This is a genomic window from Nocardia cerradoensis NBRC 101014, from assembly GCF_000308535.1.
GTDB lineage: Bacteria > Actinomycetota > Actinomycetes > Mycobacteriales > Mycobacteriaceae > Nocardia > Nocardia cerradoensis.
This window is the reverse complement of sequence record NZ_BAFW01000033.1, coordinates 1-57,671: the sequence shown is the minus strand read 5'-3', so window position 1 is coordinate 57,671 and position 57,671 is coordinate 1. Positions and strand designations below refer to the sequence as shown.

Annotated in this window: 53 protein-coding genes (1 of these 53 running past the window's edge); 24 read left to right on the top strand and 29 right to left on the bottom strand. The window is 68.5% G+C overall.

The genetic code is table 11. From position 1 onward, the window contains the following. The 4 genes from ON23_RS04875 to ON23_RS04860 form a co-directional block, all read left to right on the top strand. Positions 1-32: the 3' portion of an MspA family porin gene (locus ON23_RS04875; RefSeq protein ID WP_039776632.1), read on the top strand. Its footprint begins 595 nt before the window's first position; the window shows 32 of its 627 coding nt (coding positions 596-627); the start codon falls outside the window, past its left edge; it ends in the stop codon at positions 30-32. Positions 33-227: 195 nt separating this feature from the next. Further along, on the top strand, positions 228-863 hold the full coding sequence (locus tag ON23_RS04870; protein ID WP_157170165.1) for an MspA family porin: 636 nt from the start codon (positions 228-230) through the stop codon (positions 861-863). A gap of 64 nt (positions 864-927) precedes the next feature. Continuing rightward, positions 928-2,739, top strand: a complete 1,812-nt coding sequence (locus ON23_RS04865; protein WP_039776629.1) for a PspC domain-containing protein — start codon at positions 928-930, stop codon at positions 2,737-2,739. Continuing rightward, positions 2,732-2,953, top strand: a complete 222-nt coding sequence (locus tag ON23_RS04860) for a hypothetical protein (protein ID WP_039776628.1) — start codon at positions 2,732-2,734, stop codon at positions 2,951-2,953. Before ON23_RS04865 ends, ON23_RS04860 begins: the two co-directional genes overlap by 8 nt. Positions 2,954-3,034: 81 nt before the next feature. On the opposite strand, the gene guaA is transcribed toward ON23_RS04860, so the two are convergent. Continuing rightward, entirely contained in the window at positions 3,035-4,615 is a 1,581-nt protein-coding gene (gene guaA / locus ON23_RS04855; RefSeq protein ID WP_373282165.1) for a glutamine-hydrolyzing GMP synthase, read from the bottom strand. A 215-nt stretch (positions 4,616-4,830) separates the two neighbouring features. On the opposite strand from guaA, the gene ON23_RS04850 reads away from it, so the two are divergent. Beyond that, positions 4,831-5,628: an alpha/beta fold hydrolase gene (locus tag ON23_RS04850; RefSeq protein WP_039776690.1), complete on the top strand. Its 798-nt coding sequence runs from the start codon at positions 4,831-4,833 to the stop codon at positions 5,626-5,628. A 22-nt stretch (positions 5,629-5,650) separates the two neighbouring features. Here the strand turns inward: ON23_RS04850 and ON23_RS04845 are convergent, their stop codons facing one another. Beyond that, positions 5,651-6,820: a GuaB3 family IMP dehydrogenase-related protein gene (locus tag ON23_RS04845; RefSeq protein WP_039776626.1), complete on the bottom strand. Its 1,170-nt coding sequence runs from the start codon at positions 6,818-6,820 to the stop codon at positions 5,651-5,653. A gap of 399 nt (positions 6,821-7,219) precedes the next feature. Further along, positions 7,220-8,818, bottom strand: coding sequence for an IMP dehydrogenase (guaB, locus tag ON23_RS04840; protein ID WP_373282164.1), 1,599 nt, complete (start codon positions 8,816-8,818; stop codon positions 7,220-7,222). 213 nt (positions 8,819-9,031) lie between these two features. Between guaB and ON23_RS04835 the strand changes: the two genes are divergently transcribed. Next, positions 9,032-9,445, top strand: coding sequence for a DUF5319 domain-containing protein (locus ON23_RS04835; RefSeq protein WP_025347353.1), 414 nt, complete (start codon positions 9,032-9,034; stop codon positions 9,443-9,445). Positions 9,446-9,662: 217 nt separating this feature from the next. Here the strand turns inward: ON23_RS04835 and ON23_RS04830 are convergent, their stop codons facing one another. The 3 genes from ON23_RS04830 to ON23_RS04820 all read right to left on the bottom strand — a co-directional run bounded on the left by ON23_RS04830 (position 9,663) and on the right by ON23_RS04820 (position 12,457). Continuing rightward, positions 9,663-10,871, bottom strand: a complete 1,209-nt coding sequence (locus ON23_RS04830; protein WP_083903697.1) for an anti-sigma-D factor RsdA — start codon at positions 10,869-10,871, stop codon at positions 9,663-9,665. Continuing rightward, positions 10,864-11,442, bottom strand: coding sequence for a sigma-70 family RNA polymerase sigma factor (locus tag ON23_RS04825; RefSeq protein ID WP_030513512.1), 579 nt, complete (start codon positions 11,440-11,442; stop codon positions 10,864-10,866). The genes ON23_RS04830 and ON23_RS04825 overlap by 8 nt, the downstream gene beginning before the upstream one ends. Before the next feature lie 127 nt (positions 11,443-11,569). Further along, on the bottom strand, positions 11,570-12,457 hold the full coding sequence (locus tag ON23_RS04820; protein ID WP_223273389.1) for a hypothetical protein: 888 nt from the start codon (positions 12,455-12,457) through the stop codon (positions 11,570-11,572). Positions 12,458-13,104: 647 nt separating this feature from the next. Between ON23_RS04820 and ON23_RS04815 the strand changes: the two genes are divergently transcribed. From ON23_RS04815 to ON23_RS04805, 3 genes are all read left to right on the top strand, one after another. Beyond that, entirely contained in the window at positions 13,105-13,398 is a 294-nt protein-coding gene (locus tag ON23_RS04815) for a WhiB family transcriptional regulator (RefSeq protein ID WP_030513510.1), read from the top strand. Between the two features lie 421 nt (positions 13,399-13,819). Beyond that, entirely contained in the window at positions 13,820-14,395 is a 576-nt protein-coding gene (locus ON23_RS04810) for a sigma-70 family RNA polymerase sigma factor (RefSeq protein WP_039776622.1), read from the top strand. Between the two features lies 1 nt (position 14,396). Then, the gene (locus ON23_RS04805; RefSeq protein WP_244970180.1) at positions 14,397-14,705 is read left to right on the top strand and encodes an RskA family anti-sigma factor; all 309 of its coding nucleotides are present in this window, start codon (positions 14,397-14,399) and stop codon (positions 14,703-14,705) included. Positions 14,706-14,962: 257 nt separating this feature from the next. Here ON23_RS04805 and groL read toward each other — a convergent pair whose 3' ends face one another. Both groL and groES read right to left on the bottom strand, forming a co-directional pair. Continuing rightward, positions 14,963-16,570, bottom strand: a complete 1,608-nt coding sequence (gene groL / locus ON23_RS04800; RefSeq protein WP_039776621.1) for a chaperonin GroEL — start codon at positions 16,568-16,570, stop codon at positions 14,963-14,965. A 168-nt stretch (positions 16,571-16,738) separates the two neighbouring features. Next, positions 16,739-17,041, bottom strand: a complete 303-nt coding sequence (gene groES / locus ON23_RS04795) for a co-chaperone GroES (RefSeq protein ID WP_030513506.1) — start codon at positions 17,039-17,041, stop codon at positions 16,739-16,741. Between the two features lie 690 nt (positions 17,042-17,731). On the opposite strand from groES, the gene ON23_RS04790 reads away from it, so the two are divergent. Then, positions 17,732-19,312, top strand: coding sequence for a DUF7159 family protein (locus ON23_RS04790; RefSeq protein ID WP_157170164.1), 1,581 nt, complete (start codon positions 17,732-17,734; stop codon positions 19,310-19,312). 27 nt (positions 19,313-19,339) lie between these two features. On the opposite strand, the gene tsaD is transcribed toward ON23_RS04790, so the two are convergent. The 6 genes from tsaD to alr all read right to left on the bottom strand — a co-directional run bounded on the left by tsaD (position 19,340) and on the right by alr (position 24,600). Beyond that, a complete protein-coding gene (gene tsaD / locus ON23_RS04785; protein WP_039776619.1) occupies positions 19,340-20,374 on the bottom strand; it encodes a tRNA (adenosine(37)-N6)-threonylcarbamoyltransferase complex transferase subunit TsaD in 1,035 nt (344 codons plus the stop codon). Then, positions 20,371-20,904 (bottom strand): ribosomal protein S18-alanine N-acetyltransferase, encoded by a 534-nt coding sequence (gene rimI, locus ON23_RS04780; protein WP_039776618.1) that lies wholly within the window; start codon positions 20,902-20,904, stop codon positions 20,371-20,373. The genes tsaD and rimI overlap by 4 nt, the downstream gene beginning before the upstream one ends. Beyond that, complete coding sequence (gene tsaB, locus ON23_RS04775) at positions 20,901-21,590, bottom strand: tRNA (adenosine(37)-N6)-threonylcarbamoyltransferase complex dimerization subunit type 1 TsaB (protein ID WP_039776617.1); 690 nt, start codon at positions 21,588-21,590, stop codon at positions 20,901-20,903. Before tsaB ends, rimI begins: the two co-directional genes overlap by 4 nt. Before the next feature lie 259 nt (positions 21,591-21,849). Further along, a complete protein-coding gene (gene tsaE / locus ON23_RS04770) occupies positions 21,850-22,335 on the bottom strand; it encodes a tRNA (adenosine(37)-N6)-threonylcarbamoyltransferase complex ATPase subunit type 1 TsaE (protein WP_051042003.1) in 486 nt (161 codons plus the stop codon). Beyond that, positions 22,328-23,458, bottom strand: coding sequence for an alpha/beta fold hydrolase (locus tag ON23_RS04765; protein ID WP_051042001.1), 1,131 nt, complete (start codon positions 23,456-23,458; stop codon positions 22,328-22,330). Before ON23_RS04765 ends, tsaE begins: the two co-directional genes overlap by 8 nt. Continuing rightward, on the bottom strand, positions 23,458-24,600 hold the full coding sequence (gene alr / locus ON23_RS04760) for an alanine racemase (protein ID WP_223273391.1): 1,143 nt from the start codon (positions 24,598-24,600) through the stop codon (positions 23,458-23,460). Before alr ends, ON23_RS04765 begins: the two co-directional genes overlap by 1 nt. 161 nt (positions 24,601-24,761) lie before the next feature. On the opposite strand from alr, the gene ON23_RS04755 reads away from it, so the two are divergent. Further along, a complete protein-coding gene (locus tag ON23_RS04755; protein ID WP_039776614.1) occupies positions 24,762-25,580 on the top strand; it encodes an SDR family oxidoreductase in 819 nt (272 codons plus the stop codon). Positions 25,581-25,697: 117 nt separating this feature from the next. Here ON23_RS04755 and ON23_RS04750 read toward each other — a convergent pair whose 3' ends face one another. Then, on the bottom strand, positions 25,698-27,155 hold the full coding sequence (locus tag ON23_RS04750) for an NAD(P)H-hydrate dehydratase (RefSeq protein WP_039776681.1): 1,458 nt from the start codon (positions 27,153-27,155) through the stop codon (positions 25,698-25,700). A gap of 189 nt (positions 27,156-27,344) precedes the next feature. Between ON23_RS04750 and ON23_RS04745 the strand changes: the two genes are divergently transcribed. After that, positions 27,345-27,776, top strand: coding sequence for a plastocyanin/azurin family copper-binding protein (locus ON23_RS04745; RefSeq protein ID WP_039776613.1), 432 nt, complete (start codon positions 27,345-27,347; stop codon positions 27,774-27,776). A 96-nt stretch (positions 27,777-27,872) separates the two neighbouring features. Here ON23_RS04745 and glmS read toward each other — a convergent pair whose 3' ends face one another. After that, positions 27,873-29,741 carry a glutamine--fructose-6-phosphate transaminase (isomerizing) gene (glmS, locus tag ON23_RS04740; protein ID WP_039776612.1) on the bottom strand — a complete coding sequence of 623 codons (1,869 nt, stop codon included), beginning with the start codon at positions 29,739-29,741 and terminating at the stop codon, positions 27,873-27,875. 130 nt (positions 29,742-29,871) lie between these two features. On the opposite strand from glmS, the gene ON23_RS04735 reads away from it, so the two are divergent. From ON23_RS04735 to ON23_RS04690, 10 genes are all read left to right on the top strand, one after another. Then, the gene (locus ON23_RS04735) at positions 29,872-30,738 is read left to right on the top strand and encodes a dienelactone hydrolase family protein (protein WP_039776611.1); all 867 of its coding nucleotides are present in this window, start codon (positions 29,872-29,874) and stop codon (positions 30,736-30,738) included. Positions 30,739-30,836: 98 nt separating this feature from the next. After that, positions 30,837-31,364: a YbaB/EbfC family nucleoid-associated protein gene (locus tag ON23_RS04730; protein WP_039776610.1), complete on the top strand. Its 528-nt coding sequence runs from the start codon at positions 30,837-30,839 to the stop codon at positions 31,362-31,364. After that, positions 31,361-31,675 (top strand): WXG100 family type VII secretion target, encoded by a 315-nt coding sequence (locus ON23_RS39940; protein ID WP_039776608.1) that lies wholly within the window; start codon positions 31,361-31,363, stop codon positions 31,673-31,675. Before ON23_RS04730 ends, ON23_RS39940 begins: the two co-directional genes overlap by 4 nt. A gap of 12 nt (positions 31,676-31,687) precedes the next feature. After that, entirely contained in the window at positions 31,688-38,506 is a 6,819-nt protein-coding gene (locus ON23_RS39760) for a scabin-related ADP-ribosyltransferase (protein WP_039776607.1), read from the top strand. 50 nt (positions 38,507-38,556) lie between these two features. After that, positions 38,557-39,117, top strand: coding sequence for a type VII secretion system-associated protein (locus ON23_RS04715; protein WP_157170163.1), 561 nt, complete (start codon positions 38,557-38,559; stop codon positions 39,115-39,117). Positions 39,118-39,153: 36 nt separating this feature from the next. Next, positions 39,154-39,543 carry a hypothetical protein gene (locus ON23_RS04710; RefSeq protein ID WP_063821221.1) on the top strand — a complete coding sequence of 130 codons (390 nt, stop codon included), beginning with the start codon at positions 39,154-39,156 and terminating at the stop codon, positions 39,541-39,543. Between the two features lie 17 nt (positions 39,544-39,560). Then, entirely contained in the window at positions 39,561-39,863 is a 303-nt protein-coding gene (locus ON23_RS04705) for a hypothetical protein (protein WP_039776605.1), read from the top strand. Positions 39,864-39,877: 14 nt separating this feature from the next. Next, on the top strand, positions 39,878-40,726 hold the full coding sequence (locus ON23_RS35755) for a hypothetical protein (RefSeq protein WP_051041996.1): 849 nt from the start codon (positions 39,878-39,880) through the stop codon (positions 40,724-40,726). A 342-nt stretch (positions 40,727-41,068) separates the two neighbouring features. Next, the gene (locus ON23_RS04695) at positions 41,069-41,716 is read left to right on the top strand and encodes a hypothetical protein (protein WP_168435199.1); all 648 of its coding nucleotides are present in this window, start codon (positions 41,069-41,071) and stop codon (positions 41,714-41,716) included. Positions 41,717-41,823: 107 nt separating this feature from the next. Beyond that, on the top strand, positions 41,824-41,982 hold the full coding sequence (locus ON23_RS04690) for a toxin-antitoxin system YwqK family antitoxin (protein ID WP_157170162.1): 159 nt from the start codon (positions 41,824-41,826) through the stop codon (positions 41,980-41,982). A gap of 39 nt (positions 41,983-42,021) precedes the next feature. Here ON23_RS04690 and ON23_RS04685 read toward each other — a convergent pair whose 3' ends face one another. The 5 genes from ON23_RS04685 to ON23_RS04665 all read right to left on the bottom strand — a co-directional run bounded on the left by ON23_RS04685 (position 42,022) and on the right by ON23_RS04665 (position 45,245). Beyond that, positions 42,022-42,348 (bottom strand): hypothetical protein, encoded by a 327-nt coding sequence (locus tag ON23_RS04685; protein ID WP_039776602.1) that lies wholly within the window; start codon positions 42,346-42,348, stop codon positions 42,022-42,024. Positions 42,349-42,381: 33 nt separating this feature from the next. Continuing rightward, a complete protein-coding gene (locus ON23_RS04680; RefSeq protein ID WP_039776601.1) occupies positions 42,382-44,022 on the bottom strand; it encodes a hypothetical protein in 1,641 nt (546 codons plus the stop codon). Positions 44,023-44,068: 46 nt separating this feature from the next. Next, entirely contained in the window at positions 44,069-44,419 is a 351-nt protein-coding gene (locus ON23_RS04675; RefSeq protein WP_030513483.1) for a hypothetical protein, read from the bottom strand. A gap of 170 nt (positions 44,420-44,589) precedes the next feature. Beyond that, on the bottom strand, positions 44,590-44,898 hold the full coding sequence (locus ON23_RS04670) for a DUF6802 family protein (protein ID WP_030513482.1): 309 nt from the start codon (positions 44,896-44,898) through the stop codon (positions 44,590-44,592). Positions 44,899-45,053: 155 nt separating this feature from the next. Continuing rightward, positions 45,054-45,245 carry a PspC domain-containing protein gene (locus tag ON23_RS04665; protein WP_039776600.1) on the bottom strand — a complete coding sequence of 64 codons (192 nt, stop codon included), beginning with the start codon at positions 45,243-45,245 and terminating at the stop codon, positions 45,054-45,056. A 147-nt stretch (positions 45,246-45,392) separates the two neighbouring features. Here ON23_RS04665 and ON23_RS04660 point away from each other — a divergent pair, with 147 nt between their 5' ends. Both ON23_RS04660 and ON23_RS04655 read left to right on the top strand, forming a co-directional pair. Continuing rightward, positions 45,393-47,054, top strand: coding sequence for an ABC-F family ATP-binding cassette domain-containing protein (locus ON23_RS04660; protein ID WP_039776599.1), 1,662 nt, complete (start codon positions 45,393-45,395; stop codon positions 47,052-47,054). 68 nt (positions 47,055-47,122) lie between these two features. Further along, positions 47,123-47,548: a hypothetical protein gene (locus tag ON23_RS04655; RefSeq protein WP_039776676.1), complete on the top strand. Its 426-nt coding sequence runs from the start codon at positions 47,123-47,125 to the stop codon at positions 47,546-47,548. 13 nt (positions 47,549-47,561) lie between these two features. On the opposite strand, the gene ON23_RS35750 is transcribed toward ON23_RS04655, so the two are convergent. The 8 genes from ON23_RS35750 to ON23_RS04615 all read right to left on the bottom strand — a co-directional run. Further along, a complete protein-coding gene (locus ON23_RS35750) occupies positions 47,562-48,569 on the bottom strand; it encodes a DUF8176 domain-containing protein (protein ID WP_051041994.1) in 1,008 nt (335 codons plus the stop codon). Beyond that, positions 48,556-49,929: a hypothetical protein gene (locus ON23_RS04645; protein ID WP_039776598.1), complete on the bottom strand. Its 1,374-nt coding sequence runs from the start codon at positions 49,927-49,929 to the stop codon at positions 48,556-48,558. The genes ON23_RS35750 and ON23_RS04645 overlap by 14 nt, the downstream gene beginning before the upstream one ends. Further along, a complete protein-coding gene (locus ON23_RS04640) occupies positions 49,926-50,333 on the bottom strand; it encodes a hypothetical protein (RefSeq protein WP_223273392.1) in 408 nt (135 codons plus the stop codon). Before ON23_RS04640 ends, ON23_RS04645 begins: the two co-directional genes overlap by 4 nt. A 301-nt stretch (positions 50,334-50,634) precedes the next feature. Then, the gene (glmM, locus tag ON23_RS04635) at positions 50,635-52,002 is read right to left on the bottom strand and encodes a phosphoglucosamine mutase (protein ID WP_039776596.1); all 1,368 of its coding nucleotides are present in this window, start codon (positions 52,000-52,002) and stop codon (positions 50,635-50,637) included. Positions 52,003-52,207: 205 nt separating this feature from the next. Further along, a complete protein-coding gene (gene rpsI / locus ON23_RS04630; RefSeq protein ID WP_039776595.1) occupies positions 52,208-52,720 on the bottom strand; it encodes a 30S ribosomal protein S9 in 513 nt (170 codons plus the stop codon). After that, positions 52,717-53,160 carry a 50S ribosomal protein L13 gene (gene rplM, locus ON23_RS04625; protein WP_030513473.1) on the bottom strand — a complete coding sequence of 148 codons (444 nt, stop codon included), beginning with the start codon at positions 53,158-53,160 and terminating at the stop codon, positions 52,717-52,719. Before rplM ends, rpsI begins: the two co-directional genes overlap by 4 nt. Before the next feature lie 176 nt (positions 53,161-53,336). Next, positions 53,337-55,106 carry a hypothetical protein gene (locus ON23_RS39090; RefSeq protein ID WP_051041992.1) on the bottom strand — a complete coding sequence of 590 codons (1,770 nt, stop codon included), beginning with the start codon at positions 55,104-55,106 and terminating at the stop codon, positions 53,337-53,339. 85 nt (positions 55,107-55,191) lie between these two features. After that, positions 55,192-57,671 (bottom strand): ATP-binding cassette domain-containing protein (locus tag ON23_RS04615; protein ID WP_039776593.1); only part of this gene is annotated, 2,480 nt, incomplete at its 5' end.

Genomic DNA, 57,671 nt, shown 5'->3' with positions numbered 1-57,671 from the left:
GCGCCGTCTTCGCGGATCCGACCGTGCTCTGAGTGGCGTATCCGGCGACCGTGCCGCCCCTACCGCGGCCGGTCCCTGCCGCGCACCGGACACAGCAGACTCCCAGCACCTTGCCAGTGATACTGGAGCTCGACTCGCGACGATCTTGGTGAAAATATCGCGGCGGACCGCGGTCCGCGCGCGGATCGCGCATGCTCGCGTCGAGGCTGCCGATCCGGGGAGTACATGTGCGCAAGTGGGTAATGGTCGCGGTGACGACGATCGGGGGATGCACCGTCGCCGCCACGCCGGCGATGGGCGCGTCCGCCGCGCACGAGCGCACGTACTCGGTACCGGAATTCACCTATACGGTGGGCAATTCCGATCAGCAGGCCGCTCCGATTCCGCCGCTGAACGGGATGCCCACCAACCGTGAGGTGCTGGTCGGCGGCACCTTCTACGGGCGGGTCGCGGCACCGGCGACCGGCAAGCTCCACGCCGGATATCTGGTGGCGTGCGCCGCCGAAATGGACGCCTCGCTGGCGATCCAGGCCGGACTGTCCGGATTCTCCGAACTCTCGGGCAATCTGTACGTCGCCCCGAGTCAGGTCAGCCCCGGCCTGTACTGGGATGTGGTCGACGGCACCGTCTCGGGTTCGGCCACCGTCAACACCACGCTGAAACCCGGGAAGGTGACCGATGTGAAGGTCGCGGACAAGGATCTGAAGGCCGATACCACCGGCACCCTGTACAGCCGCGATTTCCGCATCGAGGTCGACAACTGCGTCGGGCCGCTCACCGTCCAGCCCTACACCTCGATCAATGCCGACACTCCCGGTGACAGCGGGACCGGCATGATCCTGGGTGATCCCATCCAGATGTAGTTCAGGTTCGTTTTCAGGGTGAACCCCGATGCCATCCGATACTGCTCACGGCCACCATTGAGCTATGACCACAGCGAGCGGCGGGACCGGCGGCACGAGCCGGACGGGATTCAGCGAACAGCTCCAGCACCTGTGGCGGACGCGTCCGACACGGCTGCCGGGACAGAGCCCGGTCGCCGGCGTGGCGTCCGGATTCGGCCGTCGCTACGGCGTGGACCCGGTACTGATCCGGGTCGCGTTCGTGGTATCGACGATCTTCGGTGGTGCGGGCATCGTGTTGTATCTGGCGGCATGGTTGCTGCTGCCCCCGGCGGGTGACGCGGTATCCCCCGCGGAGGGCCTGATCAGCCGCGGACACAGTTCGCAATCGTCCACCAAGACCATCGTCCTGATCGTCGCCCTGGCGATCGCGGTCACCACCATGGGCCCGGTGGGAGTCGGACTCGGCGGCTCGGGGGTGATCAGTTTCGCCCTGATGGTGGCCGGTTGGTGGTTGCTCTACATGCGGCAGCCGGAACCACCGTTCGACGGCTCGTACCCGCTGACGGCCGAGGGCGGTATCGCGGCGACGGGATATCCGGGTGCGAGCTTCCCGGGCGGGTCGCCGTGGAGCGGAAGTCCGTACGGACCGTTCACCAAACTTCCCGACCACTACGAACCGGATCCGAACGGTGTTGCGGGCGGCCAGGTTCCGGCCATGCCCACACAACCCACAGACGACAACGCCTCGACGGCAACCGAACCGATCGGCGCAGCCACGGCCCCGCTGCGGGTCGATCCGGTCACGGTGACGCCGGAGAGTCCTCCGGACGAAGCACGCGCCGACTCGCCTGACACTGCGAGCTCAGCCGACGCAGCGACCGAAAGCATTGCGGCCGAAGGTGTTCCGGCGGAAGAGTCACGACCGGCTCCTTCCGCTTCCGAGGCCGATCCCGGTACCTCCGAACCCGTTGCCGCCGAATCGAACTCGCCCTCCGAGGAGATGGCCGAAGACGAAATGCCGGCCGACGATCGCCCCACGGTCGCGATGACCCGGCCGCTCCCCGTCGAATCCGAAGCGGCGGCAGCCGCCGACGAGCACACGGCCGAGGACGAGTCCGGCCCGGACGATTCCTCGGGCCCCGGCGGAAGCGCCCGTCCGACCCCGACACCGCCCCCCGGCCCGCGCCCGAGCGGCACGCGCCCGATCCCGGACCCGGCGCATATCGGCCCCACTCCGGCAGGCTGGGATCCGCTCGGCGTAGCACCGATGGCCTGGGATCTGCCCGCCCCCACGCAGGAACGCCCGGTCGCCGTCGTCCCGGCACAGCGGCCGCGGTCCCGGCTCACCCCGGTGGTGATCGGCCTGGCCGTTCTGGCGGCAGCGGCCGCGGGCGCGGTGGCCGCGGCCGGAGCGGATTGGATGACACCCGCGCGGATCGGCGCGGTCGCCCTGGCGGTGGTCGGTCTCGGTCTGATCGTCGGCGGCTTCCTGCGCCGCGGTTACGGCCTGATGGTGGTGCTCGCGCCGCTGGCCGGATTCGTCATCCTCGCCTCGATGGTCGGCCCGGTCGAATTCGATCGCGGGGCCATGGGCGACCACGTCTGGACCCCGGCCACGGCCGCCGATCTGGCTTCGGAATACAAGATCACCATGGGCTCGGGCACGCTCGATCTGCGCCAACTGCCCTTGACCGAGAATCGCACAGTCCACGTGAATGTGCAGATGGGCGACTTCCGGGTGCTGGTCCCCGAATCGATGCGCCTGCACGCCACCTGCAACGCCAGCATGGGCGATGTGTCCTGTCCGCAGGGGCCCACCGGGCCGGCCGACGGGCCGATTCTCACTCTCGACATCGATGTCCACGCCGGAAACGCGGAGGTGAAACGTGGCTGACAACGAAACGGCCGACACTCGGACCGACACTCGGCGCGGACCGTCGTTCTCGCTGCTGCTGGCCGGAATACTCGCCCTGCTGGTCAGCGTCTGGGCCTTCATCGGCCCCACATCCTGGCCCTTCCACAGTGCGGTCCCCGTGGGCTGGATCGTGGTGGGCGTCGCGGTGGTCGTGGGCATCGCCCTGGTGATCTCGCCGCGAAGGAAGAAATAGCGTCCGGAACACCGGAAAGAAGAAGGGGCCTTCCGGCCGATGCCGGAAGGCCCCTTCTGCGCTATCCGTCGAGACAGCCGCTCACTCCCATTCGATGGTCCCCGGCGGCTTGCTCGTCACATCGAGCACCACGCGATTGACCTCGGCCACCTCGTTGGTGATGCGGGTGGAAATGCGTTCGAGCACCTCGTAGGGCAGGCGGGTCCAGTCCGCGGTCATGGCGTCCTCGCTCGACACCGGCCGCAGCACGATCGGATGGCCGTAGGTGCGCCCGTCGCCCTGCACGCCGACACTGCGCACATCGGCCAGCAGGACCACCGGGCACTGCCAGATCTGCGCGTCCAGACCGGCGGCGGTCAGCTCCTCGCGCGCGATCGCGTCGGCCTGCCGCAAAGTTTCCAGCCGGTCCGGGGTGACCTCGCCGATGATCCGGATCGCCAGGCCCGGCCCCGGGAAGGGCTGGCGCGCAACGATGTCCTCGGGCAGCCCGACCTCACGGCCGACCGCGCGAACCTCGTCCTTGAACAGCAGTCGCAGCGGCTCGACCAGCTCGAATTCCAGATCCTCGGGCAGGCCGCCGACGTTGTGGTGGCTCTTGATGTTGGCGGTGCCGGAACCGCCGCCGGACTCCACCACGTCCGGGTACAGGGTGCCCTGCACCAGGAATTCGACCGCGGGTCCGTGGCCCTCGTCCTCGCCGGTGGACTTCACGACCTCGGCCACCGCATCCTCGAAGGAGCGGATGAACTCCCGGCCGATGATCTTGCGCTTCTCCTCGGGATCGGTGACGCCCTTCAGTTCACCGAGGAACTTCTCCACCGCGTCGACGGTCACCAGTTTGGCCCCGGTCGCGGCGACGAAGTCGCGCTGCACCTGCTCGCGCTCACCGGCCCGCAGCAGGCCATGGTCGACGAATACACAGGTCAGCCGGTCGCCGATGGCCCGCTGGACCAGCGCGGCCGCCACCGCGGAATCCACCCCGCCGGACAGCCCGCAGATCGCGTGCCCGTCGCCGATCTGCTCACGCACCTGCTCGACCAGCGCGTCGGCGATATTGGCCGGCGTCCAGGCCGCGGGGATGCCGGCGATTTCGTGCAGGAACCGGCTCAGCACCTGCTGGCCGTGCGGCGAATGCATCACCTCGGGGTGGTACTGCACACCGGCCAGCCGCCGGGCGCGATCTTCGAAAGCGGCGACCGGCGCACCGGCCGTCGTCCCCGTGACCTCGAAACCGGCCGGGGCATCGGTGACCGCGTCGCCGTGGCTCATCCACACCGGTTGCACCGTCGGCAGTCCGCCGTGCAGGACGCCACCGTCGATGTTCAGTTCGGTGCGGCCGTACTCGCGGGTGCCGGTGTGCGCGACCGTACCGCCGAGCGCCTGCGCCATCGCCTGGAAGCCGTAGCAGATGCCGAAGACCGGGATGTCGAGGTCGAACAGCCGCGGATCGAGCTGCGGCGCGCCCTCGGCGTACACGCTGGACGGGCCGCCGGACAGGATCACCGCCAGCGGCTGCCGATCGGCGATCTCCTCCACGGTCGCGGTATGCGGTACCACTTCCGAGTAGACACTGGATTCGCGCACGCGCCGCGCGATCAACTGCGCGTACTGCGCCCCGAAGTCGACGACGAGAACTGGTCGCTGGGTTTCTGCCACCCGCACAGTTTAGTGAGCGCATCGGCGCACCTCGAGGGCGGGCGAGCCTGCCGGTCGCGACGGTGACCGCCCCCACTCCGACGGTTCGACGCCGGTCGTAGCGACCGGTCCCGACCGGTGTCCGAAACGGCCTATCCGCCAACGCATATCCATGCTCTCCGGCCTCCGCGCCGATCGCGAAGGCGAAGCAGCGGTCGTCGGCGACCGCTATCCTCGTGCTCGTGCCATTCGCCCGCGCGATCGATGCCGAAATCCATTACGAGGATTCCGGCGGTCGTGGTCCCGTGGTGCTACTGGGGCACGAATTCTTCATGGACCGAACGATGTTCGCCTCGCAGGCGGCCGCGCTGTCACCGGAGTTCCGCATCGTCACCTGGGATGCGCGCGGACACGGACGCACCCGCGACGAGGGGCTGCCCTTCACCTATTGGACGGCGGCCCGCGACGCCCTGACCGTGCTGGATCAGCTCGGCGTCGAACGCGCGGTGGTCGGCGGCACCTCACAGGGCGGATTCAGCGCCATGCGCACCGCGCTGCTCGCTCCCGAACGGGTGGCCGCGCTGATCCTGATCTCCACCGAGGCACACAGCCCCACCCCGCAGGAACTCGCGACCTCGCGCCGCTTCCTGGACCGCTGGCGGGAGCCGAATATCCGGCATGTCCTCGCGGAGCATATGGCGCACTGGCTGATCGGAGACGACGCCTGGCACCGGTCGGTGTGGACCAAGCGATGGCTGGCGCGCGACCCGCACGAACTCGAGGCCGCGGCCGGATGCCTGCTCGCCCGCGACTCGATCCTGCATCGGCTGTCCGAAATCACCTGTCCCGCACTGGTCATCCATCCCACGCGAGCCGGCATCCCGCGCGCGCACGCGCTGGAAATGGCGCGCCGGCTGGCCGGATCGCGGTTCTGCGAAATCGAAGATGCGCGTCAGGCGGTCAATATGACCCACCCCGCGCAGGTCAATGCCGCGATTCGCGACTTCCTGCGCGGGGATGTGCTGACCCGGCTCAACTGATCCGGGTCACGGCGCGAGATTCTCAGGCCCGCACGCTGAGGCCGACCCGCTGGAATTCCTTCAGATCGCAGTATCCGGCCTTGGCCATCGAACGACGCAGGCCGCCAACGAGATTCACCGACCCCCACGGATCGCTGGACGGACCGTACAGCACCTTCTCCAGGGTCGGCTGCTCGTCCGGCTCGGCGAACTGCAGCAGCGCGCCGCGGGGCACCGACGGATGCGCGGCCGCCGAGGGCCAGTACCAGCCGCGGCCGGGCGCGTCCTGCGCCAGCGCCAGCGGCACACCCAGCATCGCCGCATCCGCACCGCAGGCGATGGCCTTGGCCAGCTGGCCGGAGGAGACGATGTCACCGTCGGCGATCACGTGGACGTAGCGACCGCCGGTCTCGTCGAGGTAGTCGCGGCGCGCGGCGGCGGCGTCGGCGATCGCGGTCGCCATCGGGACGCCGATACCGAGCACCTCACCGGTGGTGGTGGCGCCGGGCATCGAGCCGTAACCGACGATCACGCCGGCGGCGCCGGTGCGCATCAGATGCAGGGCGGTGCGATGATCGCTGACGCCACCGGCCACCACCGGCACATCCAGTTCGGCGATGAAGGTCTTGAGGTTCAGCGGTTCCACCGACGAACCGGTGTCTTCCGCCGGCACCGCGCTCGCGCCGCCGACGTGTTCGGCGGAGATGATGGTGCCGTGGACGACCAGCAGGTCGATGCCGGCCTGCACCAGGCTCGGGGTCAGGGCGCGCGCGTTCTGCGGGCTCACCCGCACCGCGACCGTCACCCCGGCGGCACGCACCTGCGCGACCGCGGCGGCCAGCAGATCGGGCTGCATCGGCGCGGCGTGCAGTTCCTGCAGCAGTTCGACCGCGGCCTCGGGCCCCTTGTGCTCGGCCACCTCGACCAGCTGCTCGATGCGCGCGCTCACATCGGCGTGCCGGGCCCAGAGTCCCTCGCCGTTGATGACGCCCAGCCCGCCGAGGCGGCCCAGCTCGATCGCGAATTCCGGCGACACCAGCGCATCGGTCGGATGCGCGACCACGGGGATGTCGAATCGGTAGGCATCCAGCTGCCATGCCAGCGACACCTGCTTCGACGACCGGGTGCGCCGCGAGGGGACGATGTCGACATCGTCCAGCTCATAGGTACGCCGGGCGGTCCGACCCATCCCGATCTCGACCATGTCCCGCACTGATGTCTCTCCTTAGTGTGTGCTGCCACGCCCGTGTGTGCGACGAACTTGCGCGCGCCGGCGTCACGACGTCGCGGCGATTTCACGCCGACGCGCGTCCATCCTCCCAGTTCCCGGCGTACGCCATACGCCGGGGGCGGCCGTGTCGGACGGCAGGCGCGGAGAACGGCCGAGCGTGGTGACACATCGACACGACCGACCGGAATCTCATGAACCGCGAGGGCCGGCTCGTCCCGCCGACACCCCTTGTCCCCGAAGCACTTCCGTCATCCGCGGCACAGCGCCGGACTTCCCGACCCGGAAGCCTGCCGTGCGGACCCGATCCGCGGGGCCTCCGATGTTCGGAAAGCCGCCGCGGCGACGGTGTGCACCGAGTGACGGGGCTTCGGCCCCTCGCTCCTACTTGCCGCGGCCGGTGTAGTTCGGGGCCTCGACCGTCATGGTGATGTCGTGCGGGTGGCTCTCCTTGAGGCCCGCCGCGGTGATCTGCACGAACTGCGCCTGCTGCAGATCGGAGATCGACTGTGAGCCGGTGTAACCCATGGCCGCGCGCAGACCGCCCACCAGCTGATGGATGACCTGGTTCACCGGACCGCGGAAGGGCACCCGCCCCTCGATGCCCTCGGGCACCAGCTTGTCCTCGGCCAGCACGTCGTCCTGGAAGTAGCGGTCCTTGGAGTAGGACTTGCCCTGTCCGCGTCCCTGCATGGCGCCCAGCGAACCCATGCCGCGATAGCTCTTGAACTGCTTGCCGCCCACCAGGATCAGTTCGCCCGGGGATTCGGCGGTTCCGGCGAGCAGCGAACCGAGCATGACCGTCGACGCACCGGCGGCGATGGCCTTGGCGACATCGCCGGAGAACTGGATGCCACCGTCGGCGATCACCGGCACGTCGGCGGCGCGGCACGCGGCCACGGCCTCGAGAATCGCGGTGATCTGCGGGGCGCCGACGCCGGCGACCACGCGGGTGGTACAGATCGAGCCGGGGCCGACACCCACCTTGACCGCGTCGGCGCCGGCCTCGACCAGTGCCGCCGCACCCTCGCGGGTGGCGATATTGCCGCCGACGACCTGGATCCGGTCGCCGACCTCGTTCTTGACCTTGGCGACCATCTGCAGCACCTGGGCCTGATGGCCGTGCGCGGTATCGACGATCAGCACGTCGACCCCGGCGTCGGCCAGGCTCATCGCGCGCGACCAGGAGTCCTCACCGACACCGACCGCCGCGCCGACCAGCAGACGGCCGTCGCGGTCCTTGGTGGCGTTCGGGTACTGGTCGGTCTTGACGAAGTCCTTGACGGTGATCAGCCCGCGCAGCCGGCCGTTGCCGTCGACGATCGGAAGCTTCTCGATCTTGTGCCGGCGCAGCAGGCCGAGGGCGGCCTCCGCGGTGACACCCTCCTGGGCGGTGATCAGCGGCGCCTTGGTCATCACATCGGCGACCCGGCGGTTCTGATCGACCTCGAACCGCATGTCGCGGTTGGTGATGATGCCGACCAGCGCGCCGGTCTCGTCCACCACGGGCAGACCCGAGATGCGGAACCGCGCACACATGGCGTCGACCTCGGCGAGAGTGTCGGACGGGCGGCAGGTGACCGGGTCGGTGACCATTCCGGCCTCGGACCGCTTCACCGTCTCCACCTGAGCGGCCTGATCGGCGGCCGACAGATTGCGGTGCAACACGCCCATACCGCCGGCGCGGGCCATGGCGATCGCCATCCGCGCCTCGGTGACGGTATCCATCGCCGAACTCACCAGCGGGGTGCGCAGGGTGATCTCGCGGGTCAGCCGGCTGGAGGTCTCGACCGAGCTGGGGATCAGATCGGAAGCGGCCGGCAGCAACAGCACGTCGTCGAACGTGAGGCCGAGCATGGCGATCTTGTTCGGATCGTCACCACCCGTATGCGGGCGGACGGCTCGTTCGCCCATCACGGGACTACTCATCTGATCGACCCCTCCTGGACCTCGAAAGCACCGATACGGCACTCCGGCCCGCATTCCGCGGGACCTCGGTACCGATCGAGAACAGCTGATGGATGGTGGAGCCGAAGCGTGCTACCCGGCGCCTGTGTATCCATGGTATCGGCCGCCTGCGGGGGCGACCTCGTCGCCTCCGACACAGTGGTGGACGAGGGTGACAGCCGCGCAACAAGCGCGTCAAAATGCCTTCAGCGCTGGCGCGGAGGGGGTGGTTCTGCGTACCGTGGGATTGTGCGTGACCATCTACCACCTGGCCTGCCGCCGGACCCCTTCGCCGGAGATCCCTCCGACCCGTCGGCCGCGCTCGATGCCATTGAGCCTGGGGAGCCGCTGGACCCCCATGAGCGCCTAGCGGTCGAAGAGGATCTCGCCGATCTCGCGGTGTACGAGGCGCTGCTGTCCCATCGGGGCATCCGCGGTCTCGTGGTGAGCTGTGAGGATTGCCGGCAGGACCACTACCACGATTGGGACATGCTGCGCGCCAACCTGCTGCAACTGCTGGTCGACGGCACGGTCCGCCCGCACGAGCCCGCCTACGATCCGACGCCGGAGGCCTACGTGACGTGGGACTACTGCCGCGGATACGCGGATGCCTCGATGAACGAAGCCCTGCACGGCGACGGATTCGACGGCTTCGACGCCTGATCCGTTCTGCAACAGCCGCGTAGTGCTCGCGCCGGCGTCGCCGCGCGCAGGTCAGGCGTGTGAGTTTCCGCACTTCTGCCGAGAATTACTTCTGCCGAGAATTCCGGCGCGCACACCTACCCCGGAAAACACGAATCCGACCGCCGGAATCGGCGATCGGTTCTCGTATCGGATATGTCGTCCAGCCGGAGATGTCGCTCCTGCCGGAGATGTCGTTCTAGCCGATGCCGGTGTGCAATCCCCCACCGGCCGGCGGCACCACCACGGTCGGCGCCGAGGGCACCGACGGGCGGACCGGCGCGACGGTCTGCTGCGGCTGTGTCGGCGGGACCACCGCCCCTCCGCCGATGGTGGTCGGCGAATTGGCGGTGGGCTGATTCGTCGGCGGCTGCTGCTGTGTCGGCGGCTGCTCGTTGGTCGGCGGCTGCTGCTGTGTCGGCGGCTGCTCGTGCGTCGGCGGCTCGGCAGTCGTCGGCGGTTGCTGCTGCTGTTGCGTCGGCGGCTTCGAACCACTCCCCGGCTCGCTGCCCGGCGTGCCCGGTACGGAACCGTTCGCTCCGGTTTCGGGCGCGGTCTGGCTGCGCATGATCTCCGGTCCCGGAGTGTTCTGCTTGGAACCACTGCTCTCGTGCTGGCCCTGGCCCGGGTTGGCGGACTGTCCCGGCGTCGTCGGCGCGACCACGGTCGGAGTGGTCGGCGTCGTATTGGCCTTCGGCTCCAGCGACTCCAGCGCGGCGGCCACCTGAGGTGCGGTGGTCTTCAGCTGATCCAGCAGATGCTGCCAGCGCAGCTGCAGATCCTGCTTGCGCGAATTGTCGTCGACCTGGGTCGTGTTGGTGGAAGCGCTCTCCAACAGTGCCTTGGCCTGTTCCGGGTGTCCCTGGTCGATCAGCGTCTGCGCCTTGGTCATATCGTCGTCGGCGCGCTGGGCGATCGTGGTCTGCGCCTGCTGGCTGAACACGACCTCCTTCACCCGCCACAACGGATCACCCGGCTGCGCGCCGTAGGAGAACGCCGTCGTCCCGCCCGCGATCACCGCGACCGCGGCCGCGGCGCCCATCAACGGACGTACCAGTCGCAATCTGCCGCGGCGATGGGCGTTGACCCTCGCCTCCCGCGCTCCGATCTCCTGGTTGACGGCCGCGACCACGGCGTCCAGATCGGGACCGGCCGGCATCGGAGTCTCGACGATATCGGCCCGCCAATTCGCGAGCAGGCTCGCGAGCTGATACTCCTCGGCACTGTCGGTCGCGACGGGACCGTCGCCGGCGATGGCGTCGATCAGCGCATCGTCGCGGCGTACCGCTGCGATATCCACCGGCCCGGAATCACCGGACTCCCCGGATGCCTCGGCATAGGGACCGCTGTTCGGCGATCCAAGCCGCGCCTTCCAGTCGCCCCGACCGCGCTCGCCATCCCTAGCCATACATTTCACCTGCCCTCGCCACTTGTGACTTGAGTTTCGCGAGCGCCCGATGCTGAGCCACTCGTATAGCTCCCGCCGTACTGCCCACGGCGACAGCAGTTTCTTCTGCTGACAAACCCATGACCAAACGCAGGATCAGGATCTCTCGATGCTTCTCCGGTAGCGTGGCCAGCAGACTGTTCATCTGCCGGCTCGTTTCGGATTCGAGAGCGCGCTGCTCCGGCCCCTGGTCGGTGGATATGACATCTGGTACTTCGGCCATCGCGTCCGCCTTGTTACGGGCGGCGTTGCGATGAGCGTCGGCGACCTTGTGCGAGGCGATTCCGTACACGAAAGCCATGAACGGCCGCCCCTGGTCCTGGTAACGCGGCAGGGCGGTCATCACAGCCAAGCAGACCTCCTGCGCCACGTCGTCCGCGGAGAGCTGCCCACGCTCCGCGGAACCGATCCGCGCACGGCAATAGCGAACTACCAGCGGGCGGATGATTTCCAGTACCTGGGCTAAAGCGGAACGGTCGCCCTGAGCTGCAGCAGCTACGGCGGCGTCCAACTCCTCGCCCGAGTGCGTCATCGTCAGAGATATTCCTGGCGTTACAAGTGGCACGGCCGGATTTCGACCGGTGCTTCCACCGGTCGGTGGAACGGAACCAACAATAGCGGCTCAGCTATGTGAGTCGGACAACATGGGGGATCACTGCTCACCCGATTTCCGGACCGAGCCGCAGCCGACCGCCCCGACCAGCCAGGATCTGCGCGTACGCCCCCGATTCCGCGGCCGCGCGGCGGGCCGCGTCCGGCTCGCACACCCCCGCTCGCAACATCGCGGCGGCCCAGCGCAGCGGCAGCAATCCGTGTGCGGCGCAGTCGGAATCGACCAGCTCGGCTACGGCGCGGCTGCGATCGATGTCACCCTCGCCCGCGGCCGCGGCGGCCACCAGCAGCCGCGACTTCACTTGATGCCGAACCGATCCCATCCGCTCGGCCGCGGCCACCGCCGCCTCGGCATGAGCCAGGGCAGGCTCGGCGACCAGTCCCATACCGGGTGCGGCGAGGGCGGTTTCGGCGCTGACCCAATGCCAGCGCACCAGGATTCGCAGATCCGCGGGCGCGCGATCGATTTCGTCGCGGCAGCGCCGCAGCAATCGCGCGGACACCTGTGGCTGCCCGGTCCCGAGCGCGTCCGCGGCCAATCCGGTGAGCGCGTCGCAGATCGCCGCGGCGCGCATCGGATCGGCTGCCCGCCCCACCGGCAGGTTCGCGACCAGCGCCGCCGCCCGCCCGTCCGGAATCGCCGCGCGCGCGTGCCGGCCGAGTTGGCGCAGCAGCGATGCCTCGGTGGAGGCCAGCAGCGAGCCGAGTATCGGATCCCTGGTCAGCCGGGCGGCGCGGAGCAATTCGGTGCGCGCCGCCGCATATCGCCCCTGACCACCGAGGACGACCGCCCGCAGCCAGGTTCCGGCGGGATCGGTGGCGGCGGGAAGATCCGCGGGCGCGATCCCGGGGCGGGCGCCGAACGCCGCGTCGACCAGCACGGGTGCGCTCCCGGAGTCCAGCAACCCGCCGATTCGCGGGGACAAATCCAACACCAGCGCACCTTATCCGGACGAGTGTGGCACCCCACACCGCGCACGGGCTATTTCTCAGCGAAAAATCGGCGGCCCCGTGTTTCCATCACGTAAATCTGCAACGAGCTAACCGCCGGCGCACCGAAGCGAAATTCGCATGCTTTTCGGATTATTAACCTGCCCGCCCCGACTCGGCCATCCAGACTTCTTCCATGCCACCGGGACCAGTGTGCCACATCACATATCACACTCCCCAGCGTTGGCAAGTACAACAGGTCATTTCTCCCGCTAAGCACCGCGTGAACTGGGAAAATGCGAGAATCTACGGACACGTCGCAATACTCGCGAAACAAGTCAACCGGCCAGTATCGCTTTCCCGGTCCGGAAAGTAAACAGCGTGCAGGTTAAATCTGAGATCTGCCGGAATTGCGATCACTGTCGACGTATCTATTGACGTGATTTCACTGTGCGACCTAACGTACTTCATCGCCGTCGTCGGCGCCGCGCGAAATTGCGGCGACCGCGTACTGCGATCGCCGGAGATCGGCGATACGGTCCGAGCCCGATCTCGGCGAGGTCACTGTCGCCCCCGCCCAGGGTCCGGACAGACCGCTGCTGACAAGCACCGCTCGACAACGCCGACGAGCTCGCACCATGAGGAGTTCACCATGCCCATGCCCACCCACCTCCCCGGTCCCAACGCCGACATCTGGGATTGGCAGATGCGCGGCTCCTGCCGCGGTGTGGACTCCTCCGTCTTCTTCCATCCCGACGGCGAGCGCGGACGCGCGCGCACCCAGCGGGAGTTGCGCGCCAAGGAGATCTGCCGGACCTGCCCGGTGCTCATGCAGTGCCGCAGCCACGCCCTGAAGGTCAGCGAGCCGTACGGCATCTGGGGCGGCATGTCGGAGACCGAACGCGAGCTCCACGCCCGGCGCAATCGCCGCCGGATGGCCGTCTGACCGGCGCACGCGAAATTCGGTCGCACGGGACCGATCCGAACCAGCTGGGGCGCCGAATACCTAGCAAACACCCGGCCACTGAACGTGGCCGGCGACAACGGTACAGGCGCAGGTTCTCGGCCACCGCCGATTCGCCTGCCGCATGGTGACCAGCAGCCGCACCCAAGCCTCAGCGTTTCGCGAAAGTCATCGGCGTGTCACGGCGTGTCTCCGCACACTCGTCGGCGTGTCGTTTTATGCGCGAAATCCGCTGGGCCCCAGGTGCGTTGCCCGACGCACCCCACCTGGAAGGAGGTCATAGCGGCGCGCTACGGTAGTGGCCGATGACACAGAATGGAGCGTTGTGACAACGCGGCCGCCGGCCGCAGAGGGCGACTCGTTCCAAGGATCCATCGGGGACGGTCGGGTGGCCACACCGAGTGTGGACTCTGCGATCACGGCACGCGCAAGCGAAAGTATCGAGCTGGCGGCACTTCTGGAGCGCTGCGGCCGGTCCGATCGGCAGGCATTCGCCGAGCTGTACGACCGCACGAGCGCCCGGGTATTCGGATTGGTGCTGCGTGTCCTCCACGATTCCGGTTATGCGGAGGAGACGACCCAGGAGGTCTACCTCCAGATCTGGCGCACCGCAGCCAATTTCGACCCGGCCAAGGGTTCGGCGGTGACCTGGCTGATGACGCTCGCGCATCGGCGCGCCGTCGACCGGGTCCGCGCCGAACAGGCACACGCCCAGCGTGAGGTCACCTACGGCGCCGCGACTCTCGGCAACGAATTCGACGAGGTCACCGAGGAAGTCGGCCGCCGGCTCGAACAACAGGCCGTACGCGAGAGCCTTGCCACCCTCACCGAAACCCAGCGCGAGGCGATCTCGCTGGCGTATTTCGGCGGCCGGACATATGCCGAGGTGGCTACTTACCTCGGAGTAGGGTTACCGACCGTCAAGTCCCGGATTCGGGACGGATTGACACGACTGAAAAAGAGTTTGGGAGTGACGTGAGATGAACGAGAGCCAGATCGATCTCGCGCATACGGTCGCGCTCGGATCGATCGGCGACGAGGACCAGCGCGCGGTGCAGGAGCTGTTCGACTCCGGCGATCCGATACTGCGCGCGGACTTCGACACGGAAGTGCAACTGACCAGAGAAGCTCTTACCCTGTTCGCCTCGGCGTCGGCCGTCCAGCCACCCGCCACCCTCCGCACCCGGCTCCTGGCCGCGATCGCCGACGATCACGCCCCCGCCGCACGAAATATTCGTCCTCCCGCTCACCGCAACGGTGAGGAACCCGGCCCGACCTCTCTCAACTGAGCTCCGGGCTCAACCGAGCCTCGAGGTAGGCGCAACGCTCCAGCGAGTATCCACCCGCAGCCCTCACGAAACGCCAACGGCCCGTTCACGTTTCACCGTGAACGGGCCGTTGCGGTCACAAAGGCTCCCGTCACCGAGACCAGGGCCCGACCCGATCTCGCCGGGGTGCGGCCCGACCCAACCCCAACGGGTTGCGCCCTAGGGGGCCACCGCGGCGGAGCCGCGAATTCGACACAGCCCCGCCGCCCGCTTCGATTTCAGTGCGCGTGACCGTGGTGGTCGCCCGCCTCTTCCTCGGCCGGCTTGTCGACCACGGCGCTCTCGGTGGTGAGCACCATCCGCGCCACGGAAGTGGCGTTGAGGACCGCGGAACGGGTGACCTTGACCGGGTCGACGACACCGTCGGTGATCAGGTCGCCGTAGGTCAGGGTGGCGGCGTTGAAGCCGTCCTTGCCCTCGCTGACCTTGCTGACCACGACCGCGCCGTCGATACCGGCGTTGGTGGCGATCCAGTACAGCGGCGCCCGCAGCGCCTGCCGCACGACCTCGACGCCGATGGCCTGGTCACCGGTCAGCGAGTCGCGCAGTTCGACCAGCTTGGTCGCGGCCTGCACCAGCGCGGTACCACCGCCGGCGACGATGCCCTCCTCGACCGCGGCCTTGGCCGCGCTGACCGCGTCCTCGACCCGGTACTTGCGCTCCTTGAGCGCGGTTTCGGTGGCCGCACCGACCTTGATGACCGCGACGCCGCCGGACAGCTTGGCCAGCCGCTCCTCCAGCTTCTCGCGGTCCCAGTCGGAGTCGGTGGCCTCGATCTCGCCGCGCAGCTGCGCGACGCGGGCATCGATGGCCTCCTGGGTGCCGGCGCCGTCGACGATGGTGGTCTCGTCCTTGGTGACGACCACGCGGCGGGCGTGGCCGAGCAGGTCCAGACCGGCCTCGCGCAGGCTGATGCCCAGGTCGGGGTTGATCACGGTGCCACCGGTGACGACGGCCAGGTCGTCGAGGAACGCCTTGCGACGGTCACCGAAGAACGGCGCCTTGACCGCGACGACCTTGAGGGTCTTGCGGATGGCGTTGACGACCAGGGTGGACAGCGCCTCGCCCTCGATGTCCTCGGCGATGATCAGCACCGGCTTGCCGGATTCGGCGATCTTCTCGAGCAGCGGCAGGAAGTCGGGCAGCGAGCTGATCTTCTCCCGGTGCAGCAGCACCTGGACGTCCTCGAGGACGGCTTCCTGCTTGTCGGGGTCGGTGACGAAGTAGCCCGACAGGTAGCCCTTGTCGAACTGCACGCCCTCGGTGATCTCGAGGTCGGTGCTGACCGTGGAGGACTCCTCCACGGTGACGACGCCGTCCTTGCCGACGGTGGTCAGCGCCTTGCCGACCATCTCGCCGATTTCCTCGTCGCGCGAGGAGACGGTGGCGACCTGGGCGATGGCCTTCTCGCCGGAGACCGGCTTGGCGGCGGCCAGCAGCGCCTCGGACACGACGTCGGCGGCCTTGCTCATACCGGCGCCGAGGCCGATCGGGTTGGCGCCGGCGGCGAGGTTCTTGAGACCGCCCTTGATGAGGGCCTGGGCCAGCACGGTGGCGGTGGTGGTGCCGTCGCCGGCGACGTCGTTGGTCTTGGTGGCGACGCTCTTGACCAGCTGCGCGCCGAGGTTCTCGAAGGGATCCTCGAGGTCGATGTCGCGTGCGATGGTGACGCCGTCGTTGGTGACGGTGGGGCCGCCGAACGCCTTGGCCAGCACCACGTGCCGGCCGCGCGGGCCGAGGGTGACCTTGACGGCGTCGGCCAGCTTGTCGACGCCGCGTTCCATTGCCCGACGAGCCTTCTCGTCGAACTCGATCTGCTTTGCCATGGTTGAGATGTCCTTGGGGTGGGAGTGGTGGACGGGCCTGCGACGACCCGCGGCCGGGAAGCAGGAGTCACAACGATCACTGCCCCGGGCCCACGCGTGGGGCACCGGGGCAGTGGTCGTTACGGTGCGATCCGAATCGCGACGGCCGCGAGGGTCATCGGTCGGTCATCACTTGTCGACGACGGCCAGCAGGTCGCGCGCCGACAGGATCAGGTACTCCTCGCCGTTGTACTTGATCTCGGTGCCGCCGTACTTGCTGTAGATGACGACGTCGCCTTCCTTGACATCCAGCGGAATGCGCTTCTCGCCGTCCTCGTCCCACCGGCCGGGTCCTACGGCGACGACGGTGCCCTCCTGGGGCTTCTCCTTCGCCGTGTCGGGGATGACCAGGCCGGAGGCGGTCGTCGTCTCGGCCTCGTTGGCCTGGACGAGGATCTTGTCCTCGAGCGGCTTGATGTTCACGCTCGCCACGTTGAGCCCTCCACTTTCAGGGGATTCGGTCGTCCGGGGCTGTTCCCCGGACTCACGGTTTGGTCACGGTGTTGATGCGGCGTTCGTGGAGCCTTACCACTACCGCCGTGCCGACCCTGCGCACAGCCCCGTCGTCGCGGGTGCCGGGACCCTTGCCCAAAGTCGAGCTGGCACCTGAGCACAACCAGTGCCGACTAGCACTCTATACACGAGAGTGCCAGCGCTCAAGGGTGGGCAGTGCTGACTTTGCGACACACCCGAGGGCGTGGCAATTGATCCGAAAAATCTGTAACGTTCGGATAACGGATTGTGACAGTATGTAAGACGGTTCCGTGATCGGTCATGTCGTACGACAGCTGTGTCGTTACGGCCTGCCCATCGGCCGTAGCCGTCACGCGATCCGCCGAGTACAACCGCTTCACCCATCGCGCGACGACCTCGCGCACACCTGAGACGAGAACAAGACCGCACGTGATCGACGGCCGGTCCCGACCCTGAAAACGGATCGCACCTGATGGGACCGACAGCCTGACGGTATGGCGCCTCACCGGACCGCCTCCCCGACGGAGGAAGACCCGTCCCGATCCGCGCGCGGAGCATTCGCCGCACAGCGGATGCCCCTGATGTCCGTTCGAGATGGTCGGTACCACCATGGCCGTCCGCTCGACCAGCTCGAGAAGGGAGGTGAACATGCGAACATCCCTCGGTATCTCCGCCGGGAACGACGTCGTCTGCTCGGCCGTCGTCGCCACCGCGCCCAACGGTGCCCAGAGTTTCGATTACCGCGTCGTGTCGGCGGATGTGGCACATTCCGATCCGGGTGATCTGGTCGCCTCGTCGATCGAGCTGATGACCACGCAGATGCCCCGCGACTATCTGCACCGCGTCGGCACGCACTCGCCCGGCGCCTCGGCGCCGCAGACCCAGCCCGTCCCGGCCGGCGCCATCGCGGTCGCCTACCGCGATCGCGAGCAGGCGATGGCGATTCGCGCCGCGATCGGCCGGCAGCGCCGGGATGTGCAGCTCATCCCCGAAAGTACTGCGGCACTGACCTATCTGCGTGATACCGGCCTGCTCGACCGCTACGAGACGGTGGCGGTGATCGACCTCGGCGCCTCCGGTACGACGGTCACCGTGGCCGATCTGGCCGACGACACCGTGCTGCGTTCCGAGCGCACGGAGGCGATCAGTGGCTCCGCGGTGGACGAGCTGATCTACCATCACCTGCTGGACTGCCATTTCGCCCGCCGCGGCACCCGGCCGAACCGGAATATGCTGATCAATCGCAGCCGGGCGGCCAAGGAGCATCTGTCCATCGCCCCGGCTGTGACCATCGACCATGTCGCCGGGCAGCCGCTGAAGCTGACCCGTGCCGATTTCGCCGAACTGATCGCCGATCTGCTGCGCGAGGCGGCCGACTACGCCCGCGCGGTCTTCGCACGCGCGCCGAAAGTCCCGGAGGCGGTGGCGATCATCGGCGGCGGCGCCAATATCGCCTCGTTGATCGACGGACTCGACGCACTGCTCGACATCCCCGTGGTCTCGGTTCCGGAGCCGGAGGCGGTGACCGCGAAAGGTGCGGCGCTGGTGGCCGATTCGGCCCAGCCCTCGAACTTCTCCCCGATCGCGCTGGGGAGCGACGGATCGGCCGGAACCTTCACCAAGGTGATCGGCACCCTCGTCGGCGCGGTCGTGGTGGTCGGTCTCGTGGTCGGCTACGGCGTCAAGGAACTCGTGCCGACCGCCCATCAGGACGTGACCCCGGCGGGCACGACCGATACTCAGCTGACCACCCCACCCGCGCCGACCTCGATGCCCGCGGGCACATCGACGGACGGCACCGGGCAGAGCCGGACCGAACATCCGCCGGCGAACAGCACGCAGCCGAGCAGTTCGGCACCCGGCACCTCGCCGGGCAGTTCGCTGCCGACGACCAATGCCGATCAGGTCCCGCCGGTCACGCCGACCACCAGCGCGCCGGTACTGCGGCCGGATCCGAATCTGCCGCAGATTCCGCTGCCGCCCAACCTGCCGCATCTGCTCGGTCCGCTGCTGGGAACCACCACACCGCAACCGGTTACGCCCGGCACGAGCACCCCCACACCGGGGGCCGCGCCGACCAAGCCGGGTAGCACCCGGGTTCCGGTGCTGCCGCGTTCCAGTTCCGGATCCGCGGATTCGGACCCGGTCCAGCCCACCGAGCCGGGTGATCCCATTCTGTCCGGGCGGTCGGCAGCGCCGGGCACGACGACCGTGCAGCCCCAGGACTGAGTCGAAGGGATTCTCTTCGGGACGCTGTCAGCGAATCTGGCTGGTGGACACCGAAAGTCCCGGGTCGGTCGCGACCGTCAACGGGGACGGTTCGGCGCCGCCCGCGATCACGTGGGCGCCCAGGGTGGCGATCATCACGCCGTTGTCGGTACACAGGCGCGGCTTGGGCACGCGCAGGGTCAGACCGGCGGCCGCGCATCGCTCTTCGGCCATCGACCGGATCCGGGAGTTGGCGGTCGCGCCGCCACCGAGCACGAGCGTGTCCACACCGACATCCTGCGCCGCGCGCACGGCCTTCATGGTCAGCACATCGGCCACGGCCTCCTGGAACGAGGCCGCGATATCGGGGATCGGCAGTTCGGTCCCGTTACGCTGGGCCGCCTCGACATAGCGGGCGACGGCGGTCTTGAGACCGGAGAAGGAGAAGTCGTACCGCGGATCACGCGGCCCGGTCATCCCGCGCGGGAAGGCGATCGCGGCCGGATCACCCTGGGCCGCAGCGGCATCCAGCGCCGGGCCGCCCGGAAAGCCGAGGTCCAGCAGTCGCGCCACCTTGTCGAACGCCTCGCCGGCCGCATCGTCGACGGTGCTGCCCATTTCGACGATCGGCTCGGCCAGATCGGTCACGTGCAGCAGATGGGTGTGCCCGCCGGAAACCAGCAGGGCCACACACGGCGGCATCGGACCGTGTTCGAGGGTGTCGACGGCGACGTGCCCGCCGAGATGATTCAACGCGAACAGCGGGATATCCCAGGCCGCCGCATAGGCTTTCGCGGCCGCCACGCCCACCAGCAGGGCACCGGCCAGGCCCGGTCCGATGGTGACGGCCAGCGCATCCGGCTTGGCGATCCCCGCCGTCGACAGCGCGCGCCGCATGGCGGGCACGATGGCCTCGAGATGGGCGCGCGAGGCTATCTCGGGAACCACACCACCGAACCGCGCATGCTGGTCGACGCTGGACGCCACCTCGTCGGCGAGGAGTTCGCAGGTGCCGTCCGGATGGCGGCGCACGATGCCGACACCGGTTTCGTCACAGGAACTTTCGACACCCAGGACGATCATGACAGGACCTCGGAGTCGTGGGCGCGCTCGGCGCCAGGGTGCGGGAATCCGGTCATCGCCGGGCGGCGCATGGTGAACGCGTCGGCGCCACTGGGCTGGTAGTAGCTCTTGCGCAGGCCGATGATGTGGAAGCCGTGCTTCTCGTAGAGCGCGATGGCCGGCGCGTTGTCGGTCCGCACCTCGAGGAAGACCGGTCCGCCGCGCCGCCCGGCCTCGGCCAGCAACGCGCGCAACAGCACCGTCCCGATTCCCCCGCGGTGCACGTCCGGATCGACACCGATGGTGTGGATCTCGGCCTCGGGATGGTCGGCTGTGCCCAGCAGCGCGATGCCCGCGTACCCGAGCATGCGCCCGGCATCGTCGCGCGCCACCAGATAGCGATTGTGCGAGCCGGCCAGCTCCGAGCGGAAGGCCACGTCCTGCCAGGGGTCGTCCTCGGGGAACAGCAGCAGTTCCAGTTCGACGCAGCGCGCGATATCGGCCGGGCCCATCGGTTCGATATGGACCACCGGCGAGGATTCGGTACTCATCGCACCGCCTGATAGCTGCGTTCGACCGCATCCGGTCGGCGCAGATACAGCGGGACCAGCGGCTCCGGCGTCACGCGCGCGAGGATGTCGCGGGCGGCGCACCGCACCAGTCCCGCGGGCGACGGGGTCTCCACCGGCAGCACCGGAAGATCGAAAAAGTCCACGTGCGAGGGCGATCCGGCGATCGCGGTCGCGTCGCCGGAATCCAGATCGACGGGTTTGCATACGCCCGGGCCGTCGACGCGCCCGCTGCGGCGATACCGCGCCCAGTACACCTCGCGACGGCGGGCGTCGGTCACCACGAGCAGTTCGGCGCCGGAACTCTCGTCCTGCCCGCCCGGCACGTCGGCCCACGCCTCCGCGGCGATGGCGTCGAGACTGCAGACGCCGTGTACCGGCAGGCCCAGGGCGTCGCCGAAGGCGGCGGCGGTCGCCATACCGACCCGCAGGCCGGTGAACGGGCCGGGGCCGATACCCACCACGACCGCCCCGATATCGGTGCGCGTGCGGTCGGCCTCCTCGAGGCAGGCCAGGATCTGCGGGGTGAGCACCTCGTTGTGGGCGCGCGCGTCCACGGTCACCCGGGAGGCGAGAGTGCGGACCTGCGGCTGTGTGGCGGCCTGCTCCAGTTCCACCAGTCCTGCTGTAACGGCAGGCGTCGCGGTGTCGACAGCAAGTACAAGCATGATTGCCTCAACGATACCGGTTGGTCACCTCCCGTATGCCATCAGCGCCGTCGGCGTATCCGCATGTCGCAACCGCGGGGCAAACCGCTGCGCGGCGGATGTGCGCACGTCGTGACGGGGCGCCCGCCGAGGGCTCGTCAACGACCAAGTGCCGCAACGACTGCCGCGGTGCCGGTACGGCGCCGCACGGCTGGGCGGACCGGATGCCGCGCTGCCGCGGATTCGCCCGCGCGGCAGCGGTGGCGAGCATCACAACCGATCAGTACTGTCCGACCCACTCCCAGGTGGCGGTGCGTGTCTCCGATTCCGCTTCCCGATGCAGTCGCACCCGCAGATGACGGTCCGCGAGATGTTCGACCACGCCGAGACCCCATTCCACCACCACGACCGACTCGTGCAGATCGGCATCGAGATCCAGGGCGTCCAGTTCGTCGAGATCACCGCCCAGCCGATAGGCGTCGACGTGCACCAGCGGTATCGACCCCGGTCCCGCGCCGGCGCGATGCTGCCGCGCGATGATGAAGGTCGGTGAGCTGACCCGCCCCTCGACCCCGAGCCCGGCCGCGATCCCCCGGGTCAGCGCGGTCTTCCCCGCACCGAGCGGACCGTCGAGCACCACCAGATCCCCGGGCCGGAGCTCGGCCGCCAGCTCCCGGCCCAGCGCCTCGGTATCGGCGACCGTGGGCAGTTCCCGGCGCTCGGCCTCGCCCTGATCCTCCGGCGCCCCGTCGCGACGCTCAGCCATTGCTCGCCTCCCGGCCCGCGCCGAATTCGACGGATGAGCCGCCGAAGACGCCCGCGCGCAACAGCAATCGCTCCAGCGCGGCATTGATCAACTCGGGATACTGCAGATGCACCATATGCGCGGCGTCGGTGACCCGGATCAGATCGGCGTCCGGGAGCCGGGCGGCGAGTTCACGCGAGTTGCGGAACGGGATGATCAGATCGTGGTCGCCGCCGACGACCAGCGCCGGCCGCGGCGCGAGCACCGGCAGTGCCGCCGATTCGTCGTGGACCTGTAGGGCTTCGAGGAATTTCACGATGGTCTCGACCGGTGTCCGGTCGATCATCGAGGTGGTGAATCGCGACAGCGTGGGACTGACGTCGCCGTGGAACGAACTGACATGCAGCACCGGGGTGATCAGCCGGCGTGCCGTGACCCGTCCCGCCTGTACCAGTGCCGGGGAGGTGTGGACGAGTACCCGGAACCCGTCGATCGCCGGACTGCGCAACAACTGTGCCGCACCGGCGCGGGTCACTCCGGCCGCGGTGGTGGACAGCAGTGCGGAGGCCAGCACGCGGCGCTCGAACAATTCGGGCTCCCGGGCGGCCGCCGCGAGAATCGCCATCCCGCCCATGGAATGCCCCACGAGCACCAGCGGCCCGTCGGGGGCGCACTCCTCGATCACCCGCAGCAGGTCACGTCCCAGCTGCGCGACCGTGCAGCTCGCACTGCTCGGCGTGCCGGAGCTGCCGTGCCCGCGCAGATCGAAGAACACCATGCGGACCTGCGAGCCCCACTGCCGCGCCAGATCGCGGCGCTGAAAGTGGAACGAGTGCATGCTGTTACAGAATCCGTGCACGAAAACGACTGTGGCGGAGGGGTTCTCGGCGCCGACGACGCGGGCGGCCAGCGGCACGCCGTCGTCGGCCACCACGCGGTGCGCGGGGTCGCGGTCCAGCAGCGTGAAATCCTCGTCGCGCAGGTCGTCACCGCGGGCCGGCCAGGCGACGGCGGCGCCCATTCGCCGCAGGGCCTGCGCACCGGCCAGGGCGCCCAGCACACTCGCGGATGCCACCCCGCCCCGCAGCAGTGTGTACCGTACCCGCCGCGCGTTCCGAAGCCGATGTGCCCGTTCGGGTTCCATCACACCACCCCTGCCTGTCCGGTATAGCCTCGCACGACACGGCCACGGGGGGAACACACGATCTCGTAGTGGATGGTGTCCATCAGTTCCGCCCACCGCTGTGCGTGCGGATCACCGGGGGCGCCACCGAACAGCACCGCGCGGTCGCCCTCCTGTACTCCCTGCCGGTTCTCGCCGAGGTCCACGACCAGCTGGTCCATGCACACGCGGCCGATGTTCGGATACTCCGCATCCCCGATCCGCAGCGCGATCCGGCCGCCGAGGCCGCGCGGCACACCGTCGGCGTAGCCCGCCGGAATCAGCGCCACGGTGGTGTCGTGCGGCGCGATCCACTCGTGGCCGTAGGACACGCCCTCGCCCTGCGCCACCCGCTTGACCAGGGCGACCCGAGCCCGGAAGGTCATGGCCGGACGCAGGCCGAAGTCGGAGATCTCCGGAATCGGACTGAGGCCGTAGACGGCGATACCGGGCCGCACCATGTCGAACGCCAGATCGGGCCGGGTGAGGGTGGCCGCGGAGTTGGCCAGGTGGACCACCTCGGGCTGCAGCCCGTACTCCTTGGCGACCGCGATGGCCTCGACGAATCTGTCCCGCTGCACGTCGATGACCGGATGCTGCGGTTGATCGGCGTGGGCGAGGTGGGAGAACATCGCCCGCAGATGCACCACCCGCTCGGCGACCAGCTCCTGCAGCAGGGACAGCACGTGCGGATAGTCGGCGGAGGAGACACCGTTGCGGTTGAGGCCGGTATCGAGCTTCAGCGTGACGGTCGCGGTGGTTCCGCTCGCCCGTGCCGCGCGCTCCACCGCCCGCAGGTGGGCGGTCGAGGACACGCCGATCTCTATGTCGGCGGCGATCGCGGCGGCGTAATCCGCGTCGGAAGTGTTGAGCCAGCTGAGGATGGGTGCGGTGATCCCGGCCGCGCGCAGTTCGAGCGCCTCGGAAATGGTGGTCACGCCGAGTTCGGCCGCGCCCGCGGCCAGCGCAGCCCGGCCGACCTGCACCGCGCCGTGGTTGTAGGCGTCGGCCTTCACCACCACCATCACCGCGGCATCGCCCGCGTGTTCGCGCAGTATCCGTACGTTGTGCGCGATGGCATCCAGATCGACGACGGTCTCCACCTGCGGATCAGCGCTACTCACGGCTACCGATCCTGCCACGCGGCGCGCCGCGGCCACCCGGCGCGCCCGAGTGACTTCGGATCGGGTCGAGATCAACGCTTGCTTGGAGTGCACTCCAGCTCATTAGCGTGGTTCACGCGGGCACACACCGCCCGCCACCACTCATCCACCAGAGGGGTTTCATGAGCAAGGTTTGGTTCATCACCGGCGTCTCGCGCGGATTCGGTCGCGAATGGGCCCTCGCGGCCCTCGAACGCGGCGACCGGGTCGCCGGAACCGCGCGCAAGCCGGAGACGCTCGACGACATCGTCGCCGCCTACCCCGACACCTTCCTGCCGCTGCAGCTGGACGTCACCGACCGCGCGGGCGATTTCGCGGCGGTCGCCGAGGCGGCTGCGCGATTCGGCCGCCTGGACGTCGTGGTCAACAACGCCGGTTACGGCCATTTCGGCATGATCGAAGAGCTCACCGAGGACGAGATCCGCGCGCAGCTCGAGACCAATGTCCTCGGGGCGCTGTGGGTCACCCAGGCGGCGCTGCCGATTCTGCGCGAGCAGGGCAGCGGGCACATCATCCAGGTGTCGAGTATCGGCGGGATCAGCGCCTTCCCGAATCTCGGCGCCTATCACGCGTCGAAGTGGGCGCTCGAGGGGTTCTCGCAGTCGCTGGCGCAGGAGGTCGCCGGTTTCGGCATCCACGTCACCCTGATCGAGCCGGGCGGGTTCAGCACCGATTGGGCCGGCCCGTCATCGGTACACAGCGCGGAGAATCCGGCATACGACGAGGTGCGGGCGGCGCGCAATCGCACCCGTTCGGCCCAGCAGCCCGGCGAGCCGACGGCCACGCGATCGGCGATCCTGGCGGTGGTCGACGCCGACAAACCGCCCCTGCGACTGTTCCTGGGTACCGCTCCGCTGCAGATCGCGACCGCCGATTACGAGTCGCGGCTTTCGACCTGGCGCGAATGGGAGTCGGTCACGCTGGCGGCACAGGGCGAGTGATCCGGAACGAACCGTAGGGGACGCCGACGGTGCGAACCGGCGCTTCGGTCTCGGCACCCGGACACCGATCCTCCTCGGGGCCGGAAAGCGCACGGCTCGAGCGGGATCAACCGGTCGTCAGCTGTCGGCGAGACTACGTAAGGTCCGCACCGCGGCTCGTAGGTGGTGCAGCAGCGGAGTAGCCGAAATGGGCGCTCCCGCATCACCGTTCGCATGGGCCGCGAGGTTGGCGGCGAGGGCGTGGACACGCGCGGCGGCCGCGGCCGCCCACGCTGGTTCCCGCCCCGCCGCCAGCAAGGCGCCGATCACTCCGGACAGGACGTCGCCGGCGCCCGCGGTGGCTGCCCAGGAACCGCCCGCCTCGTTGACCAGCGTGGGCTCGCCGGGGGTGGCGACCAGCGTGGCGCGTCCCTTCAACAGGACCGTTACCTGCCATTTCTCGGCGAGTTCCCGAACCGCCGCCACCCGGTCGGCGCCGAGTTCTCGCCCGGTCAGACGCGCGAATTCGCCTGCGTGCGGGGTCAATACGGTCGGCGCGGCACGTCCGGTGACGAGCTCCGGCGCGGCGGCCAGCAGGGTCAATCCGTCGGCGTCGACCACCACCGGCAGATCGGTGGCCAGGATCTCCGCCAGGCGTTCGCGCGCCGCATCGTCGGTGCCGGCCCCCGGCCCGAACACCCAGGACTGCACCCGGCCGGTATCGGAAATACTCTCGGCCGCAATGACTTCCGGGAACTGTGCGAGCACCTGCGCGGCCGCGGTGCCGGCGTAACGCACCATGCCGGAGGTCGCGGCCACCGCGGCGCCCGTGCACAACACCGCGGCGCCGGGATAGGTGTCACTGCCGGCGTGGATTCCGGTCACACCCTGTGTGTACTTGTCGTCGTGCGGTCCGGGCACCGGCCAGTCGCGACCGATCGACACCGGCTCCAACGCGGCCAGGGTCGGCGCGGGCAGCCGTAAACCGATGTCGATCAGCTCGATTCGCCCGCACCACGGTGCGGCCAGCGCATGCACCGGTTTGCAGGCACCGAAGGTCACCGTCACCGCGGCCCGCACCGCCGGGCCGTCCACCGCACCGGTGTTCGGATCCACACCGCTCGGCAGATCGGCGGCGACGATCGGCACCTCGGCCGCCGCCACCAGTTCGGCGGCCCGCGGTCGCAGCGCACCCCGGCCGGAGATGCCGATGATGCCGTCGACCACCAGGTCCGGCGCGCCGAGCAGTTCCGCGGCCGATCCCGCGTCGGCCTCGCGAATCCGGCCGCCCGCCCGGCGCAGTGCCGCGAGCCCTTCCGCATGCGCTCGCTCGGGTGACAACAGCACCGCCGTCACCGCCACCCCGCGCCGGCGCAGCGTGGCGCCCGCCCAGAGCGCGTCGCCGCCGTTGTCCCCGGATCCCACGAGCAGGGTCACGGCCCGCCCGGCGATGCCTCCGGTCCGTTCCCGCAGTTCGGCCGCAACCACATTCGCCAATCCGTATGCGGCGCGGCGCATCGGCACCCCCGCAGCGACCCGCTCGAACAGTTCGGCTTCGGCCGCTCGCACCTCGTCGACGGTGAAGTATCCCCGCAGGGCCGGTGCCATCATTCGCCTCCTCGTCGGGATTGCGGTAGGAATCGCGCTCGAATCGGAACCTCCAGCAGATTACGCCCGGGGTTCTCCGATCTCCGGATGCCCGCGGATCCCTCGCAGACGCGACGACGCCGACACCGCGCGCGGGTGCGGCGAGCCGGACGCCACCGCCGGACTAGGCTCGTAGCCATGGCCCACAGCACCGTACGCACCCGCGCAGCGCGTCTCCTCCCGACCGCCGGTGCGCTGGTGGCTGCCCTGCTGATCGCCGGATGTGGTTCGAACACAACGACATCCACACCGCCGGCCACGACCGCGGCCACACCGCCGGGCACGGCGCCGGCCTCGCCGACCTCGGCCCAACCGGCCTCGGTCACCGTGCACGTCGAGGATATGAAGTTCTCCCCCGACGCCGTGACCGTGCAGGCGGGCGACACGGTGACCTGGAAGTTCTCCGACAAGGTGCCGCATGCCGTCCAGGGCATCGGCGATGCGGCGATGGGCATCAACAGCCCCATCTTCACCGGCGGCGAGTGGAGCCACACCTTCGCGATCCCCGGCGTCTACCGCTACCTGTGCCCGCTGCATCCCGAGATGCGCGGCACCGTCACCGTGCGGTAGTCGCTTCCGGTCGGGCGCACCGGAACGTCGCACGCCACGCTCCGTCGCTACGACCGAAGAGCTTGGCCCCGTGGCAGTTCGACCGGAGCGCCTGCGCTATTCGACGGTGACCGACTTCGCGAGATTGCGCGGTTTGTCGATGTCGTAGCCGCGGGTCTGCGCCACCTCGGCGGCGAAGATCTGCAGCGGCACGGTCGACAGCAGCGGCTGGAAGAGGGTCGGGGCGGCCGGGATCTCGATCAGATGGTCGGCGAACGGGCGGACCGTATCGTCGCCCTCCTCCGCGATCACGATCGTGCGGGCGCCGCGAGCCTGGATCTCCCGGATATTGCTGAGCAGCTTCGAATGCAGCACCGCGCGCCCCTTCGGCGAGGGCATCACCACGATCACCGGCAGGCCCTCCTCGATCAGCGCGATCGGGCCGTGCTTGAGTTCACCCGCAGCGAACCCCTCGGCGTGCATATAGGCGAGCTCTTTGAGTTTGAGCGCACCCTCGAGCGCGACCGGGTAGCCGACGTGGCGACCGAGGAACAGCACCGTCGACTGATGCGCGAACCGGCGGGCGATCTCGCGCACCTGCGGCGCGGTCTCGAGCACCCGCTCCACCAGCTTCGGCATGGCCTCGAGCTCACCGAACTCGCGGGCCACCTCGTCCGGATACTTGGTGCCGCGCGCCTGCGCGAGGGCAAGGCCCACAAGGTAATTCGCGGTGATCTGGGCGAGGAAGGCCTTGGTCGAGGCGACGCCGATCTCCGGGCCGGTGCGGGTGTAGACCACGGCATCGGATTCGCGCGGAATCTGCGCGCCGTTGGTGTTGCAGATCGCGAGCACGCGCGCCTTCTGCTCCTTGGCGTGGCGCACCGCCTCCAGCGTGTCGGCGGTCTCACCGGACTGCGAGATCGCGACCACCAGCGTGGACCGGTCCAGGACCGGGTCGCGGTAGCGGAACTCACTGGCCAGCTCGACTTCGACCGGAACCCGCGTCCAGTGTTCGATCGCGTACTTGGCCAGCAGTCCGGCGTGATACGAACTGCCGCAGGCCACCACGAACACCTTGTCGAATTCGCGAAGTTCCTGGTCGGCGAGGCGCTGCTCGTCCAGCACGATGCGGCCGTTGTCGAAGTGGCCCATCAGCGTCTCGGCCACCCCGGCGGGCTGCTCCTCGATCTCCTTGAGCATGAAGTAGTCGTGGCCGCCCTTCTCGGCGGCGGCCAGATCCCAGTCGATGGTGAACGGCCGGGTCGGCACACCCTCGGTGTTGCCGGCGAAATCGGTGACCACGTAGCTGTCCGCGGTGATCACCACGGCCTGGTCCTGACCGAGCTCGACCGCTTCGCGCGTGTGCTCGATGAACGCCGTCACATCCGAGGCGATGAACATCTCCCCCTTGCCCACACCGACCACCAGCGGTGTCGAGCGACGCGCGGCCACGATCGTGCCCGGATGGTCGGCATGGGTGAACACCAGCGTGAACGCGCCCTCGAGCCGGCGCAGGACGGCCAGTGCGCTGCCGACGAAATCACCGGCCGTGGGTCCGGCCGCATAGGCCTGCGCGACCAGGTGCACCGCGACCTCGGTGTCGGTATCGCTGCGCAGTTCGACCCCGGCCTCCTCGAGCTCGCGCCGCAGCGGCGCGAAATTCTCGATGATGCCGTTGTGCACGACCGCCACCCGGCCCGCGAGATCGCGGTGCGGGTGCGCGTTGCGGTCGGTGGGCGCGCCGTGCGTGGCCCACCGGGTATGCCCCATACCGGTCGTACCGGCGAACGCGGCGGGGCCGGCCTCGGCCAGCTCGGCCTCCAGATTGGCCAGCCGACCGGCCTTGCGTTCCACCGCGATAGTGCCCGCGCCGTCCAGGATCGCCACGCCCGCGGAGTCGTAGCCCCGGTACTCCATGCGGCGCAGTGCGTCCACGACGACGCCGAGCGCGTCCCGGTACCCGACGTAGCCAACGATTCCGCACATGGTGTCCCAGCCTACTTGGGCCGCGTGGACACGCGAATCGGCCTGCTATCGCAGCAGGTGGCGGCGGGTCCGGGCCGCTCCGCTCGCGACAGTGCCGCATTCCGGGCGTCTCTCGGTAGAGTTCACCCCCGTGTCGGTGTCTGTGAAATCGCTTCTGAGCATTCTGACCAGCCCGGGTCCGCACCGGGTGATGCGCGGCAACCTCGGCATCGCCGGGCAGCCCGGCGTGGTGTACACCCCGGAAGAGGGCCACAACCTGCCCGCGGTCGCCTTCGGACACGGCTGGCTCGCCGGTGCCGGCAACTACCGCCGACTGCTCGAACATCTCGCGTCCTGGGGTTTCGTCGCCGCCGCACCCGACACCGAACGCGGCCCGCTGCCCTCGCACCTGAACCTCGCCACCGACCTGCTGACCACCCTCGACATCTGCGCGGGCGTGCGACTGGGCGGTGGCGACATCAGCGTGCACCCGGACAAACTCGCCCTGGCGGGGCACGGGATGGGCGCGGGGGCCGCCGTCATCGCCGCCTCGCAGCGCAAGGTCGGCGCCGTGGCGGCCCTCTATCCGGCGCCCACCGCCCCGAGCGCGGAAGCTCTCGCACCGCAGATCGACACCCCGGCCCTCATCGTCGCCGGCGGTGTCGACATCTCCACCGGCAACTGCACCGCGCGGGCCCTCGCCACCGCCTGGGGCGGTCCGATGTCGCTGCGCACCGTCGACAAGGCCACCCACAACGGCATCGTCGAGGGTCGTCGCGCCCTGGCCGCCCTCGGCGCCGCCAAATACGAACCGAAGACCGAACGCATCACCCGCGCCCTCCTGGTCGGCTACCTCAGCTACCAACTCCTGGGCGACAAGGAGTATCAGCCCTTCGCCGACCCCGAGGCCGACATCCCGCACACCGCGGCGGTCGACCCGGAAGCCACCGAAGAGCCCGAGCCCGAACACGTTTCGCCACTGCAGCTCGTCCAAATGGCTCGCGCCCTGCGCAAGTAGGAGGCCGTCGCCGGGCGCGCAGGAGAACGGTGGGAACCGATCGTCACCGGGCCGCGTCGGATATGTTGACGGCTGATTCTCGACGGAGGGGTGGACAGATGGCGGACGCCGAGCGGGAGGCCGCGCGGGCGCGGAACGAGGCGTTGCGACTGGAGGTCGATTCCCTGCTGGCGACCTTCGAACAGCAGAAGCGCGAACTCGCCGACGTACAGGAACGGTTGGCCGCCACGACGGCCGAGGCCTGGTCCGCGGACAATCTGGTCCGGGTCGTCGCCAATGTCGCGGGGGTGGTGGTGGAGGTTCATCTGGAACCCGAGGCGTTCAAACGGTCGACTCCGGAGAAACTCGGCAGGTCGATGGCCGAGGCCGCGCAGGCCGCCGCCCGTCGCGCCGGCGAATTGTCGCAGCAGGCGCTGGCGCCCATCCAGGACGTCGCCGGTGACGTGCCCGATCTCTCCGACATCCTTCCGGGCGCACCCAGCATCAAGGATCTGATGAACTCGCTGCTGCCCGATCCGGCGGCGAGCGCACCGGCGCAACAGGACTCGCCGGAGCCCAGGGCATTCGACGACGAGGACGAGGACGACTACTACCGCAACCGCGGCTACCTGCGGGGGGAACGATGAGCACGTTCAAGGCCGACCCGGCCGCCCTGCGGGCGACCGAGCCCCGGTACAACGACGTCTCGGACCGGGTGATCACCGCGGTGCAGAACCTGAAGCGGATCGTCGAGGCCGAGGGCCGATGCTGGGGCGACGACGAAATCGGCGAGAAGTTCGCGAAGGGGTACGTCGATCCCGCCGGTAAGGCCGTCACGACCGGCGGCAATCTCGGCGCCATCCTCAGCAGTATGGCGGGCAATATGCGCTCCGCGGCCGAGACGCTGCAGGCACAGGACCAGTCCAACGCCGGTGCGATCGCCCAGACCCAATTCTGATCTGCGCCGGATATGGGTATCGAAATCCCCACCGAACTGCAGTGGGTCGCGAAATATGTTGTCGGCGCCGGTGATTGGCCGAAGGGTGACGAGACCGCGATGCGGCGGCTCGCCGACGGCTGGGATCAACTCGCCGACGCCCTGACCGAAATTCAGGCCGATGCCGGATCGGTCACCACGTCCGCCTTGGCCGCCGTCGACGGCAAGACGCACGAGGCGATCAAGGAGTTCTGGGATCAGGTCGCGGGCGACAAAGGCCTGTGGCCGGGCCTGATCGAGGAAGTCAAGGGCCTGAGCAAGGACCTCGACGACACCGCCACCGATATCGAACATACGAAATACGTCATCATCGCGACCCTGGTGATCTTCGCGATCCAGATGATCCAGGCGATCGCCACGGCATGTACGGGTATCGGGGCACCCGCCGCCGCGGCCGAGGAGGCTGCGGCGCAGGTCGCCGCGCGCTTGACCATCCGCCAGATCATCAAGTGGCTGATCCAGAAGATCTCCACCCGGGCGCTGGCCAAGGCCGCGATCATCGGTGTGGCGCAGGGCGCCGGTGTCGACGCGGGCGCCAGTCTGCTGCAGATGGCGCAGGGTAAGCGCGGCGGATTCACCGGCGAGGAAGTGAAAGGGCTTTTCGCCGAGAGCGTTTCGGGCGCTGTCGGTGGTGCGGTGGGCGCGAAGCTCGGCTCCGACGGCGTGGCCAAGGGGCTCGTCGACAAGGCCGGGTCGACTGCCGGCAAATTCGCCGCGCGTACGGCCGCCGATGCCGTCGGCGGCGCGGTCGGATCGGTCGCCGGAACCGCAGCGAGCGTCCCGTTCGGCGGAAAATTCGAGATCGACCCGACCACACTCGCGACGTCGTCGGTCGCCGGGGCGGCCCAGGGTGCGGTCGGTCAGGTGCACGAGGGGCGGACCGCTCCCGCGAGCCACGAATCCGGAACGACGGATGCCGGCGACACCAGCGCACAGCCGTCGCCCCACACCTCGGAGCCCGCGCCCGCCGGCACCGAGACCGGCACGACCGCGCACAACACCGATTCGGCGCCGGCACCGGACCGATCCGCCCAGCCGGATCACGGGAACGGACCTCCGCATCACACGGAAAATACTGCGCCGCAACACAACACGCCGACGATGGATGGGTCGCCGGCGCCGCACACCGCCGGCACGGAGAACGGGCCGTCCGGACATCCCGCACCGGTGGAGCATTCCGTTCCCGAGCAGTCACCTCGCCCCGGCTCGAGCCTCAACTGGGACACCGACTCGCCGGCACCCGCCGGGACCACGCATCCGGGCGCTTCCGAGACCTCGCCGTCCCACGACACACCGCCGGGCACCCCACCGGCGCCGGACCATGCCGCACCTCAGCATCCGGATGCGAGTTCACCGCCCCACGATGCGCCGGCGACCACTCGGCCGGGAACCGACCAGCCGGGCTCACCGCATTCGGATCCGGCGACGCCGCCGTCCGCTGCGCACCCCGATTCCCCTGCGGCAGCACCGGATCCGCCGCGACACCCGGATGCCGGAACGCCTGTCGGCCGACACGACTCACCATCACCGCAACCCGATCCGGCACAACCCACGGCAACGCCACACGGCAGTTCGGTCGACCCGGCCGCAGCGCCGCCTTCCGGCGGCGACCGAACGCCGCCTCCGGCCGAGGCCACCCCGGCAACCACGCACGCCGCGACCGCCGACACCCCCGCGGCCACGACGCCGTCGGCGGCCCCCTCGATGGGGTCGCTGGGATCTCTCGGTCCGGCCGGTGGTGAAGGTACGCATCGACCGAACGCCCCAGCTCACACTCCGGCTCACGCGGATACACCGCACTCCGATCCTCGATCGGCAGCGCCGCACATCGGACCCGAAACCGCGTCGCGCCCGGACAATTCCCGGTCCCCGCGCGACAACGCGCGAACCGACACTCCCCCGGCGAGCAGGACCGAGTCCCCGCGTCCGGCGCCATCCGCGCCGCGAACGACGGCCCGCCCGGAGCCGGATCGTCACACACCCGGCTCGACCGCCGCCGACCACGCTCCGGCACGCCCTCGACCGGAGTCGACCCCACCGGCACGCACTCCGGAGCCGAGCCGCACACGCGTTCCACATGACCGAAACGGGCACGCGCAGAACGGGAATACCGCCGAGCCGGCTGTCGAGCGACCGTCCGGCGCTGCCGCACATGGTTCGGACGCTCAGGCTCCGAACGGAACTCGGCCACCTGAGTCCGCCGATGTGCCCGGTCGTGGTTCCGCACACCCGGGTGACGCAGAAACCCCGGCCCACCGCACCGGCGAGCAACACCCGAGCGACGACGCGATCGCCGCACCCCACGACCGTTCCGATGCGGAACCGCCCGAACCAGCGCGGACCGACACCGACCGCAGCGCGGAGGCGCAACCGCCCACAGCGACGCCGCAGCCGCCCCCGCACCGCCCGGGTTTCGACCCCGCGGTGCACGCATACGTCGCCCGCCACAACGACGGCCGGATGATCCACATGGATCCCTTCTACTCCGGCCGATACAACCCCCACATCGACCGCTACCAGCCCACACCGGAGGAGATCTCGGCGGCCCGCGCCCACCCGCCCGGGGAAAGCCCGCACGATCTGGAAGTCCGCCGCTGGGAGGAGCACCGCGCCCGCACAACGGAAGCGCCTGCCGCACCGGAGCTTTCACCTGCCCGCGCGCGCGAGTCCGCGACCGCTCACGACTCGTCCCCGGAGAGCGCGACTCATCCGGAGCGCACTCCCACACCGAGCGATCGCGCCGGAACACCGCACGAGCGGAACACGCCCCCACACGATCGCACCGACGCCGCCCACGATCGTCCCGCCAACGCCCCCGAACACCCGGCCCGTCCAGCCGAACGCCCGGAAACCCCACCGCTGCGCCGCGAACCCGAACCGGCAACCCCACCCCGCTGGGCCCACCACGACCCGAACTTCCTCGACAACGCCATGCGCCCTCCGGAATGGATGCGGCGCAGCGCAACCCCGTCACACGGCACCCACCCGGCACCGCATCCCGAAGCACCCCGCCCGAACGGCACCCACCCCCACTCGACGCCCCGTCCGGAAGCTCACCGACCAACCGGCCGACCGACCTCAGAATCCCCCCGCCCGAACCATCCCCACCCGGAAACCCCGCGGCCGAACCACCCGCACCCGAAATCCCCGCGGTCGAACGGACCCCACCCCGAGACATCCCGCCCGAACCACCGCCCCGGCGAGTCGGCACCTCGCCCGGAGTCAGGTCCCCGACCCCGTCCGGAGGGGACCACACCACGTCCGGAAACACCACGCCCCTCCCATCGACCCGCCGAGCCGTCACCGGCCCGCCCCGACCCCGCCGCGCGGACACAACCGGAGCGAGCGGGCCGGCCACATCCCGACCCCTCGGCCGGTCCCGGACGCCGTCCGGTTCCGGGGCCCGACGCCCGCAACACGCCCCGACCGACAAGCCCCGCAACACATCCCGGAGCCCACGGACCCGCCGGCGACAACCACGCCGTGCACCCCTCGCCCACACATCCGGCGAGCCCTCGACCGCACAATGGTGTGCCCCACGAGGGGGGCCATCCCGCTGCGCCGCCACACCACAACCCGCCGCCCGGTAGCCACCCGCCTTCCGACGAAGGTTCGGTCGGCCGCGACGGTGTGCGCCGATTCGGATCCGACGAAGCAGGCCAACGCTACGGCGACAATCGCTTGGCCCATGTCCTGGACTCGTTGCCTCCGGAACTGCAGCATGCGGTGCGTCAGTACACGGTCCAGTCGTTCCCGAACGGCTTCCTGCGCTCGCCCAATCCGCTGGAGGCGGTCGGTCGCCATTTCGACCATCTGCGTGCCGAGAGTCATGCCGCCGCGGCCCTGACCCATGCGAATCGCGGTGAAATGCCTCGGACAGTGGCGGATCTGGATCGCATGGCGATGCGTCGCGACCTGGATCCTTTCCAACGCCAATGGGTCGACTTCGTACGTTCACAGCCGGATCCGGTCGCCCGACTCGACGCGTTGGCCAGCAATCAGGGGAACTGGAGGTTCCTGCACCAGTACTTCGACAGCCCACCCACGGTCGAGGCCTTCCATCGGCGGATCGCGGAAACCGACGCCGCACTCAACAGACCACTTCCCGAATCCGTCCAAGTACTGAGAGGGCTGCACGACCTCTCGTTCATGGAGACAGAGATGGGACGTCAACTCGGAGCGGGCGGTGATCCGCGTGCCTTGATCGGCACAACACAAACGGAACGCGCCTACATGTCAACGTCATTGGGCGCGAATCTCACTCAGGTCGACGGCCGGCCATTCCCGTTCCGGATCGAGATGACGGTCCCGGCCGGATCCCCCGGCCTCTGGATGGGCCACGACAGCGCGTACCCCGACCAGCGCGAGCTGATTCTGCAACGGCACACCCGGTACCGAATCAACGACGTCGTCCATACCGGATGGGTCCAGACCGAATCGGGGATGCGGCCGACATTCACCGTGCACGCGGAAGTTCTTCCGCCCGAACACATGGCCGCACCGGCGGCCGAACACGAGCGACCTTCAGCTCCCGCATCACGAACGGCATCCACCGCATCCGGTCCCCATCGAAACGAACCGAGCGGGCCGGCGCCGCACGAACCCGCGCGCCGTCCATCGGATGCACAACCGGCGCCTTCGACTCGACGCTCGGACTCCGAGAACAGCAATCCAGCGCACACCCCCCCGCGAAACGACGGCAACCCCGGACCGACCGCACATCCGGCCGGAGTGCCGGCACGGGGAGAAACGATGCGCCCGAGCGAGCGCCCCAGCCCCGGGGCCCCCGCGGCCGCTCCGAACGGTAGGCCGCCTGCGACACCGGTCACCACAGCGAACGGACCCCGCCCCGATCACCCGGCCCCGAACGAGGAACGGCGCCCCGGCCCCGGCTCCTCGGCGCCGCGAGAACCTGGACCAGCCGTCCACCGCCCAAGCGAACCGACAACGACGACAACGTCGGTCGACCGGTCGAGCCCGCCACCTCATCGGTCCGGTCCCGAACCCGTGGCTCCCACCCGGACCGACGGCGCGAGGCCGGACGTACGTCGCCCGGAACCGACCCACCCCACCCCGGAACCTTCCAGCCCCAACGAGACTCGCGGGAACCGCGACATCCCGGAACCGGGCAGGCGTGACAGCGCGCCCGCCCACACGAGTCCGGAACGCGGCGACGCGGTAGCGCCGCACCACCGAGACGCTCCCGATCATGCTCATGGAGAACCGACGCCCGAACAGCATCGAGCTATCCGTGATTACACCGACCCGGACGGGAACCACTACACCGACCTCAACAACCGTCTGCGCAACCACACCGAACTCGATCCGGCCCAGGAGCAACTCGCGCAACGGATCTCCGACGGTTTGAGCAACCTGCCGGCACACACCGGCACCGTGTGGCGTGGCACCTCACTGAGCCCAGAAGAGATAGCGCGGTATGTCCCCGGTGAAACGGTGACCGAGGCCGCGTTCACCAGTACCTCCCGGGACCCTCGACGCACCTTCGTCGGCAACGTCGAATTCGTCATCCACTCCAGCACCGGCCGCGATATCTCAGCGCACTCCGTGCGGCCGGGTGAACGAGAAGTCCTTTTCGACCGCAACACCACGTTCGAAGTCCGCGGTGTCACGCACGATCCGACTGCGGGGCTGTTCGGGCGCAGCCGGATCTACCTCTACGAGACACCTTCACATGTTCCTCGTTCCGAGGATGCGGTCGAACACCACGGCCCCGACGATCATGCCGGGCCGATAGATCATGAAATCGGAACTGGTACAGACGAAGTGGAACACTCCGTCCTGCACGGCACCGACCGCACCGCCATCGGTGACGACCCCCAGACGCATCGTGTCTACGACAACCTTCGCAATGAGGGCGAACACGATGTCATCGTCCATGGGAACCGCTTCGGCCGCCCGATCCCCGGGCACGAGAACGAGGCCAGTCCGCAACACGTCGCCGAGGCGATTCGGAACAACCCGAACTACCAGCCGGGCACTCCGGTCCGCCTGATCTCCTGCCATGCGGGCAACGACATCGGCTGGGCTCAGCAGCTCGCCGACGAGCTCGGTGCGCCGGTACGCGCACCGTCCGACACGGTCGGTGTGCGTCAGGCGCCCGACTCGCCTGCCGTCGTTCACGACGGTGGGCACTGGGTCACCTTTCACCCCGGCGGCATCGAACCCCCACCGGAACCGCACCACCACGTCGACGTCGCGGAGTCCGATGGCTCGGCCGTCACCACCGAAGGCCGCCGGGACGGCTGGGACGTCATGGCCTCGGACGAGAACCATCTCGAGGCAGCGGTGGACCCGTCGGTGGACATCAGCGACATGGGCGTGGATCCCCGATGGCGAACCGACAACGAACCTCTCTATCGCAGCGACAACAGGCCGCCCGCTGTGATTTTCGATGAGGGGTTCTCTCCTCGAGATCCCTCTTTCACAGACCTCTCGCAATACGTAGAAGACGATGTTCCTTCGGCTTTCGTCAGCACATCGACACGCGAAGATATCGGCGAGGAATTCGGAGGGCGTTTCACCTATGAGCTGGATGCGCCCGGAGGAATCGATGTCAACGAGACACTCGGCGCCCACACGATGGAATACGAATCCGAAGTGGCGTTCCCGGGAGGAATTCGTGGCGAGTTCATCGTAGGCGCGAGATCGTACAGCTACTCGACCGGAGAGTACGGTGACTTCATTCCCAATCCGAACTATGTCACCAGAGACGACGGGGACCCCGGCGCCGGCGGGAGACCGTCCGACAGCGATGAGAGTACCGGCGACTAGCATGGAGAGATACTGACCGGTCGATCCGATTCTGAATGCAGGAGATGAGAATGACCGACAACACACCACCGCCGATAACTCCCGCGCTCCGAAAGGCTGCCGCGGAACGACCCGGAGGTTGGGTGTACGTGATAGACCCGTTCTTTCCGCAGGATGGAAACGTTCCCCCGTACGGCATCGAGGGGGCATGGAAAGTCGACGACGAAGGAAAGATCAGCGGCGAGTTCCAGCGCAACGCCAAGTACCGCCCGTCCCCGGTCAAGCTAGGTATGCCGAAGCCCGGCGACGACATCGAAAGGCACTTGCAACTGGCTGCGACCGGGTACGGGACGGAGGAATCCCTCACGAACGCATTGCGGTCGTCCGACGTGTACATCCCTGGCGACGGAACTGTGGAAACAGTCATATATTCGGATTCTCAGGGTGATTTTGTAGCCCTGTACACCCGCCCGGAGATCGTGCCGGAGAACTACCGGTTCATTGAGCGGGTACCGTTCGAAACCCTGTTACATCGCTTACCGGGAGATGCGGCGGTCGTAGTCAATCCCGGCACTCCGAGTTCTGTGCGAATTCCGGTCGCAGCATTGATACAAGGCGGCCCCGGTCGATAACATTTACCATACGATACTCATCGAAAAGAGTTTACTGTGCAGGATCTTCGACCGGTCGGCATATATCGGGAAATGTACCGAAAAGACAAGCCCGAATTGCGACCGCTATCCGAGTCGTACACCACCCGGATCATAGGTGACCGCGATCGGATTGCGGACTATATGCAGGCCGGAACCCCCGTATTCGATGTCATGGAAGATGTCGTAGATATGGTGGACGACCGTGAATGGATCCGTAGCGGGCCCACTCTCGTCTCGGACGGCGAGTGGATATGGCGACTGGATTCGATCCACTATCTGAGGAACTATTCGCTCGACATGCCACAGGAATTCATGGACCACGTGCGTCGGCAGAACTACCAGCCGCCGGAGACCATCGATGTGACAGATGCACGATACGACACTGCAATCGCCGCATACTTCTGACGGAACGGGAGCGCACGATGACCTATCAGCCGGACCGATCTTCCGCCACCGACCCCGCCGAACAGCGTCGAGTCGACGAAAAGATCGCAGCGCGAATGGGCATCTCGGTCGAGGAGTTGCACGAGATCGATCGCCGAGTGGCCGAAGATATCGCCGCCCGAGACGCCGTGCCGGCCGAGCAGCGGATCGTCGACGACAACCCCAAATTCACCAAGGGATTCGGACCGGTCACTCCCGAGAACGAGATCCAGCCAGGCGAAATACGGGAACATTACCGGAATTCCGAGGCCGCATCACCCCCTGACGAACAACCCTCGTAGACGGGATCATCATCGTGAACTCCTGGGACGACACCAGCTACAACTCAGGCCCCCTCCCGCCGCCGGGGACGCCCGAATATCCGGAACCGAAACCGCAGCGCGATCCGCTCGAAGGGCGATACGAGCCCTGGACTCGCAAGCCCTTGTTCTACTGGCCGATCCTGATCCGCGGTGAGTTCGTCGGTCACATCTGGGCGTCGCAGCACCACAACTCCGCCGGACTGGTTCGCATCTTGAGTCGTCATGACTTCTCTTGGATGGACGTCTGGCGGGATCGGCTCGACGCCGCCTGCAAGCAGGGATTACGTCCCGTCGATGCGGTACAGCGCTGGGTCGGTGCGCCCGAAGATCCCGTCGGCGGCTACATCCCCGCCGACGCGCCCGTTCTCGACGCGCCGAATCTCGACACTCTGTACCAGCGCACGAACCCCGGCGGGCCTGCGGCGCCCGGGCCTCTCATTCAAGACGGCGAATTCCCCGACGGCACGCCAGTGAACCGCGCGCAGGGCTGGGGACCACTCGTCTCTGCACCCAACACCACCTACCCCGCCACCACCGACTCACCGATTCGGTATCTTCCGATTACCAAGAGCGGCAACCTCATTGCCTACCTGTGGGCGTCGACCACCAACGATGCGGCCGGCTACCTGCCCCGCACGGCAGCGGGCAGAACCGCACAAATCGCCGCCGGCCTCTGGAAACTTCGCATCACCCAGGGCTACGAACAGAACGTTCCACCGCTCGAAATCCTCGACAGATGTCGCAGCTTCCCCGAAGACCACATGTCGGGCATGATCCAACCAAACATGCCGGAAGTGGAGCTCCCCACGCTGCAACAGCTCGTAGATCTCGCACAGCAGTAGCGGATTCACTGCACAGGCTCGAGGCCGACCTCACGCACCACCCCGATGTACACCGGATGACAAGATCGAGTCCAGATGACCCAGCAATCCTGGTCGGCCGAGCCCAGGCGAGAGTCGCACGGCTTTTGTGAACCTCCGCTGCCGCCAACGAATTACCGGCCCCCTGCCGACCCACCAGGCTACGAACCTCCAGCCATTTTCGGTGCGCCGAGGGCACCTCGCGCCACATACGAGGGCTGGACCAGGCAGCCGGTCAGGTATGTGCCTGTCATACGGCGCGGCGAATTCATGGGGTGCCTCTGGGCATCGGCGACCCACAACTCCGCCGGTTTCATCCGCAAGATGTCGGGCGGCGATCCCCTGTCCGACCCGTCGTGGACCGCGATCGACACGTGGGCGGACCGGCTGGCCGCCGCCTATGCAGACCGGGTCCCGGCCCAGCAAGCGGTACAGCAGTGGATCGGTGTGGCGGAGCATCCCGAGGGTGGTGGAATACCCGTCGGCGCTTCGGTCAGGCGAGCCGAAAGCCTCGCTGCTCTCTACGAATTGGTGAACCCGGGCGGCCCTCCTCCACCCAACCCACTGATACAGGACGGCATGTACCCCGACGGCACGCCGCCCGACCGCTCACAGGGCTGGGGCCCGCTGGTCGGCGCGCCATTGCGCCGCTACGCAACCAGCACAACCAGTGCAGTCCGCTTTCTGCCGATAGTGAAGGCTGGTCGGCATATCGGCTATCTCTGGGCCTCGGTCGAGAACGACGCCGCCGACTACCTTCCTCTCCGGTCCGCCGGCAAGACAGCGCACATCGCCGCAGGCCTCTGGCAATTGCGACTGAGCCAGGGGTACAAGCAGCATGTCCCGCCACTGCAAACCCTCCAGGACAGTCGCCACCATCCTGAAGACCGCCTCTCCGGGATGATCCAGCCGAACGCTGTGGAAGACGAACTTCCGTCGCTGGAACGATTGAAGGCGCTCTCCCAGCGATAACACCTTCACGAGGCAAGACGAGCCGAATCGATATCAACGTCGACCCCATCACCTGGGGTGAGGACCTGCGCTTGGAGTACCGCGGGGAGCTCTATCCAGGAGAAGTCGTGGAGATGCTCGGCGACCAACTGTTGTCCCAGGAGTTCTACGTGAACGGAATCCGCCACGGGCCGAGCCGAAAGTGGTGGGCCGACGGACGGATGATGTCCGAAGGGGAAATGATTGCCGGCAAACCTTCCGGAGTCAAGAGGGACAACGATGTGTAACCAACTCGCCACGGCCGTGGCAGACGGAAGCCTGACGGTTCAGACCAGCCAGCTCTTGCGGCGGTAGTAGGCGTCGTCCTCGTCTTCGTCGTCGATCGGGGCGACGGCCTGGTTGGCTTTGCGGGCGGCCGCGGCGCGGGCTATCGCTTCGCGTTGCTCGCGGGCCTCTTCCTCTTGGCGCTCGCGTTCCTCGGCTTCGGCGGCGGCCAGACGTTCGGCTTCGACGATGCCTCGGTCGATCTCCGCGGCGAGATGCGCGCCATTGGCGGCGAGGCGGCGTTGGGCTTCCTCGAAATCCTCGTTGTGGTTGCGCAGCCAACGGTTGTGTTCGTACATCACCTCTTCGAGGTGGCGGGCGAGGTCCATCTCATTTCTCCAGGGTGGTCAGCGGCGGACGACTCAGAGTGGGCCTGCCTCGGCCAGTTCCGCGCCCGAGCCGCTGGGATCGGGCGGCGGGCCCTGCGGCGGGCCGGCCGGTGGCTTGTGATCGGTCTCGGAGTCGCGACGAGGCGGCGGAGGGGTAGTCGGCGGGGTTGTCGGATTGGCTTGGCTACCACCGTTTTCGCTCGACTGTCCACCTCCGGCGGGTGGCTGTTGCTCGGTCGGCTTCGGTGGCGGAGGTGCCTGATCATCGCTGCCCGGCTTGCCGACTCCGCTGTCCTGCTTCTGCTGGGTGTCGTCACGCTTGCGGCCGTCACCGGATTGTTGCCCCTCGCCGGACGGCTGACCATCACCTCCGGGCTTCCCCGCGTCCCCCTCCGCACCCGGCTTCGTGTCCTCGGTGTTGATCACCGGGTTGCCGTGCTCGTCCAACTTCATGCTGTAGGTCTTCTCGTCGCCCGAACTGTCGGACATCACGACCTTCAGCTCACCGTTCGGACCCATCTCGAACTTCAGATGCCTTCCGGCGATATCGAATTCGGCATTCGGTTTACCGTCCGCGGCGCCCCTCGCGTCGTGCGGCTGCAGCAGCGACTGCACTTGCTGCAGGGCACCGTCGAACCCCTGCTGGATCGCGGTGGACAACGCCGTCGCCCCCTGGGTCAGCGACTGCCCTAGCGTGCTGACCACCGGAGAGAGCTGGGACGCGATCTGACTGATCTGCGCGAGTCCGTCGAGGCCGGAGGTGACTGTCGGCGAGACCGACGACGGAACGGTATTTCCTGGCGTCGATTGATTACTCGGAACCGAATTCGCCGGAGCCGGACCCGGATTGGCGGGCGCCGGCCCAGGATTGCCCGGAGAAGGCCCCGGGTTGCTCGGCGGCGGAGTCCCAGCCGGCATCGGGTACGCCGATACGTCCAGCCTGTCGAGCGCATCCGATATGCCGCCGTAGAGCTGCTCGATCGTCCCTTTCGTTCGGGTACAGAGGGCGTCGAAGGACTGGACGATGTCCTCCACGCCGCGCACGAAAACCGTTCGAAGCCAGTCCGTGGCCGTGGGACCGTACTGCTTGGCGATCTGCATCGACACCATGGGGCCGTAAGCACCGGGATTCTTGTACTCGGCCGCCACCATGATCATCCAGTCGATCTTCTGGCGTCCGGCGGAACCATCGAAATCCGGACCGTCTTCTTTCCAATACTTCTTGACCGCTTCCGCCTTGCCCATGACCGCATTTCGCAGCGAACCGGACGCAAACACCAAACCCAGTGAGGCCGACTTGACCTGGTCGTAGTCCGTCTGCGCACGCCGAACCTGCTGGTCGAGCAAGGCATGGGCTTCATCACCCGCGGTACCTTGCCAGATGGATGGCAAGGCGCCGAGCTGCGTCTTCTGCAGTTCCAGCTCGGTGTTGGCCTCGCCGACCACCCGGCTGAGATCCTGCGCGACACCGTCCAGGGCGGCAAGATCCATTCCGCGCTCGGTGTCGTATTTGGCACACAAGGATTCGTAGGACGGCATTTCCGCCCGGCCGAATCCGAGAAGTTTGTTGACCTGCGCGTACCGGGGCAGATATTCCTGGAAGAACATCAGCCCGGTGCAACCTTCGTCCAGGATTTTATCCACGGAGGCATCGGTGGAAACGTTGAGGGTCACCGGAATTCACCCCTGCGAGTACGACGCGCACGACATCGTGACCACATCAGACGCGCGCCGCGGCGGGCGTGGTCGGGTTCAGATTCACGCCCGTCGCGTTGAACTTCTCGACGTTGGAGTCGTCGACCGTCGAGTAGGTGTTCGCGCTGGTGCTCATCGTCTCCCCCATCTTGGCGATCGCCGTTTGCCAATTCTTCAACCACGTGGTCAGGTGTCCCAGCGAGTGGTTGATCTTGACGCCGTCGGCAGTGTAGTCACGGCCGGCCTGCGGACCTCCGAAGGTGTGTGAGGTCAACTCCGTGGTCTTGTTGTCGAGTACACCCGCAGAGCCCTTGAGATTCGTCGCCATCCGCTGCAGCGACACGACGTCCACCTTGACGTGGCCACCCGAAGCCATCGTTCAACTCCCCTCCCTCGCTGATCTGCGGCCGACGCCACAGCCTTCCCGTACTCTCTTCGACGCGCACGGACGGCGACCGGTTCCCTTTCCTACCGGCCATCGCGTCCGGATGCGCACCCCGCGAATCTACTTGCCGGGCCGTCGGTCGAAAACCGAAGGCACGCCGCTCACTTGCCCATCTTGCCCTTGTCCACCTGGACCCACTCGGTGCGGCCGTCGGGGTAGTGGTGGAATTCCCAGGCGGAGTAGTCGCCACCGTCGTCGACGATGCTGACGTGGTCGGCGTAGCCGTCGTGGTCCATATCGGACCAGACTTCCATCGAGTGGTCGCTGTGGAAGGTTTCGGTGTCCAGGATGCCGTCGGCGTCGATGTCCTGGGACGGGTGGTTCAGCTCCACGGCGCCGATGCCGCCGAGGTCGGAGTGTGCGTCGACTTCCGGCAGGTCCAGGCCCGGCAGATCGCCCGAATGGATCATGTATGTGCTCCTCGAGGGACGTGCGGGAATTTCCTCCATCCTGGCATCCGGAAGTGGTGCGGCGCATCCCCGGTCCGGCATGTTGTGGATAACTTACCGGCGCCGAGGTGGGCCGAGGGTTTGCCTGTGGATAACTATCGTCCTGCCGCGCCGGGCTACTGCTTCGGGATGATGAGCCACAGCACCAGGTAGACGATGAACTGCGGGCCCGGCAGCAGGCAGGAGAGGACGAACAGCAGGCGGATCACATTGGCGTTCCAGCCGAAGTATTCGGCGAGGCCACCGCAGACGCCGCCGATCCACTTGTCGGAGGTCGATCGGGTGAGGCGGCGGGTGGGGGCGGTCATGACGCTCTCCTTCTGTCACGGTCGTGCGTGGTGATTCCACTGTGCTGGGCAGGCACCCCGGCGCGCATCGGGCGCGAGACCCATCCCGACCCTGATTTCCCCGGCCCGGGCTCAGGGTGATACCCCGAACCCGGCAGACTCGTGGGCGTGAGTACGACTCTGCATGCGCACGGCCTCTCGGCGGGGCACGGAGACCGGGTGCTGTTCGAGGACCTGGATCTGGTGCTGGCGCCCGGCGATGTGATCGGCCTGGTGGGGGTGAACGGAGCGGGCAAGTCGACGCTGTTGCGGATGCTGGCCGACCGTACGCCGCAGACGGGCCGGATCACGCTGAGCCCGCCCGATGCGACGATCGGCTACCTCGCACAGGAACCGGAACGCCTGGCCGACGAGACGGTGGCCGGATTCCTCGCCCGCCGGACCGGAGTCGCGGCGGCGCAGCGCACGATGGACGCCGCGGCCGAACGGCTGGCGACCGACGATACCGCCGCCGAGGACTATTCGGCCGCTCTGGAACGCTGGCTCGCGCTGGGCGGCGCCGACCTGGAGCCGCGCGCCGACGAGGTGGCCGCCGAACTGGGACTCACCGAAAGTTTGCCGCAAGGCCTCGACACGCCCATGACCGCGCTGTCGGGTGGGCAGGCCGCGCGCGCCGGACTGGCCTCGGTCCTGTTGTCGCGCTTCGACATTCTGCTGCTGGACGAGCCGACGAACGATCTCGACCTGGACGGCCTGGCCCGGCTGGAGAACTTCGTGACCGGGGTGCGGACCCCGTTGATGGTGATCAGTCACGATCGCGAATTCCTGGCGCGCACCGTCAACCGGATCATCGAACTCGATCTCGCCCAGCAGCAGGTCGGCAGTTACGACGGCGGCTACGACTCGTATCTGGCCGAACGCGAGATCGCTCGCCGGCACGCCCGGGAGGCCTACGAGGACTACGCCGATACCAAGGCCGGGCTGGAAGCGCGGCAGGTGATGCAACGGAACTGGCTCGAGCACGGCGTGCGCAATGCGCGCCGTAAGGCTCGCGATCCGCGAAAGGTGGACTCCGACAAGGCCGGTCGCAAGATGCGGGCGGAATCCACCGAGAAGCAGGCGTCGAAGGTGCGCCAGACCCAGCGCCGCATCGAACGGCTGGAGGTGGTGGAGGAGCCGCGCAAGGAGTGGGAGTTGCGGATGTCGATCGCCTCCGCACCGCGCAGCGGTTCGGTGGTGGCGACATTGTCCGATGCCGTCGTGTCGCGCGGCGAGTTCGTCCTCGGTCCGGTTACCACCCAGGTCGACTGGGGTGACCGGATCGTCCTGACCGGGCCGAACGGGTCGGGCAAATCCACGCTGCTGGCGCTGCTGCTGGGCAAGACGGCGCCGGACGCCGGAACCGCCGCGCTGGGTTCGGGGGTGGCGATCGGCGAGGTCGATCAGGTCCGCGGACTGTTTCGTGGCACGGCCACGCTCGCCGACACGTTCGGCGCCGAGGTACCCGACTGGCCGGAGGCGGAGATCCGCACGCTGCTGGCCAAATTCGGGCTGCGCGGAGCTCACGTACTGCGCGCCAACGACACCCTGTCGCCGGGTGAGCGCACCCGCGCCGCGCTGGCGCTGCTGCAGGCGCGCGGAGTCAACCTGCTGGTACTCGACGAACCGACCAACCATCTGGATCTGCCCGCGATCGAGCAGTTGGAGCAGGCCGTCGAATCCTTCGACGGCACACTGCTGTTGGTCACCCACGATCGCCGCATGCTCGATACCGTGCGCGCGACCCGGCGCTGGCACATGTCCGCCGGACAACTCACCGAAAACCGTTGAATCAGAACGTGCTCGGCGTTGCGATCACGATGCCTCACGCGACCGCCCAGGAAGTCCGGATGGAACAGATGCAACTCGGCGTGGACACCCGGATCACCCTCCTGATCGCCGGACTTCTCTTCGTCTGGGCCCTGCTGCTGGGCGTGTGGAAGTACCACGGGATGCGGACCTCAGCGCAGGGGCTTGCGCATCCCTACGTCGATATCGCACACCGCGCGGCCCTGATGTACAGCTTCGCGGCGCTGCTGCTCGCGGTCTTCGTGGAACTGTCGGACTGGCCGACGGCAGTGAATCTCGTTGCGGCGCTGATCGTTCTCGGCTTCTTCGCCGGTGCCATCGCCTCCTACTGCCTGCACGGGGTGCGGCGGGATACGACCAATCAATTCCGCGGCGACATCGGACTGCCGCTGCGGTCGGCCATGTACGCGTTGATCGTGTGTGAGATCGGCGGCTTCCTCGTGCCGTTCACCGGGTTCGTGCACGCCCGGTTCTGAACCCGGATGTGGTTCAGCCGGCCGCGATACCGGTGATCAGCGTGCGCCCCGATTCCGCTCGGGTGCTGATGATCTGGGTGAACGCATGCGGCTGTTCGTCCGGCTTCTGCTGGGTGAGGCGGACCTCCCACTGCCCCTCGTCACCGGTGCGGGTGATCTGCACGCAGTAGCGGGTGCCGACCGGCACCTGATTGATGCCGCGCTGGATCTGGTCTGCCGGCGGCACCGACGAGTCGTCGGCGACGACCGCCCGGGCGGCGTACCCCGAACGCTGGACGTAGTACGCCCGCTCGAAGGCCAGGATGGCGTCCGGACCACTCGCGGTGCCCCCGGGGTCGGTCCCGGAGACCACCTCCGCGGTGCGCTGCTGCTCGCAGCCGTCGGTGGCGATCGTCGAGGTCGCCGCGGCCGTGGTCGTGGGCGGCGGTGGGGTCGCGCTCACCGAGGTGGGCACCGGCACCGCCGCGACCATCGGCGGTTTGGTCGCGACCGGCTGAGATCGCTTCCCGGTATGGAGGACGGTCAGCACCACCGAGACGACGACGATGCCCACACCGATCAAAGTGATTGCGGCCAGCAGCTTTTCACCGCGACGGTGGTCGCGGCGCGGGCCGGCCTGGCGTGGGCGCGGACGCCGCAGCGCGGGACCGGGGTTACCGCCCGAGCGGTCGACGATGTGCGGGACCAGCGTCGACTTGTCGACCAGATCCGGATCGGTCAGCGGCCCACCGACCGGGATGCGGCGCGGTTCCGGTTCCACGTCCGGCTCGGGCTCCGGCGTCGTGCGCTGCGCCGGTTGCAGCCACTGTTCCCACTCCCCCGACGGATAAGCCGCCGGCTCCGGGCCCGGCCGGGCCGGCGGCACGGCGACGGCGCCGTGATTTGCCGCCGCGGCCGGGCGGTTCGGATGTCGCCGGCCCGACCGCCGTTTGCGGCCTTGCTTGCCGACGGGAGTCCGGACCATCGGCAGGCCGAGGTCGAACGGGTTGTCCTGCTGCGGGTCCGGCTCAGACCGTGTCATCGCCGAAGTCGCCGATCACGGCGGCGGGAACCGTTGTCTCGGCCGCCGGCACGGTGACACCGAGCTGGCCGTCGCGAGGTTTGTGGTCCTGTCCGCTACCGGCCGGCGGCGGCAAGGCCATACCTCCGGCCACCCCACCCGGATGCGCCGGCTCCGGCGCGGGTGCGGGCGCAGGGGTGGGGGCCGGTGGCTTCGGCATCGGCGGTGGGTCGGCAGGTGGCGGGAGGATGGACGACGGTGACGGGGGTGGCGGATCGGATTTGTCGGCCGGGGGCTTGTCGGCCGGCGCCTTGTCGGGTGCTGGTGCGCCCGGAATGATCGAGCCCGGTCCCGTCGTTCCGGGAGCCGTCTTGCCGGGACCGAAGTCGAACAGCTTCGCCGAATCTCCGGAATGCCCCGCCGGATTGGTCTTGTCGGCGGTGGCGTGGTCCGGGTTGATCAGCTGCGGTATCGCCTGGTCTACCGAGGAGGCCACCGTATCGATGGTGTGCGTGCCGACCTCGGCGATCTTGTCGATCAGGTGGGTACCGATATCCACACCGGCATTGATGGCCGAGGTGCCGACCTGCACACCGGCCTGCACGAGCAGCTGCTGTAGTTGCAGCTGGGCCAGCTGCGCCGGATCGATCGGCTGACCGGGCGCCGTCCCGTATTGCGCTGGGACCGCGCCGTATTGGCCCGGAACCGCACCGTAGGCGCTGGGCAGGACCGTAGCGGGCGTATCTCCCCACGATTGTGCGGAGTTCAGTCCGGCGGGCGTGGTGACCGTGAGCGGACCCATCTCGTCCAATCGGCGCGAGTGATCGTCCATTTCGGTGCGTGCGGAGGTGACGGTGGTGATCGCGTCGCGCAGCGCCTGGGTGGCCCGGTTGATCACCGCGTCCGTATCCGGCGCGGCGGTGGCGTTGCCGAGGATGGTTCGAGCGTCGCGCCGGAAATCGGCGATGATCCGGTCCATCCGGTCGGCCGCCCGCGCACTGGTCGCGTGGGCGTCGGCCAGGACACCCAGGTAGGCCGGGCCCCGGTCGGAGATGTCACCGATCTGAGTCTGGGTGGTGCGCAATGCCGGAACGGCCGCGTCGGAGCCCGGACCCGTCCAGGTGGATTCGAGCGCGTGGACGCCGTCGCGGTGTGGCCCCTCGGTATCTGCGGCCTGTGTGGACGCGCTGGACAAAGCGCCGGTGATGGTCGCGGCAGGCGTCGCGACACCGGTGCCCAGTGCGGCACGCAGGTCCAGCAGCGGCCGGACCAGGGTCGCGACGATCGGCGGATCCACGGACGGATCGGATGTCGTTGCGGGCGTGGTGGTGTCGTTGCGCGCGGCGGTGGGCCGGCGACGCAATGCGGTCGGACGCCTCATGACCGCGACTCCGTCCGGGTGATCGCGACGGCCGAATCCTCGTCGGTGCCCTGCACACCCGCGGTATAGGTGTGCAGCCCACGCCCGTAGGCCGAGACCAGTTTGCCGGCGGTGGACAGCGCCTGCGCGTGTTCGGAGACCGCGGCCGCGAATTTGGCGGCGAAGTCCGCTCCCACCAGCCCCAGGTCGGTGGCCAGCTGCTGTGGATCGACCGCGCCGGCCGTCACGGACGCCGCCGAAGCGAGCTGTTGGGAAACGGTATTCGCGATGGCCGTATACGCCGCCATCGCCGCGGGATCGACCCGCATCACCGCGTCCGGAGCGGATGCGGTGGCGGTCGGCGGTGGCGCCGAATTCGCGGAGTCGTCGAGCGTCGGAGACTTGTCAAGCTTCAGCGGGTCCACTGTTCCCCCTCACGGAAATCAAGCTTCGCTGTCGCGTCATGATCTGCGTCCAACCATACTTCCCGGAGCCGACAGTCGCGCCCCGATCTGCGGGACCGTCGGCGCGCCGACGACCTCCGCAGGCCCCCTCCGGGATTCGCCGCCGACCGCCGACATGCGCGATGACCAGCCGATATTCGGACGGTGATGTGCTGACGCCGCCATCGTGGCCGCGGCGCCCACCGCTCGATAACGGCCTATACAGCCGCACCCCTAGGCGGCGTACGCACCCCGTTCATCGCGCCCGATGTGCCCGCGGCCCTCAGACCGCGGCCACACACTTGGCGAGATCGTCGGCGAGTTGTTTGGCGCGATGCGAATCCGTCGCCTCGACCATGACCCGGATCAGCTGTTCGGTCCCACTCGGGCGCAACAGGACTCGGCCGTTGTCGCCGAGCGCTCGTTCGGCCTCGGCCACCGCCTCGCGAACCTCCGGCGCGGCGGCGACCGCGGCTTTGTCGGCGACCGGGACATTGACCAGAACCTGCGGCACGGTCGTCATGACGCTCGCCAGATCGGCCAGGCCGCGCCCGGTTTCGACCATCCGGGCCATGAGTTTCAGACCCGTCAGCAGCCCGTCGCCCGTGGTGCCGTACCGCGGGAAGACCAGATGTCCGGACTGCTCACCGCCCAGGCTGTAGCCACCGCGGCGCAACTCCTCCAGGACGTAGCGATCGCCGACCGCGGTGGTGCGCACGGTGATTCCCGCATCGCGAAGCGCGATGTGCAGACCCAGATTGCTCATCACGGTCGCTACCAGGGTGTCCTGCACCAGCTCGCCCGATTCGTGCATCGCCAGGGCGAGGATCGCCATGATCGCGTCGCCGTCGACGACGGCACCGGAACCGTCGACCGCCAGGCAGCGATCGGCATCGCCGTCGTGGGCCAGGCCCAGATCGGCGCCGTGCTCGAGCACCGCGCGCTGAATATGCTCGAGATGCGTGGACCCGCATCGTTCGTTGATGTTGAGCCCGTTCGGCTCGGCGTTGATCGCGACCACGCGCGCGCCCGCCTCGCGGTACGCGGCCGGGCCGACGTCGGAGGCCGCGCCGTGCGCACAGTCGACGACCACGGTGATGCCGGACAGATCGCGGCCGGTGGCCTCCACCAGATGTTCGACGTAGCGCTCGTGGGTGCCGGCCAGGCTGTAATGGTCCTCGACATGACCGTCGACGCCGGAGAGGCTGAGCACCCGGCCGATGCCGGCACCGGTCGGACGCACGAACCCCTTCGCGCGGACCAGTTCCTCGATCTTGTCCTCGACGCTGTCGTCGAGTTTGTGACCGCCCGCGGCGAAGATCTTGATGCCGTTGTCGGGCATGGCGTTGTGCGAGGCGGAGATCATGACGCCCAGGCAGGCGTCGTAGGCGGCGGTCAGATACGCGACCGCCGGGGTCGGCAGGACACCGACCGAGAGCACACTCATTCCGGCGGCGGTCAGACCGGCGGTCACGGCGGCCTCCAGCATCTCGCCGCTGGCGCGTGGATCGCGGCCGACCACCGCCACCGCGCGCGATCTGCCCCGGCCCAGCACCTGTGCCGCGGCCGCCGAAATCTGCAGTGCCAGTTCCGGACTCAGCGAGTCGTTGGCAAGGCCGCGGACTCCGTCGGTACCGAACAAACGCCCCATCTATCTCGCCCCTCGAGTTGAATTGCGGTGAGCGCGGAGACCCTGCGTCGCGGACGCAGGCTGCCCGCCCCGGCCTACCGTCGATCGATACAGCACGAGAGCAGGCGCCCGGCTTTGGACGCCTGCTCTCGTACGGGGTCGCGTCGGCCGTGCTCCCACCGGCACACCGTGCGGGTGCGGGTGGGAGCGGCCGCGCGCTGCAAGATCAGCGCTTCGAGTACTGCGGAGCCTTGCGGGCCTTCTTGAGGCCGTACTTCTTACGCTCGGTGGCACGCGGGTCGCGCGTCAGGAAGCCGGCCCGCTTCAGGGCGGGACGGTCGTCCGGGGTGACCTCGATCAGCGCGCGGGCGATGGCGAGGCGCAGCGCGCCGGCCTGACCCGACGGGCCGCCGCCGACCAGGCGGGCGTGCACATCGAAGGTTTCGGTGCGCTCGACGGTGACCAGCGGAGACTTCACCAGCTGCTGGTGCACCTTGTTCGGGAAGTAGTCCTCGATGGTGCGGCCGTTGAGCACGAACTGGCCGGAACCCGGGACCAGGCGAACCCGGACCACGGCCTCCTTGCGGCGGCCGACGGTCTGCACCGGGCGGTCGATCACGACCGGCGCGGCGAAGCCCTCGGACTCGGTGTACTCGGCGTCGTAGCCGGCACCCTCGTCGACGACCTCCGCGGCGGCGTCTTCGACGTATTCCTCGTTGAATTCCTCAGGAGCGGTCACTGGGCCACCTGCTTGATCTCGAACGGAACGGGCTGCTGGGCCGCGTGCGGATGCGACGGGCCGCCGTAGACCTTCAACTTGCGCGCGATCTGGTTGCCCAGCTTGTTCTTCGGGATCATGCCCTTGACGGCACGCTCCACGACGCGCTCCGGCCGGGTGTCGAGCAGCTGCCCGACAGACCGGGACTTCAGGCCACCGGGGTGCCCGGAGTGGGTGTAGAGGAGCTTGTCCTCGCGCTTGTTGCCGGAGACGGCAACCTTGTCGGCGTTGATGATGATGACGAAGTCGCCACCATCGACGTTGGGGGCGTAGGTCGGCTTGTTCTTGCCACGCAGCAGATTCGCTGCCTGCACGGCAAGGCGGCCGAGCACTACGTCAGTGGCGTCGATGACGTACCACTGCCGGGTCACGTCACCCGCCTTCGGGCTGTACGTAGGCACAGTGCTTCCCTGTCTGTCGTTGATGTTCTGCCAGCCAGGCGAACGGTCGAGTGATCCCGGCGGCCGGTGGAGACCCGGGGCTCGTGTGACGGCACGGACGAATCCACGACGTACCGCACGCCGAACGACGACGATACCAGGACCGGCTCGGGGTCCCGAAATCGCCTCCGCACTCGTCAGATGTGAATCGGCGGGCCCGAGTCGAACGTACCGGGGACCGTCGGGACGACGTAGTGCAGATTGTCGACCGCCAGATGCGCGCAGGGATGGTCGGAAACCGTCCGCATACCCGGCCCCGGGCGCTCGACGGTGTTCGGCGTGACCGAGCAGGCCGGGCTCGGCTCGGGCGCGCGCGACACCTTGTCCACGGCCGGCCACGAGCCGAAGTCGGATCCCGCGCCGATGCCACTCAGCGAGCGCGCGTCGAAGGCCGCTGCGCCGTCGGTCCGCGCGTCGGCGGCTCCGGCTGCCGCCGCAGCGGCCGCCGCCGAGCTGTGTTCCGGAAGCGGCCGGGCCATGTGATCCGCATCACCGTCGGCGTGGATCGCGAGCGCCGCCAGCGCTACCGCCCCGACGATCGTCGGTGCGCCGAACAGATTGTCCTTGACCTTGCTCCACAGCTTGCCCTTGTGGGCGTGTTCCTCGTCATCCGGTTGTTCCCCGGCCGATGACCGACCACCGGATTCGGTGGTCCGCTGATCATCGACCGGGCCGGCCGGGGGGCGGGTGAACCTGCTTTCCAACTGGCCGGCCTCCCGGGTCATCCGGGTGGTCGGCTCGCCGGTGGGCAGGGGCTGCGGGCTCGATGCGGGCCCGGCGTCACGCGCCGCGTGCCGGCCCTCGGCGACCCCGTGCGGATTCGGAGGCTCCGGGCGGCGATGCGGTTCGGCGGGCGGGCGGGCGGGTTCCGGCGCACCGGCGTCCTGCCACGCATGCCGGCCCGCGTTCTCGGGACGGGAATCCGATTGCGGCGCACCGCGATTCGGGATGCTCTGATTCGACGCCGCCTGCATCGGCCCGGGTCGCGGGGGACCCGGCTGATTCGGCACCGCCGGATTCGGCTGATTCGGAACAGGAGCCGGGCCCTGCTCCGCCTCCGCGTATTCGCTGTCGGTGACGAGCAGATGCGCGGCACCCAGCACCAGGGCGTGCATCGGATGATCGGCGACCCGCAGCCGGGCGCCCAGATGATTCTGGAACGCCAGCCGCAGCGCGTCGTTGAAGCACACGTTGCCGGTCAGCAGCACCGTCGAGGTGTCGGCGCCGATCGAGCGGGCCGCGGCCATCACCTCGATGACGACGTTGTCCGCCGAATGAGCGTCCCGCATCGAATCCGGTGTGATCGGCACCCCGACCGATTCGGTGGGCCGCTCGTCGTCCCCGTCGACGGCCACCACCAGGCAGACCCGGCCGTCGGAATACACGCCGGTCGCGCCCACGCCCCGGCGGCCGGGCGCGGGCGGCTGCACGAGCCCGAGGGCCCGCACGTAGCCGGACAGCGCCACGGATTCGGGCAGCGGGTCGGTGAGAACGTCCATCTGCTCGACCAGACGGCAGTATTCCTCGACCTTCTCGTCGGGCCAGTCGTCCGGGAACGGCAGTGCCACCACGTCGGGCTTGCCGCGCAACCGGCTGCCGATCGCGGCGAGCGGGTTGTAGAGCCGGGCCCGGAACACCAATTCCGCCGGCCAGGTCGCCCCGGCGATGCGGATCTGCTGATGCCCGAGGATGTCGCGCACGTCGGAGACCGCGATGCCCAGATCGGGCCGCTGCCGGTCCACGCCCGCGGTGTGCAGTCGCCCGGACTTGTCCGCCAGCAAATACGCAGGCGGCGTATATGTGCCTTCCACCTGGACCGGGCGGATCGGTGTCCCACCGCCACCGGCGGCCACGGACACCACATCCCATCCGAGATGTATCGCCCCTACTCGAGCCGTCACATGCATAAGTGTGCCTGCTGTCGCGCCGGGATGCTCGGGGCAGGTCCGATTAGTGCGGGCATTTCCCGTCGATGCTCGTCATCGGCCCCGTTCACGCGGCCGACTTCTTCAGCCGCAGACGCCACCACGTCAGCGTGGACAGCGCCGCGGTGAGCACGATCAACATGCCGGCGTCGAGTAACCAGAAACCGGGCGTGTGCTGCCAGATCGCATCGGGCTGGGCGTTGACGAACAGGGTACGCAGATCGATGGTCGACGCGCCGCCGGCGAATCCCCAGCGCGACGGGAAGATGTACGAAAGCTGTTCCAGCACCACGCGATCGGTCACCGGAATCATGCCGCCGGCCATCACGAGCTGGCACATGATCATGACCACCAGCAACGGCATGACCTGTTCGTTCGATTTCGCCACGGTCGACAACAACAACCCGACGACCACACACGTCACCGCGGTCAGCGCGATATCGACGTAGAGCTCCGCACCGCCGGACGGGATGAGCGCCCCCTTCCCGGGCGGATTCTTCCCGGCCAGCACGATGGCCACCAGCACCGCAGACTGCAGCAGCGCCGCGACACCGAAGACCATCACCTTCGCCAGCAGATACGCCGAGGGCAGCAGGCCGACGGCTCGTTCCCGCAGGAAGATCGGGCGTTCCCCGACCAGATCACGCACGGTCAGCGTCGATCCCATGAAGCATGCGCCGAGGATGAGAACGACCAGCAGCTGCTGGGATTCACTGCCTCCGGTGAGTTGCGGATGCAATTGACCGTCCGGCCCGAGAATCGGTGGCGCCGCGGCGAAACCGTTCTTCCCCGGCACGACCAGGCACAGCACACCCAGCACGAAGGGCAGGACCACCAGGAAGGCCAGGTAGCCGCGGTCGGCCAGGATCAGGCGGACCTGCCGCCGCGACAGTGTCGACAGTTGTTTCCAGCCACTGGATTTCGGCGGCTGTCCCATGACACCGCGGGGCACGGCCGGCGGTGGCGGTGGCAGCGCCGCCTGCCGGGACCGATAGTTCGCGAAGGCGCGGTCCGGTTCGGCGGCGACCCGCGCGAAGATCTCCGCCCAGTCGCTGGTCCCGAGAAAGTCACCGACCCCGGCCGGATGTCCGCAGAACGCGGTCTTGCCACCGGGCGCCAGCAGCAGCACCTGATCGCACATGTCCAGGCAGGCCACCGAGTGGGTGACCACGATGACCGTGCGCCCGGCGTCGGCCAGTTCGCGCAGCATGGTCATGACCTGCCGGTCCAGCGCCGGGTCTAGACCCGAGGTGGGTTCGTCGAGCAGCAGCAGGGCCGGACCGGTCAGCAGTTCCAGCGCCACCGAGGCGCGCTTGCGCTGACCGCCGGAGAGCCGATCGACGCGGGTATCGGCATGTTCGGTCAGCGAGAGTTCCTTCAGCACACCGTCGATGACCTGCTGCCGGTCGGCCTTCGAGGAGTCCGGCGGCAGCCGCAGTTCGGCGGCGAATCCCAGCGCCTGGCGCACGGTCAGCTGCCGGTGCAGCACGTCGTCCTGCGGCACCATGCCGATACGACTGCGCATGGCCTCGTATTCGGCGTGCAGGTTGCGGCCCTCGAAGGTGACCACACCGGCCGACGGATGTGTCGTTCCCGCAATGAGTTTCGACAGTGTCGACTTGCCCGCGCCCGAGGGGCCGATGAGCGCGGTCAGGGTGCCGCGCCCGGCCTGCATGTTGACGTCGACGAGAAGTTGTTTGTTGCCTTCGACGACGAATCCGACGCCGTGCACACTCAGGCCCTGCTCGGTGACCGGCTTCTTGCGGTGCTTCAGCGTGCCTTCCTGCACGACGAAGTCCACGTTGCCGATGGTGACGATATCGCGCTCGCGCAGCGCGACCCGCTGCTCGCGGCGGCCGTTGACGAAGGTGCCGTTGGCCGAGCCGACATCCTCGAGGACTAGTCCCTCACCGCTCTTGACCAGGCGGGCGTGCCGGCGCGAGGCGAGCGGATCGTTGACGACGATCTGGTTGTCGCTGGTGCGGCCGATGGTCAGGCCGCCGGCCGGAATGCGATCTGCCCGCGCGATCGGTGCGGTCGAGGCGCGCGCACGCACCGGCGGCAGCGCCGAGGTGTCGGCCTTGGTGGTCATATTGACGTTCGGCACACCGCCCGAGCCGTGGGCCGCCGGAATCGGCTGGGACGGGCGCTGATTCGGTCGTTGCGCGGGCCGCGACGGCGGCTGCGGCGTGGTCGGTCGGCGCAACTGCCCGGATTGCGGTGTGGGATGGGACGGTTGCCGACGCTGCTGCTGCCCGCCACCGTGCTGTCCACCGCCGTGCTGCCCGCCACCATGCTGACCGCCTCGCGGCCCGGCGTCCCGGGCGGGCGGATTCGGCGCACGGCCCGGTGACTGCGCCCGGTTGGGCGGCGCGGGCGGCCGGAACTGTGCCTCCGGCAGCAGATGCACCAGCGGCCCCGTGACCGCGTCACCGAGCCGGACGAGCATCGGCCGATCCACCGGAACGGGCCGCGTGATCCGCTGCGCGTCCACGAAAACCCCGTTGGTACTGCCGTTGTCGGAGAGCACCCAGGCGCCCCCCTGCC

Excerpts from the sequence above, each read along its gene's own strand:
- ON23_RS04865 (WP_039776629.1), top strand. The coding sequence starts at position 928 with ATGACCACAGCGAGCGGCGGGACCGGCGGCACGAGCCGGACGGGATTC.
- guaB (WP_373282164.1), bottom strand. The coding sequence starts at position 8,818 with ATGCGGGCCGGAGTGCCGTATCGGTGCTTTCGAGGTCCAGGAGGGGTC.
- ON23_RS04830 (WP_083903697.1), bottom strand. The coding sequence starts at position 10,871 with ATGGCTAGGGATGGCGAGCGCGGTCGGGGCGACTGGAAGGCGCGGCTT.
- ON23_RS04825 (WP_030513512.1), bottom strand. The coding sequence starts at position 11,442 with ATGACGCACTCGGGCGAGGAGTTGGACGCCGCCGTAGCTGCTGCAGCT.
- ON23_RS04815 (WP_030513510.1), top strand. The coding sequence starts at position 13,105 with ATGCCCATGCCCACCCACCTCCCCGGTCCCAACGCCGACATCTGGGAT.
- ON23_RS04805 (WP_244970180.1), top strand. The coding sequence starts at position 14,397 with ATGAACGAGAGCCAGATCGATCTCGCGCATACGGTCGCGCTCGGATCG.
- groL (WP_039776621.1), bottom strand. The coding sequence starts at position 16,570 with ATGGCAAAGCAGATCGAGTTCGACGAGAAGGCTCGTCGGGCAATGGAA.
- ON23_RS04790 (WP_157170164.1), top strand. The coding sequence starts at position 17,732 with ATGCGAACATCCCTCGGTATCTCCGCCGGGAACGACGTCGTCTGCTCG.
- tsaD (WP_039776619.1), bottom strand. The coding sequence starts at position 20,374 with ATGATCGTCCTGGGTGTCGAAAGTTCCTGTGACGAAACCGGTGTCGGC.
- rimI (WP_039776618.1), bottom strand. The coding sequence starts at position 20,904 with ATGAGTACCGAATCCTCGCCGGTGGTCCATATCGAACCGATGGGCCCG.
- tsaB (WP_039776617.1), bottom strand. The coding sequence starts at position 21,590 with ATGCTTGTACTTGCTGTCGACACCGCGACGCCTGCCGTTACAGCAGGA.
- tsaE (WP_051042003.1), bottom strand. The coding sequence starts at position 22,335 with ATGGCTGAGCGTCGCGACGGGGCGCCGGAGGATCAGGGCGAGGCCGAG.
- ON23_RS04765 (WP_051042001.1), bottom strand. The coding sequence starts at position 23,458 with ATGGAACCCGAACGGGCACATCGGCTTCGGAACGCGCGGCGGGTACGG.
- ON23_RS04755 (WP_039776614.1), top strand. The coding sequence starts at position 24,762 with ATGAGCAAGGTTTGGTTCATCACCGGCGTCTCGCGCGGATTCGGTCGC.
- ON23_RS04745 (WP_039776613.1), top strand. The coding sequence starts at position 27,345 with ATGGCCCACAGCACCGTACGCACCCGCGCAGCGCGTCTCCTCCCGACC.
- glmS (WP_039776612.1), bottom strand. The coding sequence starts at position 29,741 with ATGTGCGGAATCGTTGGCTACGTCGGGTACCGGGACGCGCTCGGCGTC.
- ON23_RS04730 (WP_039776610.1), top strand. The coding sequence starts at position 30,837 with ATGGCGGACGCCGAGCGGGAGGCCGCGCGGGCGCGGAACGAGGCGTTG.
- ON23_RS39940 (WP_039776608.1), top strand. The coding sequence starts at position 31,361 with ATGAGCACGTTCAAGGCCGACCCGGCCGCCCTGCGGGCGACCGAGCCC.
- ON23_RS39760 (WP_039776607.1), top strand. The coding sequence starts at position 31,688 with ATGGGTATCGAAATCCCCACCGAACTGCAGTGGGTCGCGAAATATGTT.
- ON23_RS04715 (WP_157170163.1), top strand. The coding sequence starts at position 38,557 with ATGACCGACAACACACCACCGCCGATAACTCCCGCGCTCCGAAAGGCT.
- ON23_RS04705 (WP_039776605.1), top strand. The coding sequence starts at position 39,561 with ATGACCTATCAGCCGGACCGATCTTCCGCCACCGACCCCGCCGAACAG.
- ON23_RS04695 (WP_168435199.1), top strand. The coding sequence starts at position 41,069 with ATGTCGGGCGGCGATCCCCTGTCCGACCCGTCGTGGACCGCGATCGAC.
- ON23_RS04685 (WP_039776602.1), bottom strand. The coding sequence starts at position 42,348 with ATGGACCTCGCCCGCCACCTCGAAGAGGTGATGTACGAACACAACCGT.
- ON23_RS04675 (WP_030513483.1), bottom strand. The coding sequence starts at position 44,419 with ATGGCTTCGGGTGGCCACGTCAAGGTGGACGTCGTGTCGCTGCAGCGG.
- ON23_RS04670 (WP_030513482.1), bottom strand. The coding sequence starts at position 44,898 with ATGATCCATTCGGGCGATCTGCCGGGCCTGGACCTGCCGGAAGTCGAC.
- ON23_RS04665 (WP_039776600.1), bottom strand. The coding sequence starts at position 45,245 with ATGACCGCCCCCACCCGCCGCCTCACCCGATCGACCTCCGACAAGTGG.
- ON23_RS04655 (WP_039776676.1), top strand. The coding sequence starts at position 47,123 with ATGCAACTCGGCGTGGACACCCGGATCACCCTCCTGATCGCCGGACTT.
- ON23_RS35750 (WP_051041994.1), bottom strand. The coding sequence starts at position 48,569 with ATGACACGGTCTGAGCCGGACCCGCAGCAGGACAACCCGTTCGACCTC.
- ON23_RS04645 (WP_039776598.1), bottom strand. The coding sequence starts at position 49,929 with ATGAGGCGTCCGACCGCATTGCGTCGCCGGCCCACCGCCGCGCGCAAC.
- glmM (WP_039776596.1), bottom strand. The coding sequence starts at position 52,002 with ATGGGGCGTTTGTTCGGTACCGACGGAGTCCGCGGCCTTGCCAACGAC.
- ON23_RS39090 (WP_051041992.1), bottom strand. The coding sequence starts at position 55,106 with ATGCATGTGACGGCTCGAGTAGGGGCGATACATCTCGGATGGGATGTG.